This window comes from Anaerotaenia torta, assembly GCF_050433395.1.
Classification (GTDB): Bacteria; Bacillota; Clostridia; order Lachnospirales; family Lachnospiraceae; genus Mobilitalea; species Mobilitalea torta.
The window spans coordinates 230,685-287,076 of sequence record NZ_JBNPXH010000008.1 but is presented as its reverse complement, the minus strand read 5'-3'; the positions used below and the strand labels follow the sequence as shown (position 1 = coordinate 287,076).

The window sequence follows — 56,392 nt, the reverse complement described above, 5'->3', positions numbered from 1 at the left end:
CTGTATCGGATAAAGTGACGATCAATGATGCCCTACACCGAATTCAGGTTAAAATAAAGTGCTGATTGCTGTATCTCCTAATTTGCCGGACAACAGTCCAGCAAAAGGCAGTTGCCGTTATCATAGTTACAGCACTCCCGGCGTATGAGGGCGTTTGCCCTCCTGCGCTGTCCCGGTGTCATACGGGGCAGGGAGCCGTCCGGCCTGCGCTCGATTGGTTTTAGTTTATCTCTCATGGGTATCCTCCATTTTCTTTGTCCTCTGCCGTTTCTTCCGAAAGCCGTTCCTGCCCCATTCCTGCGGCGTATTCCCGCATTGGCACGCTCCCCGGCAACTTCGGGCCAAGTTGGCCCGAAGTGCGGTTCATGGCGGTGCTTCCCCTGCGGGTGGTATCCCTTTCGGACGGTCATTCACTTGTGCTGTCCATCGATGAACTAATCCAAGTGTATACTTTTTGGGCCGCCCGTCCCGTATATCCACAAGGTTGGAAAACGCCGCGAAAATTGAAAATTTCCACGTTTGTGGAAAGGTATGGTATAATGGGAATACAGAGAAAACCCATGTGGAGAAAAGGGGGGATACGGCTATGAATGCGGCCTTGACCATACAGGAGCGGTTAAAGGATTTGCGGGTGGAACGGGGCCTTACCTTGGAGCAGTTGGAACAGCGGACGGGCATTTCAAAATCCGCTTTGGGCAACTATGAAACAGAGGACTACAAGGACATCAGCCACACCAGCATTGTGACGCTGGCGAAATTCTACGGCGTATCCGCTGATTACCTGCTGGGGCTGACGGAATCAAAAAATCACCCAAACACAGACCTTGCGGAACTGCATTTGAGTGATACCATGATAGAGCTATTAAAAAGCGGAGCAATCAATGCCCGCCTATTTTGTGAAATGGCGGCGCACAGGGACTTTGTGAAGCTACTGGCCGACATTGAGATTTATGTGGACGGGATTGCCAGTATGCAGGTGCAGAACCTCAATGCCTATATCAATCTGGCGAGGGACACCATAGAAAAGAAGTACCACCCCGGTGAATATAACCGCCATATTCGTATACTGAATGCCTCCCATATCAACGAGGACGAATATTTCCGTCATGTGGTGCATGACGATATGGACGGTATCATTCAGGGCATAAAGCAAGCCCACAGGCAGGACAGCGACAGCGCCCCGGAAACCGACTTTGTGCGGGAGCTAAAGCAGGATTTAGAGTTTGTTTCCAGCATTGAGGGAAGCGCACAGAAGAAACAGGTTGCCCTGTATTGTCGGCGGTTGGGGATTGATTATACCAAGCTGACCGAGGTTGAATTTGAAGTGATGATGAGGGTGCTGGGGAAGTCCAAGCATTTGAAAAATCCGGGTAGAAAGCAGGGCAGGAAGAAAAGGAAATGACAAGCTATGGGTTGTGTGATAACATTGAAATATTAGTTGAATTGAGTAATTACAATGGATATTCACGTTTTTATGAAGATGGAGGTAAGAAATGATAACACAAGAGCCAACCAAGGATATACTTGAAGAATGGAAATCTATATGGGTACATTATAAAGAAAAGTTAAAGCCCAACAGGAAATCAGGAACAGAACTGCTTCACTATCTACAAGAAAAGTATGTTTTGACCGAGATTCACGATAAGAGTGCTTCTGATGCCGTCATTGGCAATGTTACCCAGAATGAGCCTTATGCAGAAAAATTGCCTGAGGGAATGGCCCCTGCACCAAGAACCTTTTTCCTTGAGAATGCTGGAAAAGGTAAAGTTCTGTATCAAGATGAAAATAAAGATTCTGTAAATGTTTGGGGTGGTGATATTACCAGAATCTTTGTCGGGATAGATACAGTAACAGGTTTCTTTATGGTTGAAGGAAGTACTATGCTTTGGGATGAACTTTATGCCTTTAGAGGGCTAGATGAAAAGGATTTGCAAAATTACGTTTGTGTTGCGGAGTATATCAACAGTTTAAAACGATTTGACCTATTAACAACCGTTATACCTAGCTAAAAATGCCCTACTGAACTATCAAAATAGTCGCTATGCCTATCCAGCCAGTCAAGGGCCGAGTAGTATTTTGCATTCGCAAAATCTCCACTCTTAAACCCTTTGACTGGCTGGATTTTTGCCGTTCCATTGCGCCGCCGACAACGGGGAACAGGATAAAATCCTGCCCCGTTGCCGTCCTCTCCATTCTACGGCAAAACCGGCTCCGCTACATTGCGGTAATCGTTAGTTTTTACGGTGGTTCTGCCCCCGTACCCCCGACCTCCTCCAAAGAACAGAGAAAACCAAACGGCGAAAGGCGTTGTCAATGGGAATGTGGAATAGCGGACGGAACGGAGCATATGCCGCAAAAGCCCATTGACATAAGCCGAAGCCCACACTAAACAGAAAGGTTCCCATGTCCTTTCACATGGGAACCTCTGCCACACGGCGAGTGGGGGGAGTTCCAGAGGGGGAAAGCCTCTGGATACCTTGCGGAACTTCGCGCCAAGTTGGCCCGAAGTGGCATGTCCTTACTTATTCCTGTCTGTAAGAGCTTCAATCATCAAGCCCACACCAAGCCGGAAGCCGTAGCTGAAATTTTCATAGCTGCAAGCCGCTGACCTGTCATGTATCATATCGTTAAGCTGTTCCATTTGGCTCCAGTCCTCCGGCGAAAGTATTTTTTTGAAATACTCTGTTTCGTCACTAATTTTATGGGAAAGCTCCCGATATTCCGGGGCTTTACAGTTAATGGTTTCTGAGGGGTAAATTTCTCCGTTGTATAACTGTTTTAAGAGAGTTTCAGTCATTAAATATCCCCTCCGTTTCTTTCATTACCTCCATCGTCAGGAGCATACCCAGCGAAAACGCATAGGAGAACAGATTATCTTCTCCAGCGGTGGAAAGTTCCATATGCATATGGGATAATTCCTGAAACCGCTGGCAATCGTCCAACGACATTTTTTCCATGAAATACCGTTCCTCGTCCTCTATCTTGCGGAGTAGTTCAAGCTGTTGTTCGCTTTGCGGGTTGCGCCGTTCCCACGGGATAATATCGCCGTTGTACAGGCCACATAAAATACTTTTCATATCAGCGGCCCTCCCCGGTAATATCGTCTTTGCCCATAAAAACCTCTGCCATAAGCAGTATGCCAAATTTCAGGGCATAGGTAAAGGTATCGTATCGGGTGATACCCTCAATTTCTGATTGTGCGTCACAGTATTTTTCAAACAATTCTTTTTCGGAATCGTCCAGCCTTTCCATGAGCTTGTCAAGGTTCCGGCTTTTCAGATGTGCCGCATCCACAAAGGGAGAATCCGGGCTGTAGCGTTTGGAATCCGAGCAGATATTTCCACAGTATAGTTGTTCTAAAATGCTTTGCATAAAAACCATCCTTTCATCGTTGTTTTCCAACAATGCCTTGAAAGGAATGACAGCGCATGTTATAATATTTACGCCGCATTTGCTTTCGGGCATGTGCTGGTGGGGGAAGTGGCGAGAAACTTTGACGGGTGGAACGCCGCTTCCTTTTATTTTTGTTTGAGGCACTTAATACCATCTCGTGCGCCCTCTGGCCTTGTCTTTCCAGTACGTTTGCAGTAATCATCAAGGATTTTCAAATCGACATCACTTAAACGCAAATGGAGTTTATTAGGCTTCGGTTCGTCCGTTGGTCTGCCCATTTTTTTAGCGGCCATAATTCACCTCCTACTTTTGCCACCAAAACTATATTACGACTTTCGGTGGCAAAAGTCAAGGCTCTCTTTAGCGTTGATAAAGTTTTGCATGTGTCTATACAAAAAATAGACAGATTCCCACTTCGGGACAAGTTGGCCCGAAGTTCGGACGATAGACGAGGGTTTCATATACGCCCTGTCCGCTGATGAAAGCGGACTGTCATTTGCGGCTCCACGCCACAAATTCCCGCCCGCTTTCCTGCCGCTTCAAACGCCCTTGCCCTTCCCGGCGGCAACGGCATTTTCACGGCATCGCTGACAGAGCGTATAACACACTACACTTTGCTCCGCAAAGTCGTGTGCCAAAAGGGGCATTGCCCCCTTTGGATATCCCCACAAGAAAAGACGGTATGCAGCCCCTCTTCGGGGTGCATACCGTCTTTTCTTGTTTTTAGCCCTCCGGGCTTTATCTCCACAGGCAAGGTAAGCGTGAGTTGTAGTGTGGTATCTTTAACTATGTGAAACTCCGTTCTCCCATTTTGATACTGCCTGGGGGCTGATGTTCAGAAACTCAGCAAGATTTTCCTGGGTGTAGCCCCTCTCTTTTCGCAGAGTCATAATCTGCTTTCCAATTCTGTTTGTATCCATATAAAACCTCCTCCATTTTCCTTTGATATTTTGTATTATACAAACCGGAACCGGAAAATGGAATGTCTTAAGCGGTAAGTTTTAAAAAATAAAACTCAACCACAGGTTGTGCTCCCCTCCGGTTTCACCGTGCACCGGAGGAATAAGAGAAAGGAGATGCTTTCACATCCCCTTTCTCTCTAATCCCTTCCTACATTTTCTTATCATAAACACGGTAAGCTATGAAATAAGCCAGGGCAAATATACCCACCAATATGATCAATATCTGTATCATCACCGGATAGAACAGCCCCCCGATTAACGCAATTCCATACATGGCAATGAGCAGGATTGCTGTTGCCGTCATATATGCTTTATTGCTGATTTCTTTGATTCTCTCATCCGCGTTGCTGAGCCGGCTCTCCTTCAGCTTCTCTTCGTCCCCCAGAATGATTCGGTTCTTAATCCACAAGACAACCCCTACGACAATCAGACCGCTGCCCATGCCTGCATAAACGCCCAGCATTCTCTCGTCGATATCCACCTTCCAGTAGAATTCCGCAAGTAAAGACAGGATAAGGGTAAACGCTCCAAGGACACTCACCCCCAGAAGCCGGGTCATGCGAACCTTCACTACCTTTTTATACTCTTCGTTTGTTCTTGCTGTTGTACCGCATAATAATCCTCTCATAAATTCTCATCCTCCTGATCAAAAATAAATATTTTTTCAATGGAAACCCCAAAAAACTGCGCAATCTTGTGCGCCAATACCAGCGATGCATTATACCTTCCGCATTCCAGAGAAATAATCGTCTGGCGCGTTACGTTGACCGCATCCGCCAGCTCATTCTGCGTGACCTTACGAGCCTTACGCAGCTCTTGTATTCTGGTCTGCATTCTTACGCCTCCTTAGTTGTATAGTTTACTTTACTTTTTTAGTATAGCTTACTTTACATCTAATGTCAAGTGCATTTTACATTTATTTTAAAACTTTAAAAGTCACAATTTCCGTTAATTGGACAGAGATATTGCCAAAAGAGTTGAAATATGATACAGTAGTAACAGGTTCGGATTGGTTCTTTCAATTCAAGGACAGAATATTAAAGGAGAACATTGATCTGATACCCGTTTTAAACCCCCTATAATGATGACAGCGGCAAAGGCATTATCATCTTAGACAAGTCCGATGATGCTCAGAATATTATGGAAGTATCTATTATTTTGGAATCGATCGTGAAGCCAATCAGCATAAGAAGGATCTATGCTGCAAAAAGTATTTCCAATGAAGTAATAAGCAAAATGAAAGCTCTTCACTTCTTTATATGTATATTTGAATCCCTCCAAAGACATTTCTAAAGTAAAGAGCGGCGTTTTAAAAATCAAAGGCTCCAAATATTCCGAGGCAAGAATAGATGCCGCCATTGACCGTCTGAAAACCAGCGGTTATATCGCAGCATGATATCTGCCGTAATTTTAAGGGGATGCAGTGCATCCCCTTTTTTATATCCTCATATTACTTCTCATAGCTCAGCGCATTCCAGGCCTCGCTGTTTACAACAACATCATATTCGGCACTCCACTGGGCATACTGATTTGCAAACAGCTCGCTGCGGCGTTGGCTGATGATTGCTTCCTTTCTCCGGGTCGTGGCATCCTCGTTATAATCCGATACACAGTACAGGATATGCCAGCCGTAATCCGTGGTAATAATATCACTCACCTGGCCCGTCCTCAGAGTAAAGGCCGCCTGCTCAAATAAAATATTATATTCTTTTGGACCCTCACCCTTACCGAAGGTATATTCTATAGTATTCGCCTCAGAGTTGGCTTCCGCCAGGGCATAGAAATCTTCTGTGGTTCTGGCTTGCTCCAGCAGGTTCTTCACCTTCTCATATGCCTCTGCCTTCTCTTCGGTGAATAAATCAATTTTCTTTCCTTCACTGTCATAATCCGAGTTATGAATTAATATGTGCTGGACGGTAATCTGCTTTGAATCCTGGTCGGAAACCTCCGTATCCACGTTGATGGTCAGATATTCGAACATCTTTTCCGCAAGAAGGTTGTCCGCATATACCTGACGGAGAAGCTCCTCCGTAATCAGGTATCTGTCAATATCCGCCGCACTGAGTCCTTCAAAATGTTCCTTGGCATAGGCATTGGCCTCCGCCAGCTCTTCTTCCGACAAATAGATGTCCTGTTTGGCCGCTTCCGCACGAATGATCTTCAGCTCCGTTATCTGGTTCATTACCTCATCCTTAACCATATCACCGAAATTCTCACCATTCCCAAGAATATCGGCGCTCCAGATCTGGTTTCCATAAGCCGATTCATAATTCTGCTGGACGGATTTCAGATAAACCATGACCTCATTATAATAGACCCTGGTATTTCCCACCATCACCATAAGTTCGCCGGAATTCGTCTGCTCTTCTGCTTCTTCCTTCTCCTTTTCCCTTATATCCACCTGATAAAAGGATATCTCTTTCACAGTCTCCTTGTCGATATCATAAGAAACGTACAGCTCCTTGTCACTCTTTAGATACGTACTGGTCACCGCATTCTTCTCCGAGTTGATGCTTTCCGTGATCTCCTGTCCGAAGTTTTCCGCAAGCAGTTCCTTCACTTCCTCTTTCTTCATGCCGATGCCCACACCGTACAGCTTATATTCTCCGGCTCCCGCCAGCAGAGTGATTGCGCTGATCTTCTCATTCGGAGCCATGACCTGCACCACATTCGCCGCCGCATATACGGCAGTTCCCTGCTCCTCCAGCCCGATGCCGGCCCTCTTTTCAAAGACCTGGACCGTCTTTCCTATATAATTCGTCAATTCATGCCGTTCCTCTCCTACCCGACAGGCGGTCAGCAGTGCGGTCAGCAGCAGTACCGATAACAGGATCATAAATCTACGATTTGCCCTCATATTCCCAATTCCCCTTTCTTCCAATGACTCTGCCCTCCCTGCTAATTCTGCAGCAGTTCCTTAAAATCCTTCAGCAGCCGGTATAAGCTTTCAAAGATACTGACGGTGTCCGATTTCCCTTTGGAGGTGTATGGCAGCCGGTATATAAAATACGGATTGGATTGCGGTATTAATTTCAGGTTGTTCTGATATTTTATCATAAGCTCCGGTATCTTTTCAACCGCCAGCTTCGCTTTTGGATACATCATCAGCTTTACCTCATGCTCCTTATGAATCAACTGCACGATATAGAGGCTGTGGCAGATGGATTTTATCAAAGCAATATTCAGCAGATTATTCACCGCCGCCGGCATATCGCCGAAACGGTCTACCAGCTCCTCCTGCATATCCATCATCTCTTCTTCATTTTCAATTTCCGCAATCCGCTTGTAAATATCCAGCTTATGAATCTCATTCTTAATATAAGTTGCCGGAATAAAGGCATCCATATCCATGTCTACCGTAGTTTCATAGGTTTCCTCCGAGGCTGCCTCACCCTTCGTCTCCTTCACCGCTTCATTCAGCATCTTACAGTAAAGGTCATAGCCTACGGCCTCCATATGTCCGCTCTGCTCCGCGCCCAGGAGGTTTCCCGCTCCGCGGATTTCCAGATCACGCATGGCGATCTTGAAGCCGGAGCCCAGCTCTGTGAATTCCTTAATGGCATGCAGCCTCTTTTCCGCAATCTCCTTCAGCATCTTATCCCTGCGATACATTAAGAAAGCATAGGCCGTCCGGTTGGACCGGCCCACCCGGCCCCGCAGCTGGTAGAGCTGGGAGAGTCCCAGACGGTCCGCATCGTCAATAATCATTGTATTTACATTGGAGATGTCAAGGCCCGTCTCAATAATCGTAGTGGAGACCAGCACATCAATCTCACCGGAAATAAATTCAAACATAATCTTTTCCAGAGTCCGCTCATTCATCTGTCCATGGGCAAAGGCTACATTAGCCTCCGGCACCAGCCTGGCCACATTGGCCGCTATCTCATCAATTCCGTTGACCCGGTTATAAACATAGTATACCTGTCCTCCTCTGGCCAGCTCCCTGCTGATGGCCTCCCGGATAATCTCATCATTATGCTCCAGCACATAGGTCTGGATCGGCAGACGGTCCACCGGCGGCTCATCCAGGACGCTCATATCCCGGATACCCACCAGGCTCATATGAAGAGTTCTGGGGATGGGAGTTGCCGTCAGGGTCAGGACATCCACGTCCTTCTTCAGCTGTTTGATCTTCTCCTTATGGGTTACCCCAAAACGCTGTTCCTCATCCACAATCAGGAGTCCCAGATTCTTAAACTTCACATCCGAGGATAACACCCTGTGGGTTCCCACCACAATGTCCAGACTCCCCTTTCTCAGCCGTTCCAGGGTCTTCTTCTGTTCCGCGCTGCTGCGGAAACGGGACAGCACATCCACACTCACCGGGAAATCCATCATCCGCTGGACCAGCGTGTTATAATGCTGCTGGGCCAGAATGGTGGTAGGCACCAGGATCACCACCTGCTTTCCATAGGATACCGCCTTAAAGGCTGCCCGGATCGCAATCTCCGTCTTGCCATAGCCTACATCTCCGCAGATCAGACGGTCCATGATGCGCTTGCTTTCCATATCCCGCTTGGTGGCTTCAATAGCCAGAAGCTGATCCTCCGTCTCATCGTAGGGAAAGGCCTCTTCAAATTCCTTCTGCCATACCGTGTCCTCACCAAATTCAAAGCCGGTCTTCTGCTGCCTCTGGGCATACAGCTCCACCAATTCCTTCGCAACATCCTGCACTGCTCCCCGGACCCTGGCCTTGGTATTCTTCCACTCGATGGAGTTTAATTTATTCAGCTTTGGCTTACGGCCTTCCTGGCCGGAGAATTTCTGAATCACGTCAAGGCCCGTTGCAAGAATATACAACACGCCCCCGCCGCCATACTCTATTTTAATGTAATCCTTCGTCACCTTATCTACTTCAATCTTTTCGATGCCCCGGTAGATTCCCAGACCATGATTCTCATGCACCACATAATCACCGGGAGCCAGCTCCGTAAAGCTCTGGATCTTATTGCCCTCATAGGTGGATTTCTTCCTCTTTTTCTTCTTCTCCGCACCAAAGATATCGCTCTCGGAGATGATGACCAGCTTAATCAGCGGATATTCAAAGCCCCTTCTAAGATTGCCGTAGGCCACCATAATTTCGCCGCTCTGCAGTACCCGGTCCATGTCCTCGCCATAGAATGCGCTGAGATTAAAATCCCTCAGATCCTCACTCAGCCTCATTGCTCTGGTACGGGAACCTGACAGCAGAATAACCCGGTATTTATTCTTCTTCCACCGCTCCAGATCCTTCACCAGGACTTCAAAATTATTGTGATAGGAAGCAACCGTCTGCACGGTAAAATCGTATTTGTGCTTCGGAGAGTAGAAATTATTCTTAACCTCCATGGTGCTGACCAGCACGGCGTTCTTATTTGCCAGAATTCCCATGGCCTCCTTATAGCCATAGATCACATCGGTCTGTCCGGGAAGAATGTATCCCTTCTCGATTCGCCCGATCATGCTCTCACGGAATTCCGTCTCCGTGGCCTCGCCCTTTTCCGCCAGCCTGCCCGGTTCGTCCAGGAAGAAGATGGTATCCTCATTATCAAAGTACTGGAAGAAGCTCATGGTCTGATCATAGAAATAGTTAATATAGCTTTCCAGTGCCACCGACCCCTGGTAGGCCCCCAGATTGTCCTTAAACTCCTGGATGATCTGATGAATCCGGGCAGCCTCCTCGGTCTTGAACTGCTCCCGCAAAGACTTATAATACTGCTTTTCTTCCTCTTCCAGCTTCTTCAATCCGGCCGCCCGTCTGCTTTCATCCAGAATGACCTCGGCCGCCGGGTAGATAATCAATTCCCCCACCTGTTCAATGGAGCGCTGGCTGCTGACATCAAAGGTTCGGATGGAATCTATTTCATCCCCCCACAGCTCAATACGGTAGGGCGCATCCTCCGTCAGCGGAAAGACATCGACAATGCCGCCCCGCACGGCAAAATCACCCGGTGATTCCACCTGGGCCTGGCGTTCGTATCCCAGATGCACCAGCGCCTCACTGAATTCATTCAGCTTGATGGAGGACTCCGCGTTTATTCTGAGAATTCGGTCCTTCACCATTTGCAGGGGCAGTAACCGGTCCATTCCGCCCTCCAGAGAAAGGACGATGGTCGCCTTCCGGTTCTCAATCAGCCTGCGAAGCACCTTCAGGCGGTCCCTCACAATGGCGTTGCCGTGAATATCCGCGCTGTAGAATATGATATCCTTTGCCGGATAAAGCAGCACGTCCTTATCATAGAGGCGGTAATCCTCATATATTTCCTTCGCCTTCAGATCATTATAGGTAACGATAACACGGTAGCGGAAGTCTTCCCCCAGGCCGTGCATCAGATGGCATTTCTGGGAATCAATACAGCCGGTAACCTGTACCGGCAGAGTTCTCCTTCTTATATTGTCCTTCAGATCAACAAATTCTTTAAGCTCCATCAGGGGCGCTGTAAAGGTTTTCAACAGTAGTTCCTCCTATGTCAGTAGCTTATTTTTTACGGTTATATCGGTTCATGGCAGCCTCCAGCTCCCCCTCCACGATGACGGCACATGCCTCGGACACATCCTTCAGCGCCTCACGAATAACGGTATTCTCCTCCGGGGAGAAGCGGGAGAGAACATAATCTGCCAGATCCCAGCCCTTCGGCTTGTCTCCTACTCCCACCTTAATCCGCGGGAATTCATCGGTTCCCAGATGGCTGATAATGCTTTTGATCCCATTATGCCCTCCGGCGCTGCCCTTCTTGCGAATCCGCAGCTGTCCCACCTCCAGGCTGATGTCATCATAAATTATGATAACCTCCTGGGGTGTTACTTTATAATAATCAACCAGCTCGCGCACGCTCTCACCGCTGAGATTCATATAGGTAAGGGGCTGGGCAAGAATAACCTTCTCGCCCTTCATATAACCCTTACCGCAAATTGCCTTATGTTTTCTGAAATCCAGAGGAATGCGGCAGTCATCGGATATCCTCGTTATGGCATCCCACCCGATATTATGTCTGGTCGCCTGATATTCCTTCGTCGGATTACCCAGTCCTACTATAATATGCATTGTGTATTAACCCTCTCTCTTCCTTCTAATCCGTTTTTACTTAATCTGGATCAACAGACCACTCTATGGATGAAAAAGAAAAAGTCTCATTTCAATCCACGCTTCCCATCCAGGAGGCGATACCTTTATAACATACATGATATGCTGAAGCCATTTCACTTTGCGCTTCCCTTCCGGGAAACAGAACGTTATATCTGCTCAGTCCGTCGCCACTTCTGTCACCACTCCCACCGCTGTAACCATGACTGCCATCTGCTGGGCCGCCAGAATTCCTGCCACCTGATTCGCCAGAGCATATCCTACAGTGCTTTTTTTAATATCCGTAAGATAGTCGTCGCATACGAGGGCTGCCGAGAACATGACCCGATGGGTATCGACTATGGACCAGTTGCCAAAGCCCTTCTTACTCTTAAGATAATCCCTCACTGCGGCAATTTCATCTGCCAGTTTATTGGCATCCTCCTGCAACAGAGCCAGGACTCCCAAAAAGGACAATTCATTTCCCCAACCAATTCTGCATTTTCTGGCCTTCATCGCCTTGTTCAGCTCCAATACCCTTCGGCATTTGATCTCCGCCGGTTCCTCGCTGAAGGTGAGCACATGGGACAGAGCCTGAACTGTGTTGGCTCCATAGTACTCCCCTTTTAAGCTTCGGTAACAGTCCTCCATCTCTCTGACTGCCTGGCGTACCGGCTTATCCGACATGGCAAGCAGAGCTGCAAAGCCATAGTCATCCGAGGAGGTAAGGAAGCGATGCTCCTCCTTCATGGCATCATAATAATTCTTTGCCTAAGTAATCACCCGCCGGTAATCATAGGGATCTGCCTGCAATGCAATCGACATAGCAGCCAGCACCAGATAGGGAGAGGTATAGAAACCTTCTTTTTTCATAGAATCATAGACGCTCTGTATGCTCTTAAACATCGGCTTCGGATCTGACTGGAGGGCCAGCATAACCGCAGTTATAAAATTCACGTTATCTTTAAATTGGGAGAACACTCCCGTATTCTCCTTAATGATTCTCCGGCAGCGTTCAATGGCATCCGTATCCGCCCAGCGATTCTCCATAGTGTACAGCAAAGCTCCAAGCCTTGTATTGATATCATAATCCCATCGAAACTTCTTTTTCAGCACATTGTAATTGTCTGCAAACATATCACATTTATACTTTAAAGATTCCCTTATAATATGTTCCATCCTTACCCCCTGGTTAAAGCCTTGATTATTCCTTCGAGATTTCATCATTTCTAATTATAACATCCCATCTGCTCTTGTACAATATAGGATTCACACCTGCTCAAAATAGTAACGCCATAGAATAAGGGTATAAATAACGGCTGCGGACGGTATGCTTCATCCAATGCCATCATTTACACCCTCTGTTCAAAAGCTTATTCCAGAGCTGAGATAATCATATTGTTTATTCTGCCCCAATCGCCGAAGGAATCGCTGTATTCTCCCATGTACGCAATTACTGAAAGCCCGTGCTCGGGATCAACCAGAAATTTATGTCCGGCCCAGCCGCCATGCTCCACCGCGCGCTCCGAACGCAGAACTCCTGCATCGTCCACCTTTTTACCCCGGTAATTCCATCCGAGGCCCCAGGCATCCCAATGGCTGGTTAATGCTGTGTTATAGTTTTTCGTCATCTCACGTACGCTTGCCGGCGAAAGTATCCGCTGACCGTTATAACGGCCCTCCCCGAGTATCATCTCACAGAAGCGGGACATATCATTTGCCGTTGTTTTAAGTCCGCCCGCACCGGATTCCCTGATATAATTATCTTCCGAATTGATCCATCCGTAGCCCATGCAGCGTTCGTTTCTTCCCAACACCCGGCCCCATTTCTCTTTTGGCAGTATCCAGTGGGAATCCACCATACCGAGGGGGTTGAATAAGACGCGCTGCGCATAGGAATCTATGGTCTCACCTGTAACGGCGCATATCACTTCTTTTAACTTTTGATATCCATGATTGCAGTATGACATGACTGTGTGCGGTTTATTCTTCAATTCAATACGAAGGGCAAGGGTCTCCCACACCTTATTATAGCCACAATCCTCCGGAAGCTTCAGCGCTTCTTTTATTTTCAGATGATACCGCTCCCATTCTTCCTCCGGCGAATTGTCAGCCGGCCTTTCGATTTTTAATTCCTCTTTTACATAATGATCGATACCCTTCTGGAGCTCATCCTCTACAATGCCGCTGGTATGAGTCAGAAAATGCCATAGCTGTATGTTCTCCCTCCCGCCGCCGGTGTATTCAGGAAGAAATCTCTTGATGGGATTCTCTAATTCCAGACGTCCCTCTTCCAAAAGGATCATGATAAGAGTAGCGATAATGGGCTTGGTATTGGAGGCAACGGAAAAAATAGTATCCATATGGACACCGTATTCATTTGTGCTAGTACCGTAGCAGCCCTCAAAAATAGGTACACCGTGACGCATTGCCTTGACCACCAGTGCCTGGAACCGATCCTGTGCCGTCCATTCAAGCAGCCTCTCTTCCAGTCTGTCCAATTGGGGAATGTAAAGCTTTAATCTTGCCGCCTGCTCAACGGCTTGTTTTGTTTTCGGCATATCGTGCCTCCTTTTATGTATTAATAAATCATGTTACCTGTACCACTTTTCCTGGGCCGTAAAAAGCCGCGCGTATTCGCCGTCCCGGGCCAGCAGCTGATCATGGGTCCCGATTTCGGCAATTCTGCCGTCCTTCATTACGACAATTTTATCTACAAGGCGGCATAGCCCCACACGGTGGGAAATGATAACTGCCGTTTTGTCCTTGGCCAGCTCTATGAATTTTGTCAAAATCTCTGTTTCAATAAGGGGATCCAAAGCGCTTGTGGGTTCGTCCATGAGAATGAGCCCGCTCTCTCTGAACAGTCCGCGGGCAATGGCAATTTTCTGCCATTGACCTCCGGAGACTTCGTTGCCGCCGAAGGCTATGCCCAGCTCGCTGTCTAACCCTACCCGGTCCGGCAGCTCCTCCAATCCGGCCAGGCGAAGTGTTTCTTTGATCTTTTCATCATCACCGAAACGATCGGTATCAGACATTGCCACATTCTCACGCAGGGGCAATTTATACTGTGTAAAATTCTGTGCTACGGCGGACACTGTTTTATAAAAGGAGGGTTTATCCATGTCATCCACCGCCCTGCCGTCATAGAATATCCCGCCCTCCGAACAGGGAAACAAACCGATCAGAAGCTTTGACAGTGTTGTCTTGCCGCTGCCGTTTTCACCGAGAACCGCAATTTTTTCACCTTTGCGTATTTCAAAGCTCACATCCTTCACAGCATATTTTTCAGCGTTGGGATATTGGAAGGATACGCCGCGCAGTTCAATTTTATCCTGTAAGCCCGGATAAGGTGTATCTCTTTCCTCCCCTTCCGGGGCTTCCGGAAGGTCGATATATTCAAAATAATCACCGGCAAAGGCAAGCTCCCTGGGCAGCTCACCGCCCAGCACAAGTATGCCCCTTGTGGCTGACTGGAGAGTGAGAAATGCCGCGATGCATGCCCCGAAAACTCCCACATTTACGGTTCCCCTTAATGTAAGGAACAGAGCCAGGGCGATACACGCTCCGTAGCCTATAATCCTTAAGGCATCGCATAACAGCAGGGACAGGGCATCCTTACGGTTCTGTTCCCAGAGTTCGTTCTGTACCTCATCCCGGGCTTCCACCCATTTGTCAAAGGCATAATCGTCCGCCCCCAATGCCCTGAGTTCTTTTACCGTACGCCTGTCGGTGAATAATCCCCACAGATATCCGAGTCTGCGGGATTTCTTAGCCATACTGTGCTTTATGTAATAAAACTCTTTTCCCCGGACTAATCGTGCAATACAGTAGGGCAGCACGCTGACGATACAGAGGGGAAGAAACCACATGCTATATTGTCCCAATACCGCGGATACGGTGATCACATTTAATGAGCTCACGATGATCATTCCGAAGCTGTCCCGGATAATCCCGTTCATCCTGCCGGTATACAGACATTCCTCGGCGCGCTGCTGCATGTCCCTTATCTTGGAGTTTTCAAAATCAATCAGCGGCATGCGCGACAATTTTACGCACATGAGATATCTGTAATGCACATTCCGTTTGTCCGCTCCCAGTTCTGTCACAAGTCCGGCTATAAAAACCAGGAAATTGTTCAGCACATAGGCGGCAAGATAGATCAGTCCCCAAAAGAGCAGTTTTCCCGGTGTACCGCCGCCTTGCTGAGTTTGATTTCCATTATAAACAGTGTATGCCTCCTCAAACAAAGAGGCCAGCGCAAGAGTGGTAAATGCAGGAAACATCCCTCCGACCACATAGTTCAGCAGGGAGAAGACGGCGGAAACAGGCGCAAATTCAAAATAATTTTTGAGCACTCTTCCATATATATTCAGATACTTTATTTTTTTCTGCTTGCTGTCAGCTATTTTTCTCACCTCCGACCCCATACCATGCGCTCTGCGCTGTAAACATATCGCAGTATAATCCGTGCTGGGACATCAATTCCGCATGGGTGCCTGTCTGTGCGACTATTCCGCCGTCCAGGACAATGATTTTATCCGCGATCTTTGCGCTGGCAAGCCGGTGGGAAATCATGATACAGCCCCGTTTTTGCAGGACGGACTGAAAGGTTTCATACATACGGCTCTCCGCAACCGGATCTAAAGCGGCGGTGGGCTCGTCCAGTATAATAAAGGCGCTGTCACTCAAGATCGAGCGGGAAACTGCGATCTTCTGCCATTGACCGCCGGATAAGTCAGTCCCGTCTTCCTCCAGCTTGCCAAGGTTAGCGTCAAGGGGCAGCTCCTCTGTCCACAGCCCGTCCTTTAATGCCCCGTAAAGGGCAGCGTCGTCCTTGATCCTGCGGATATTTCCAAAGGCTACATTTTCCCGCAGAGTCAGCTCATAGCCGCAGAAATCCTGAAAGACCACGCTGAATACCTTCCGAAGCCGGGAGGCGGAAAACTGTGTGATGGAAACACCGTCAATATATATCTCTCCGCTGTCCGGGCGGTACAGCCCGCATAACAGCCTGACTATGGTGGATTTTCCCGCGCCGTTCTCACCCACGAGGGCGGCCCGCTCTCCGGGGAGTATTTCAAAGCTTACCCCCTTCAAAATGGCTCTATCGGTTTTCGGATACGAAAAATGTACCTGATCAAATACGATGTGGGGATTAGAAACCGGCTCCCCCTCCGCATCGGGGGGAACTTCCGGAAGGGACATGAATATTTCATAATGCTTCATCTCCAGGCAATCCTGGGAGACCTGTGAGAAGGCGCTGCTCATTGCCGCCGAGCCGCCCAGCACCGCACCCATTGAAGTAATACAGGCAACAAAGATGCCGATATCGATTCTTCCGGCTATCAATCCGAATATCATGGATAAAATCAAAAATGCCGCCCACACGGCAAGGGTTATCACATGGAAAACACCGTATTTGCTGGATTTCAGCCTCATACGCACATACTCCCTGCGAAAGTCCTCTGCCAGCCGCCTCCATTTTGCCAGAATAAATCCCAGTGCCCCAAAGGTTTTGAGTTCAAATTCCGCATGCTTATCCGCCAGCAGCGCTGATAAATAAGTCCTGCGCCGCCAGTTGGGCATTTCCGTATTCCACAGCCTCTGCCGCGCCTCAATGGATTTATAGTTAAACCATAGCAGCGGGACAAGCAGTATAAAATATACAATGGCAAACCATGTTGAAACCTGGGTAAATACCACTGCCGCACCCGCCAGTGAAATAAATGTGGAGACTGCGCTGATTGTATTATTATACAGGTAGTAGATACGCAGATGCGGTTCCGACCCCATACGTTCCAAGGTATTGAGGACCTCAGGATCTTCAAAGCAGGAATACTCCAGCCTTCTGAATTTTTCAAGAACAACGCCTGTGAAATTACGGTTTAATTCCCTATGGGTAAAGATTTCGGCAAGTCCCAGAAACAGACCCGAATTAGCCGAGAGAAGCATGATTCCAATAAGCAGCACCGCCCACTTTATCACCTCCGGTAGTACGGCTGTTCCTTCCATATAGGAACCGATACCGTTCACTAATTTACCCGTAAAGAGAATACTGAGCGGCGCTTCAAAGGATTGTGCCAGCTTTAGAAAGAGCGTGAGGATAGTCGGCACCCGCGCATATTGAAATATTACCATAACCGAACGGAGCGCCTGTTTTAGCAAGTGCCGCCACCTCCCTGTTTTATCCGTGCAAATAATAAGACAATCCTATCACATTTTCATCGCTTTGGCAACTTATACCAACACAAATTCTATACGGTATCAGCCGGTGTTTCCATAGCCTCCTCTGCTATCCTTCTGACGATATAAAACAAGGGTACAATGGCTGCTTCCTACGCTTTGAAGCAATCATTGCACCCTTTTATTATCTTCATACCGGCAAATAATGATTAATCATCCATATCATTTCCTGTCAGCTTTCTTCCGCCCTGATTATGCTCCTTTAAAATGCTCTGGATACGCTCCACAGGATTTAATAAGCCGCTGATGCTGTTGTCATGATTCAAGGTATCGATAATCAATGCCACATATTTACTCATATCAACATCGATATACCAGGGCTTTGCAAGAAGTTCGGGGGTCTGATAGATGAGATTGGTCGTGAGCACGCGGTAAATTAACCCCTGCTCATAAGCCTCATCCAGCTTGTCCGCCCCGTTCGTGAAGAGACCGAAGGTGGCGGCAACGAAGATCCGCCCGGCATTTCTCTCCTTCAACTCCCTTGCAACATCCAAAATACTGTCACCGGAGGAGATCATATCATCCACGATGAGAACATCCTTGCCTGCAATATCACTTCCAAGGAATTCATGGGCAACAATGGGGTTGCGGCCATTGACAATCCTGGTATAATCACGTCTCTTATAGAACATACCCATATCAAGCCCAAGGACATTGGCAAAATATACGGCTCTTGACATACCGCCTTCATCGGGACTGATTACCATCATATGATCGGAGTCCAGACGGATATCCGGTACATGCTGAAGCATTGCCTTAATGAACTGGTAATTGGGAGCCACGGTCTCAAGACTGCTTAGAGGGATCGCATTCTGGACCCTGGGGTCATGGGCATCAAAGGTAATGATGCTCTCCACGCCCATTTGTGTCAGCTCCTGCAGCGCCAGGGCGCAGTCAAGGGATTCTCTTGAGGTTCTTCTATGCTGTCTTCCTTCATATAGATAAGGCATAATTACTGTAATTCTTCTGGCTTTTCCACCAACCGCCGCAATAATTCTCTTCAAATCCTGGTAATGATCATCCGGTGACATATGATTCATATGTCCGCTCACAGAGTAGGTCAGACTGTAATTCGTGACATCCACAAGAAGGTATAAATCGGCGCCGCGTACAGATTCTTTGATCTGCCCCTTTGCCTCGCCGGTACCAAACCGCGGACAGCAGGCCTTCATCAAGTAAGAATCCCTTTGATAACCCGCAAAAGCAATGGTTCCCTTATGCTCGCTTTCTCTTTCCTGACGCCATGCAACCAGATAGTCGTTCACACGCTGCCCCAGGGTTTTGCTGCTCTCTAAAGCAATGATTCCCAGCTGCCCCACAGGAATTGTTTCTACGATCTTCTCATCCTTTGACATTAGATTATTCCCTCCATAGAAAATAAAAGATTGGTTTAAAAAGCCATTCACCGCACATATTTCATGCGTTTGTGATTATGGTATAACATATATCAGTTTCATAAGTCAAGGAGATTTCGGCTTTTCCTATGAATTGATTCGGTTGACTGCCTTGAGAAGACGAATGTCTTCTCCAACGATACGTTCCACATGATAACTGCTTACAATCCTGGAAAAAATTCGTTCTCCGTAGGTGGTATTGATATTGGGCAAAGACAAATTTGTGGAGATGACGGTGGATCTCTGCCGCAGCAGCCGCTCGTTAATAATGAGATAGAGCTGGGAGTTGGTAAAGGCATTATTCAGCTCTGTACCCAGATCATCAATGATCAGCAAATCGCAGTCCAGAATATATTCAAATTGATTTGCAGCCGTGTAAGAGCTGTCCTCATCCCTCCCGAACTTATGCTTCTCCAGAATATCGAAGAGACGGAAAGCAGTCAGGTAGATTACGGTATAACCCTTGTCCAGCAGCTCCTTGGCAATGCAATTGGCAAGGAAGGTCTTGCCCACCCCCGTATTCCCCAGAAACAGCAGATTATCCTTGTTTTCACCAAAGTTCCGGGTAAAATTCCTGCATCCGGCAACCACCTTCTGCATATTGGACCGCGGAGAGAGGCCGAGGGCCTCATCGATGTAATCATCGGAATAAAATTGGAAGGAAAAGCTGCTGAAATTCTCATTCTCCAAAACCGCTTTAATATTCGAACCGGAATACATCAGATCCGCAATTGCCTGTTTAAAGCAATTGCATTTATCCCTGCCGATATAACCCGTGTCCTGGCACTGGCCGCACCGGTAATGCATCTGCAGATAATCCGATGGCAGGCCCGCCTGGTTCAGCAGCCGGGTCTTACTGTCATCCAGCCCTGCAATTCTCTCCCTAAGCTCCTTTAAGCCGCTGTCATTGCCGCGGAGAGCCATCCTTCCGCTCTCTGCAGCCAGGGCCACCATCTCCTCCTCCAGTTCCTTTAATGCAGGCACCAAACGATAAGCATGGGCGATCCGCAGATCCAGCTCATGCTTATTCTCAAGTCTCCGGCTGTCATACTCCCGTAAAATCTGATTGTACTGGTCATTTTTAAGGGGCATCCCTATCCCTCCTTTATAAAAATCTTCACCGGAGCAGTTCCTCCCTGTCACAGACGGAACTTCTACAAGCCCTTACTTAAGAGCTTACGCTCCAGCTCCGCATAATCCTCCGCGGTATAGCTGCGCTGGGGAAACTGGTTAAAACGGTTAGGCGCAGCAGTCACTCTGGCAGCGGCCTTATTGATATCCAGATTTTTGCTTGCCTTGGAGAAATCCTCATCCAGTCTGGAAATATCCTCCATGGTCTTTGCACTTTTCTTATACCAGGTCTCCAGAATCTTGTCCGCATACTTAAAGTCCGGCTTCTGGGTTCTCAAAATAGTACGGTTGCAGGCTTCGGTAATGATGTCGTCGGAAAACCGGAAGACCTCCACCCATTTTGTAATATATTGGCGTTCAATCTGACCGGGGGCCCGATTCAGGCCGAAGGCTTTATTCACCACATTATAGTGCTCATTATAGGCTGCCGTCGCCTCCTTGGCTTTCTCCTCCGTATCAATGCCTTCCTCCGCCCAGGTCAGAGCCACCGCCTCAATATAAGAGGCGTTCTTCTTCCCCCTGGACACACAGTACTCATATAAATACATAATTAATTCTGCCGAGAAATGCAGCTCTTCATATAGATATAGAATCAACTGGAGATCCATGGGCTTCAGCGGACGGTCCAGATAGATTTCCACAATGTGCATTGCCCACTGAATTTCATCGTTACTGGTCAGCTGGGCAATCTTTTCCGCGGAATAGTTCTTCCTTGCCGCAGGCTTCTCTGCGGTATGTATGGCGGCAGCAGTTTCGTCCGTCTTCCAATCGGAAGACTTCTTCCAATCGGAAGACTTCTTCCATTCAGAGGTCTCCTTCCAACCGGAGGGCTGCTCCCAATCAGGTGCCTGCTCCGGGTCGGGAAGCTGAACCGGAAGCTTCGGCTGGCTTCCCAGGTCCACCAGCGTAATCCCTGTAATTTCTTTCTGATGGTTGCGTACCAGCTTCAATAAATCCAGCTTCTCCCAATAGATCAGAGCACGGATAATATCCTTTTCGGTATTCTCCAGGTGATCGGCAATGGAGGAGATGGTCACCTCGGGACAAAGGCCTGTAAAACAGCGCAGCAGATACAGATACACTTTAACATAAGCCCCGTTGGCAGACGGCATAAACCGGTCAATGAAAATATTTGGAATAATGGTCACATCGGCAATACCTTCCGCATGTAATAAAATCTTACTCACAGGATTGTCCCCCCTAATCTGCGCAGATTCAGCTCAAGGATCCCGTCCTTGAGCTCACGTTGCACTGGTCCATGGAAGGCAGGGAGTTGATTCAAGCAGGCTTGATCAGTCCCCTGCCTTCCATGGACCAATCTGCTTATCGTGCACATTATAGCATAGAATAATTCACTTGGAAATAGCCTATTTTCAAGGGTTTCAGAGTTTTCCGGTTTTGTGGATGCCGTGGATATCGTGGATAAAATCCGAAGCGAAAAATGCATTAAATTGTAAATTTCTATAAAAACATCGTAATTTTCCCATACATTTCATGAAAAAAACGGCTTTTGCCGGAAGAAAAATTATTAAAAAAATATCCACAGTATTTATCTCCAAAAATGTTGATAAAACTGTGGATAATGTGGATAACTATAGTCCCAACAGACTTTCTCCCACGGATACAATATCTCCGGCACCCATAGTTATCAACAGGTCACCGTTAATACAATTTTCCAATAAATAATTTTCAATCTCATCAAAGCAGGGAAAATAGGATACTTCCTTACCAATTTTCTCAAGCTCTCTTGCCAGATCCTTCGAAGAGATATCACCCGGATTCTTCTCCCTGGCCGCATAGATATCGGCAAGCACCACCTTGTCTGCAAGAGCTAATGCCTCGGCAAATTCGCCCAGATGCTGCCGGGTTCTGGTATAGGTATGAGGCTGAAAAATACACCAAAGGGTATTATGGGGACAATTTTGCGCAGCCTCCAGGGTTGCCCTTACCTCGGTGGGATGATGGGCATAATCATCAATAATTGTCACACCGCCTACCGTCCCTTTATATTCAAAACGGCGCTTGGAATTACTGAACGACATCAGGGCATGTTTAATCTTCTCGATAGGAATCCCGGCCTCAAGACCTACGGCAATCGCCGGCAGAGAATTGGAGACATTATGGACACCTACAACGTTCAGATAGATGCGGTCAATATAGGTACCTTTATAATATAAATCATAGCTTCCGGTGCACTGGCTGTTGAATTCAATCTTATCTGCGGCAATATCGTAGGTCTGCTCCCCCTTCCGGTAAGCCGGGTCAATAATTCCGTAGGTAAGCACCTCACACTCCAGCCCGGATATAATATCCTCCTTCCGGTCAATCTCTCCATTGATGAACAGCTGTCCCTCCTTGGGAAGGCGCAGGGCGAATTTGCGGAAGGAGCTGCGGATATCCTCCAGATCCTTGAAGAAATCCAGGTGATCCGCATCAATATTAAGAATAATCTCCCGTCTGGGGTTAAACTCCAAAAAGGTATTGGTATATTCACAGGCCTCCGTGATAAAATGCTCGGATTTCCCCATCCGGATATTGCCGCCGATGGCCTCCAGAATCCCCCCGACGGAAATGGTGGGATCCATGTCCCCTTCTATAAATATATTAGAGAGCATGGAGGTGGTGGTGGTCTTCCCGTGGGTGCCTGACACCGCAATGGCATCTTCGAAGTTCAGCATCAGCTGGCCGATCATCTGGGCCCGGCCCAGCATGGGGATGTTCCTTCTCTTCACCTCCTGGAACTCCTCATTATCCTCCCGGATTGCGGCGGTATATACCACAACATCAATATCGGGTGAGATATTGGAGGCCCTTTGTCCAATGAACACCTCCATGCCCAGCTTCTCCAGATGGTCCGTTATTTTGCTCTGGTGGCTGTCAGAACCGCTCACTTTAAAACCAAGGGTATGTAGATACTCTGCAAATCCGCTCATGCTTATTCCGCCGATACCGATAAAATGAATCCGGCAGGGGGCATTCAAATTAATTTTATACATAATGGTCTCCAATCGTCCTATTCAAATACGAAAGTTTTGTTATCTGCTATTATAACCCATTTCCCTTAAAATACAATATTAAAATCTTTCCCTGTTATTATATTCTAAATCAACAAACCGGTTGCAAGTATAAAATAAAAAACGGATGAAAAAGCTTTCTATTTATTTAAAATTATCATCCCTCCGTTAAAATGTCAAAAAATCAAGCTTTTTAATGGGCTTTTTCGTAAATATTATTCACAACTGACAATATTTATGTTATAATATTAATGCATATAGCATAGTAAGAGCTCTATTATAACAAGAAAAAGTGAAATTAACCAAAGTTAAGCCAACTTTTTCTCAAAAACTAACGATAAATTTGACAGAAAAGGGGGACCATTCCATGCAAATTACCGACGTACGTGTGCGCAAGGTGAGTAAGGAAGGCAAAATGAAGGCCGTTGTTTCAATTACACTTGATAATGAGTTCGTAGTACATGATATCAAGGTGATCGAAGGTGACAAGGGGTTATTTATCGCTATGCCCAGCAGAAAGGCCGGTGACGGCGAATACCGGGACATTGCTCATCCGATTAATTCGGACACCAGGGATAAGATTCAGAAAATCATCCTTGAGAAGTATGAAATCGCAGCATTAGAATCCGACGAAGCCGAAGAAGAATAACCGGGATCGGCAATCAATGCCAGAAAAGGGCCATTACAAAATTGCGCCCGCAGCCTGTGGACAGGCTATGTGTCCCCGGTTCCTGCCGCAGCATACTTTTGTAATGGCTCCTTTTATAGAGACTTTCATATCTTTGCATATATCCTCTTTGGTATTTTCGCCTGAATCTTACGGATTATCCCCCATAGCCTCGTTCATTCCATCCTCCCAGGTTCCGGCTGGGTTATCCTCTGTATCCCCGTCCGGGGCACTTTCTGTACTATTATTGGAATTGTCCCCGTCTGTGGTTATCTCCGTACCTTCCCTCTGATTGTCTTCCTGATCCCCGTCCGGGCTTTCCTCCGGATCTTCGTCCTCAGCTCCGTCGGTGTCTTCATCAGAAGAGCTCTCCTCCGATTCTTCCTCCGCATCCTGATCCGGATCAGCCTCCGCTTCTTCCTCTGTGCTGTCCCAGCTATCCTCTGTATTATCTTCCGTATCCCCGTCCGGGTCATCCTGCGGTTCTTCGCCTGCATCAGCCTCTGCATCCGTGTTGTCCTCTTCCGGCTCTTCCCATTCTTCCTCCAGAGCCCTTTCCTCCTCTTCCCGCTTCTGCTCTAGAGCGGTCCTCCAGTCATACTGCTGAAAGTCTCCCGTCATGGTAGAATCATGAAGCTGCTCCATAAAGTTATGCCATATGGTACCCGGATAGGACGCTCCCTTTAAGTCATCCACAGTTTTAGGCATGTCATAGCCCACCCACACACTGGTGGTGTAATAAGGTGTGTAACCGACAAACCAGCCATCCCTTCTGTCATTCGTCGTTCCTGTTTTTCCTGCGCTGACCGTATGGCTCAGTCCCAGTCCTTTGGCTGTGCCTTTTTTTATTACACCCGTCAGGGCTTCTGTCATAATTCTGGACGCGTTCTTCTGATAGACCGGAATGCTTTCCATCGCATCTCCCACAATCTCTTCCTTCTGGGCATCCGTAATTCTTATAATACAGGTAGGCTCACGATAATAGCCATCGTTCTCCAGGGCCGCGTAGGCCGCAGCCATTTCCACCGGGCTGACACCCACCGTAAGCCCTCCGAGCGATGCCGCCGGTACATAATCGGTCCTGCTGATCTTTGCAAAATGCATCTGATGCAGATAGGACAGCCCCACTACCGGAGTCAGCTCTTCAAAAAGCTTCCAGGCAATGGTATTCTTCGAAAGCTCAATTGCCTTTTGCAGCTTGATTTCTCCCAGATATTTTTTATCGGAGTTCTTAGGGCCGTCTTCTTCTTTTTTATCAACTACAATGCTTTCCGGCGTATAGCCCCGTTCAAAAGCCGGAGTATACACAATTAAGGGCTTGATTGCGCTGCCGGGCTGCCGGAAGCTCTGATACCCCCTGTTCAGGGTATATCCGCCGGTCTCCTGATCCCGTCCTCCTACAATGGCTGCCACCCTTCCGCTGTCGTTATCAATGCAGACTGCCGCTCCCTGCATCTGATAGATGCCCTCATCGTTCACCTCGGTGAAGTCCTTCAAGGCTTCATCCAGCGATTGCTGCAGCAGCTCCTGTTTTTCCAGATCAATGGAGGTATAGATCCGGTAGCCCTGAACATACAATTCCTTCTGATACCGGTAGTATAACTCATAGTACTCGTCTTCGTAAGCCTCCTGCTCTTCCTCACTCTCAAACTCATAGCGGAATACGAAGCCGTTCTCCTTCATCAAAGCCCGGATGGCGCAATAATACACATAGGTTTCCACATAATTATTTCTGGAGATGGATGCCCTGTTCAGTACAATCTTCTCCTTCTTCGCCTCCCGGTACTGCTCCTCGGTAATCCGCTGGGCCTCATACAGCTGAAGCAGAATCCGGTCTCTGCGCTCCAGGGTATTGTCCATGTTGGTCAGCGGATTATAGAGATTCGGATTATTTGGAATCGCGCACAGAAACGCTATCTGGGATAAACTCAGGCTGTCCGCTCCCTCCCCGAAGTATCCCAGGGCCGCCGCCTGAATCCCATAATGTCCGTTGGCAAAATAGATTCCATTCATATAGAATTCCATAATATCAGTTTTGGAATATCGTTTCTCCAGCTCCTGGGCGACAAAGATCTCCTCTATCTTCCTCTCGTAAGTAACCTTATGGGTCAGAAATACATTTCTCGCCAGCTGCTGGGTGATGGTGCTGGCTCCCTGAGTGATCTCCCCCTTATGTTCAATTAATTTAATGGCAGCCCGGATATTGGCCAGATAGTCCACTCCGTTATGCTCGAAGAACTTCCGGTCCTCCGATACGATCATGGCCTCCACAGCCATCTTCGGAATGCCGCTGTACTCCACATAGTATACATCTTTTTCTGCCTTCAAAGCGGAGATGAGATTACCGTTGATATCATATACCAGGCTGGTCTGGGCTGCCCGGAAAGTCTCCTCCGTGGAGGCCCGGACCTTCCGTTTTGCGTCCGCCTGAAGGCCAAAAATAGTCTTTCCGTATCTCGCATAAAAGTAAAGCATCGCTCCAAAGATAACCAGCAGTACAGACAGGGTCAGTATCTGCAAGGTAATCTTAACCGACCTTTTTCTATTCCTTCGCTTTCCGGTACCGGTCCCCTCACTGCGCTTCCTTCTCCGCTTCCTGCCGGTGCCGCTGTTTTTATCTATGCTGCTATCCTTTTTTCCGGCATTGTTTCCGCTTCTTCCTGTACTGCTGCCGTTTCTTCCCGCGGAACTTCCATCTCTTCCCGTGCCGCTGCTTCTTCCCACAGTGTTGCTTCCGACTCTTCCCGCGGTACTGCCGCTCCTTCCGACAGTGTTGCTTCCGACTCTTCCCGCAGTACTGCCGCTCCTTCCGACAGTGTTGCTTCCGACTCTTCCCAAATTACTTCCCGTATTCCCTCTATCTGCAATCTTGCGCCGCTGCTCTGACATTTGACTTGCATTCCTCCCTATTTCAGCCTAACTCTACGAAATGGTACGGTAACTTCAGTTCCTCCAACAGCTCCTGCTCTCTCTTGTGGCAGGTAAACAGCAGCACCTGCCCCTTATCCGCCACCTCTGCCAGGGCCGCTCTCACTCTTCTGTCATCATAGAAGGCAAAGCTGTCATCCAGCAATAGGGGCATCTCCCTGCCCAGCAGCAGATCCGCCACCGCAAGGCGCAAGGCAAAATATACCTGGTCAATGGTTCCCGCACTCAAGCGTTCCAAAAGCACGTAGTCTCCATTCCATCCTACCTTAACTCCCAGCTTTTCGTCAATCTTAAGATCTCCGTACCTCTCTCCGGTAACCTTACAGATCACCTCCGATACGGCCTGGTTCAGCTGATTTCCAAAGCTGTCATGGATTTCTGCCGAAAGCTCCTGAATGGAGCTGAGGGCCAGCTTAATCGCTTCCAACTCAACTGTGTCCGCTTCCTGCTGCTGTACCAGTCTCCGGTATTTCTCCTGATTGCGCAGCAGCTCCTCTTCGTTTCCTTCCAACCGGGATATCTCCCACTTCAGCTTCTCGATCTGAAGCCGGTTATTCCTATCCTCCTCATTGATCCTGGCCCGCCTGCTGTCCCGTTCTTCCTTCCTCCGGCGAAGCTCTCCGGTCAGGTGTTCCATAATATCCTCCGTCAGCTCCTCTGCCGGTATATAATACCGGATATAATTCATGATCGTATCATAGGCCGCATCCATGCTGTCCACGGTTTCATTCCTTCTCTGCTGCAGATCCTCCAACTGAGTCCTGGAATTCTCGGCCGTATAGATTCCCCGCAGGGCTTCCTCCTGCCTGTCATTCAGTTCCTCCATCCGATTCGCCCTGTTTCTTTCCAGAATAAGCCGGAGCTCCTTCTGAAGCTCTGCCTCCTGATCTTGAAGCTCTTTTTCCTTATGAAACAGCTCTTTTGATTCCTTCTGCTTCTTATTCTCCAGAAAATAATATCCAAGCAATCCGGCAAATAGAAATCCTCCCGCCAGAAGCAAACCCGGAATCCGGATGCCTCCTCCTGCCGCGACCGGAAGAACAGCTGATACCACTGCCAGAATTACGGCAACTGCCACAGGTAGAATACAGTAATAGGGAGCCTTTTTCCCCTTCTTCTCCAGCTCCTCCTTTCGGCCTGCCAGCTCCAAGGACCGCCGTTCCAGCTCCTTCATTTTATCATTTATTGCCTCTGCCGCGCTTCTGTCCTTCTTTAGCTGCCTTACTGCCTGCTGCCAGTGCTCCCCTTCTTCTATCCTTTTCTTCAGCTCCCCTTCCGTACGCTCCAGCCGGAAGAGCTGCTGTTCCAGCTCCCGATAGGAGCGGTACTTCTCTGCAATTGCAGGAAGCTGTTCCATGCGATGTTCTTCCTTCTGATCCAGAGCGGCAGCAAGCTCTTCCCTCTGCTTCTGCAGCTCCTTCTCCTGCTCCAGGAGCTTTTGCAGCTGCAGGGTCAGCTGATCCATCTTCTCCTCCCCGGCAATTCCTTCTTCAATCTCGGAACGCAGCTCATCCAACTGCTTCATATTATGTAAGGCCTCCAGACGTTTTTTCTGCTCACCCAGAAAGCTTACCGCTTTCCCTACATTAACCTCCTTGCTCTTGGCTGCGGACAGATTGGCGATATAATTGCGAACCTGCAAAGCCAGATCAGAATCTGTCTGAACCTTAAGCTGCTCTATACTGACCGTATTTCGGAAGGCCGCCTCCGACAAACCCGGAATCAGTTCGCTGACAGCCCCCTCTTTCAGCTTTACTTCCCTGCCTGTGGCAAGATCAAGGATGGTAAAGCTTTTATCATTGGCATGAAAACTCCTGGACAGCCGGTATGCCTTTCCCCCGATTTCCAGATCCAGGCTCCCGCCATAAGCTCCGGGATAATCCCAGGGAAGATATCTGGTGTATACATCCTCCTTCGATGCCGCGCCCCGTCCTCTCAGGCGCTCAATTCCAAAGAGCATTCCTTTGATAAACGCGTGAAGCGTGGACTTTCCCGATTCATTTTCCCCATAGATCAGATTAAGCCCCGGCTTCAGCCCGATTTCCTTCTGACAGAACCTGCCGAAATAGTTCAGTTTCAGCTTTGTAAAAAGCATATTCTAACCAACCCTTCTATTGTTCTCTGGCACCCAGCAGTGCCTCGATTCCATAATAAAGCGCCTTATTGGCAACCGCGTCCTGTCCGGCACTCTCACGAATCTTACGGATAAACAAACCAATTACATTATCCTGATTATCACGGTAAAGTGCATCAAAATCATAGTCAGGCACCGACTGGTCCTCAATCTCCAATATATTGCCCAGTGACCGGAGAGCCTCTTTATCAAAATGAATGCTTTCATCCCTTATTCCCTGAATCACAAAGGAATATATATGATTCTTCCCCAGCTCCGCTATCCGGCTCCTTGCCAGATCCGTCAGTGAGCCGTTGGTAGCCTCCTGATTCACCGTAAGGATGCACCTTACATATTGCCTCACGCTGTGAGGTACAAATTGGATCCGGGTATAGCGCCTGCCGTCCTCTCCCAGGCCGATCTCACCGAGAATATAGCCCCGCTCGCCAACCTCGTTCTTGTCCAATGGCTCCAGCGAACCGCAATATGCTATCCTGTCCGTAATCAGCTCCGGCTTATGAATATGCCCCAGGGCAATATAATCATATCCCAGCTCTGCCAGCCTTCTGCGGTTAACCGGTATATTCCTCTCATCGCCTCCATGGGCCAGGAGCAGATGAATCCGATCGTTCTCGCGGGGCCTTGCTTTGTCATAAAGCCCTTCGTAAATATCCCTGCTCCGATAGCTGAGACCGTATACCTCTGTGCCCAGCTCGTCAAACTCCTTTATTTCCAGTGTATCCTCCATATAAAAATGGACTCTCTCATTCCATTCAAAGCTCTGATAATTGGATCTGGCCCCGATGTAGTCATGGTTGCCTGCCATGATCAGTGCCTGGGCTGTCTCAAGCCTGCCAAGAATATAGTTAACCTCCTTCAGCTCCCTCACCAGGGGCTGGCGATGGAACAGATCTCCGGCAATTAGCAGCAGATCCGCCTTCTCCTCGTTGCAAATCCTTATCATATCCTGGAAGCTGTCCCAGATCTCCTTCTCCCGCCGGGGTCCCCAGGGCATACCGGAATCCGGGGCGGCACCCAGATGAACATCCGCTATATGTATAAATTTCATAGGCTTTTCAACCTCCTGTTTTTGTTCACATTTATGGACTAATCTGCTTCTTTTGAATATTATACACAAGATTTATAGAAACCGCAAGCTTGCAGCCGAACATTCATTCTGATTTCCCATATACTCTCCGGACACAAAAAACACCCTGAATGTCTTTGTATGCCATTCAAGGTGTTTTTATAGTAAAATGCTTATAAATCAAAACCTTTGTTTAACATGGATATCTCCTACTATTTTTTATGCCGGACAAATAACGCCGGTCTCTGTATTAATTTCAATGGCGGGATAATAATTCAACTCTGGGCTGCCATCCTCCTTAAAGATGATTGGCAGAAAAATATAGGTAGAATTAAAATAATCCTCGCCATCCCAGCGATCTCCGATATAGAGATAGGATGTTTGCTCTGTTCCCGTAAGCTTTATAATAAAAGCAGGCTGGGAGCCGTAGGTAATCTCATCTCCGATTTCATGTAATCTGCTAAAGCATCCCTCCAGGCTTTCTGCTGTTGCATATTTACACTGGTTGGGTGCCCACCCGGTGCAGTAAGAGGAGAACATATAGCAGGTGTTGTCCTTCTTTACCACTGCCGGAGCTTCCCTGTACTCCCCCGGCCATAAGCGGTTCACCAGGCTGTCCACATTGAGAAAATCACTTTGCAGCCGGTAAACATGCATATCCGCATTATCCCTTGCCGCCGACAGGAAATAAGCAGCTCCGCTATCGTCCTGATACAGGGTGCAGTCCCTTGACATCTCTCCAAAGGGATTAAAGCTTCCATGATAAATAAAATCACCGTCCGGCGTGTCGCAGGTCGCAATAGCCGCTGCCGCCGCATGATAATTTTTGCCGTTTTCATAATGTACCCATAACACATATTTTTTGATTTCTGCATTATAGAGAACCTTAGGTCTTTCCAAATTGACCTTTCCGCCCTTATCATTCTTCAGGGCAAGATTGGTCCGGACCCTTATTTCTTCCGTCCTGGATTCCGTTGTAAGTATATGATTTCTGAACTCCCATTTCGATAAATCCCTGGAGGCATAGCAGCTGACATAGATATTGTCCAGCCGGTTCTCTCCATACCAATAATAAATGCCGTTTTCATATAACATAAAACCTCCGTGGGCATGCAGTACATTTCCATCTGTATCATACCACGTCTTACCGTTTTCAATTCTCATTGTAATTCTCCCCTCGGCAATATATTATAAAGCTCTTTACCCATTATACCGGATATTCTCTCAAATTAGCAAGAAAATATCCCTTTGCCGTTCATGGCGTGGTTCCGGAAAAAGTACCTCTGTCAATATTGCAGAAGGTTCTGTCTTCCGTTATCTTAAAGGGAAAGTCCATACGCAGCCTGGTTAAAATCCTTGAGGTTCCGGAAGAGGAAATAAGTAAGAGGCTTTTTATGCCAGAATACCAATTAGAACTAAAACAAATCGTGGATTATCCACGATGCCGGATATACCGGCAATTTATAAGAATCCTAATGGAAGACTGCGGTTGTCTCCCGTTCCAAATCAAACAGCCCCTTTGCGGCAGCCGCCCCGATTTATACGGAAGGTCATGCCTTGGCAGGATAGGCCGCTTCTACCTCCTCCCGTATGGGAAGCGAGGTCTGAGCCCCTTTTCTGGTAACTGTTATGGAGCCTGCACATGACGCGAACCGAACCGCTTCCGTCATTGATTTACCCTCGGTAACAGCAACCGCAAATGCTGCTACAAAAGAATCCCCTGCGGCTGTTGTGTCTATCGCCTTCACTTTTGGTACAGGAACATGTATGATTTGATCTCCATCTCCAAAAACCGCTCCATTTCCGCCTAAGGTTATGATTGGCGCTGCTATTTTCTTCTCTTGCAGCAGCTTCACACAATCCATTGCATCATGGATTGATTCGATTTTCTTTCCTGTATAGAACTCACATTCCGTTTCATTTGGAATAAAGTAATCGATCAGGCCAAAAATTCTCTATCATAAGGAGCTGGCCAGCAAAGCGTTGTTTACTCCTGCGGAAAACTGTGATAACATAACGTATGAAAATTTTCCAGATATTTTATTTTAAGAATAAATAGAAAGGGAGGAAACGGATGCTTTATAAAGAAAATTCATTGCAATATGCAGATTATTTCAGCCTGAGACAATGTATTGGCTGGGACAACCTGTCTCAGGAACAGACCATACAAGCTCTGAAAAAAAGCTTGTATGACATTGTTGCAATCGATAAGGAACGTGTCATTGGTATGGGGCGATTGATCGGTGACGGGCTGTATTATATTATCGCAGACGTTATTGTTATCCCGGAATACCAGGGCAAGGGTATCGGAAGTGAGCTGATAAAAAGGATCGTAGATTATGCAGATCGTCAAACGCCGGCCGGCAGCCGGGCCAGTATTCAGCTGATTGCAGCAAAGGGAAAAGAGCCCTTTTATGAAAAAATGGGATTCAAACAGCTTCCCAATGAACATTGCGGTGCTGGAATGAGGAAGATAATACATAAAGAAAAAGGCTAATGAATGCCCTAACTTAAAATGCCGCAGACAGCACGTAACTTTCTCCGGCGGAAATGGAGGCGATTTAATGAAGACCTTGGAGACACAGCGTTTATTATTAAGAACCTTTTGTGAGGAGGATTTGGACGATTTCTATGAATATGCCAAAAGCCCGAAGGTCGGCCCGAATGCAGGATGGCCGCCTCATAACAACAAGGAGGAATCCCGGAAGATACTGGACCGCTTTATGGAAGAGGACGAGGTATGGGCAATTGTCCTTAAGGAGAAGAACAAGTTGATCGGCTCCATTGGACTGCATCATGACCGTCTGCGTTCTGCAAATGAAGTATTGATGCTGGGCTATGTGCTTTCCGATGAGTACTGGGGGCAGGGGCTCATGACGGAGGCATGCCATGCGGTCATTTCCTTTGCCTTCGAATCCCTTGGAATTCAATTGCTGACTGTTCATTATTATGCACATAATCTCCGCTCCAGGAGGGTTATTGAAAAATGCGGCTTCCAATATGAGGGCACCCTTCGCCGCTGTGCCAAGCTGTATGACGGCTCCATTCATGATCTGGTCTGCTATTCCATGACCCGCCAGGAATGGCAGGACTCCCTCTAAGAGTTCCCTTCCCTCCGGGTTTTTGTATACAAATCATCAAGCAAGGGCCTTCGGTCTGTGTTATGATATTATCATACGGTACCGTTATCCCTCTCCCATTCCGGTTATGGGAGAAGCAAGGCAGGTGATCCTTTGAAAAACTTTTATATCCTTACGGATGCCATTCATTATATTGAAGAAAATCTGTGCAATGACTTCACCCTGGAGGAGGTGGCTGCTTCCTGCTATTCTTCCCTGTCGGGGCTGAAGAAGCTCTTTGCCTATGCCTTTCATATGGGCTTAAGGGAGTATATCTCCAAGCGCCGCATGACCCATGCCGCTCACGATATCCTGAATACCGGCCTGAGCATCACAGAGATTGCTTATAAATATCAATATAATTCCCCCGAAGTATTTACAAGAGCATTTTCCAAGGTCTGGGACACTTCCCCGTCTGCCTTCAAGAAACAGTGGAGATTCTCGGGACTCTTTCCCCGAATCCTATTCGAATATGACGGAGGTATGATTATGAGCAGAAGAAAGGTTGATTTATCAGAATTATATGATTTGTTAAAGAGCCGCAAGGACAGCTATGTCCTTGGCTTTGATATCAAGGGCCTGATGCCCATCAATGAAAATTATGGGCGTGAGGCGGGAGACAAGGCCATTCTGGAATGTCTCAGGAGGCTGGATTCCCTCACCGATGACAGCTGCTTCCTGTTCCGCATCGGCGGGGATCAGTTCGCCCTGGTCACCGACCTGACCGATCCCCGGGAGGCGGAGCAGCTGGCCAGGAAGGTCCTGGCCCTTAACAACACGCCCATCCTGCATAACGGAACCGAGATTCCCGTCAGCATGAGAGTGGGCGGAACCAAAATTGAAGGCTCTAAGGTTCGCCACCATGAATTATTTACCAACTTGAACCAGGTCATTAACGAAGCAGCCAGAGGGAATACGGAGTGCTATATTCAGTAAGACATTCCCGGAAGCTGCTGATACAGACGCAGAACAGGCGGCAGTCCAAAATCATTCAGGACTGCTGCCTGTTCTCATGACCATTTGGGTTAAGATGGTCAACATCTGAGTCAAGAATAATTCCGAACTGCCGCCTGCCTGCAGCAAGGTCCGTTATGCGCAGAACATTTCAAAATATAATTTTGCCAGGTATCCTTTTTATTCTTGTACAGGTGCGGTGGCCTGTGCTTCATCCTTGCTGTTCATGATATTGCGCACCATCTCAAAGGTTCCCGTACTTGCGAGACCGCTTGCCAGCCCGCCCAGCAATATCTCCGGCGTAAAGGTCCAGCCGTTAATCCACACATTCAATACAATTCCAACCACCGCAAGAATCAGCGGTATAAATTTATTGGGGATGAATGATATGCTATGCTTGATGATATACCCCAGGCACAGGCAGATTGCCAGCACCACCAGTACAATATAACGAGATAACACTTCCATGTCAGTAACTCCTTTCCTGCAAAGATATGCTCCATCCCAAGTGACTTGTCTATTCCTGCTTTATGAAAGCATGTTTACTATATCCTATGAAGCATCCCTGCCGGACATTCCTGTTCTTATCCTTATTTTATCTCAGCATCTCCTGATAGGAATTAATTTTCTTAAGAATCTAAATGCTCATTTTCTCGATTTATCCAATCCATGCTTTTCCCATCTAAGAATTCACACTTAAATGCGGATTCTGCCTCTTCAAGGGTATCCGTTTCCTCAACCTCTTATTGTAATTTTGCCCATTGTTTTTCATAGCCCCGTTTATACTTTGCATAGCGGCAGCCTTGCGGAAGATCAAATTTGGGGTAGGATTCTGTATCATATTTCTCCATTAATACACCAATATGAGGTATGGACCGGTCAAGTCCAATTTGTGAAAATGTTTTATCCGACATACTTACTTCCTCTATTAAGAATTTGAATACCCTTCCATGTCTTCCATGCCTTAATGCTTTCTATTCTTTACTGGTCTACCGCCTTTTGTATCTTCCGAAACTGACCGGGACTGATCTGCTCCAGATTTTTAAAGACCGAACAATAATAGTTCACATCCTCGAAGCCAGCCAGGCAAGCGATCTCCTTTATAGGAGCCTGAGGGCTCTGCAGCAGGAATTCCTTGCTTTTTTTTATCCGAACAGAGTTAATATATTGAAAAATTCTTATATTTGTAGTCTTCTTGAACAGCGTACACAAGTATTGCGGCGTAATCTCAACCACCTCAGCCATAGCCTCCAGGGTCAGTACTTTGTCAAAGTTCTGTTCTATATAATCAAATAAGGGCTTAAGCCTGATATTCTGGCTGGCGGCGCTATGATTGGGATTGACGGAGGCATACTGCATGATATCCGTAAGAAGAGAATAAATCACACTGGAGTATTGAATGCTTTTTAATGTGCAGTCCGATTTCCCGATGTCCATCACATTCAAAATCTTCGATAAGAAAATATCCGGTCTGGACACATAAAAAGCACCGGATGCCTTAATTCCGGCCACATTCCTTAAGAAAGCTTCCACCTGATGGCCGTCAAAGACCAGCCAGTTTACAATCCAGGAGGAGCTTATAGCGTAATACTCATGGGGCGCACCCTTGAACAGGAGCATTGCATTGCCTTCCTTTACCCGAAAGGTTTTTCCTTCCGTCAGCAATTCTCCCTCTCCCTTCACCCCTTGAATCCATTGATACAGGTATCCATTGGGACGGAGGACGTGCTCCTGGTTCCAGTTCAATCCGGCATCTACCAGATAGTATGGCAGTTCCTTATCCGATTCTGTAACAATAGGAAAGAGTCTTTTACTCATTTCATTATCAAGCCTTTCTGACTAACCTGAGAATCCCAAGCTAAGGTAATATTTTTTGAAATACAGGTCTTAACATTTCACCCCACCAATGTCTCAATGTATCAATACATCGGCATCTTCTTATCTTAATATTTTAATATTATCTTTAATATTGTCAGATTGATCTGTATTTTATACCGCTATATAATATAAATATAACATAACCTCGCTTCATTTACAATGTATACGAAACCAATCATTGGGTATGTACCTGGCAGGATGAAGCTGTGCGAAAAGGAGAATGATAGATTATGGGCAGGACAGAGACAAAACTGATGAATGGCTGGGAGTTCACCTTAAAGGAGCCTGCAGAGCAGAATTTCAAGCCGGTTAACCTTCCCCACGATTGGGCCATCACGGCCCCCGTCAACCGGGACATGGTGCAGGGCGCTCCCCAGGGCTTCCGGGATCGGTGGGGAATCGGATGGTACCGGCGCAGCCTTGTATTAGAGGAGATAAAGGCAGGTTATCTTTACTGCCTGGAATTTGACGGAATTTATGAAAACAGTACGGTATGGGTCAATGGCCGGGAAGCGGGCGGCCATAAATATGGATATTCCCGCTTCACCCTGGATATCACAAACCTGGTTCATCCGGGTGATAATCAGCTTCTGGTTAAGGTGGATAATACTGCGGTCCCCGCAGACCGTTGGTATTCGGGAGCAGGCATATATCGAACCGTTAAGCTGCTGGAACTACCCAAAAATCATCTTAACCCGGAAGAGCTTCAAGTAAAAACAGCAATTCATGGCAATACCGGAAACATCACCATCCTTACCGGCACCTCCTCCCCGGTCAAGATCTGTATCTATGATGAAACCATGCGCATCACAGGGGAAACCGAGAATGGAACGCTTCATATGAATATCCCGAAAGTAAAGCTATGGAGCCCCGACCATCCTCATTTATACCATCTGGAGCTCTCTCTCTGGGAGAGCGGCCAGGAAGCGGACACCTATAGCCTGAGAATTGGTGTCAGGGAAGTCAGAATGATTGCAGGCAGCGGAATGTACCTCAACGGAGAGAAGATAAAAGTAAAGGGCCTTTGTATCCATCAGGACGCGGGCTGTCTGGGAACGGCTGTGCCCCCGGAGATCTGGAAGGAACGTCTGCTACAATTCAAAAAAATAGGGTGCAACGCCATCCGTACCGCCCACCACATACCCGCGTCAGAGCTTCTGGACCTCTGTGACGAGCTGGGCCTCCTTGTGTACGAAGAGCCCTTTGACAAATGGACCGGCGGCGCCTATGGAAGGTATTTTCACACGGAATGGAACTATGATCTGGAATGCATGTTAAGGAGAGACCGGAACCACCCCTGTATCTTTATGTGGGGTGTGGGCAATGAGGTGGAGAACCAGGCCCAGGAGTCCATGCTGAGGATACTGGATATGCTCAAGACACATCTGCTGACTCTGGATGATACCAGGCCGGTTTCCTATGCCATGAACCCGCATTTCAAATATGAGAGTAATACAGACGCTTCCAAGGTAAAGGATATCCAGCAATTTGTAGATGAAATCAGTGATACGGAGATTTATGATTTAGAGGAGCGAGTGGAGCGGATTCGAAGAATTGCAGAGCTTGTGGATGTGATCTGCTGCAATTACCAGGAGCAATGGTATCCTGAGATACACCGGGCCATCCCGGATAAACTGATCCTGGGAACGGAGACCTTCCAGTTTTTCCGAGGGCATTCGGATCAGATACAGAACTTCAGCGAGGAGGTTCCCTGGATGGATGTGGAAAAGCATGACTACGTCATCGGAGGAATGCTGTGGACCGGCATTGATTACCTGGGCGAGTCCATGGGATATCCCGCCAAAGGCTGGGCCGGTTCCCTGTTCTGGACCAACAATGAGCCCAAGCCCCTTGCCCATCTCTATCAGAGCTACTGGACAGAGAAGCCCATGGTATATCTGGCCGTCCTGGACTACTCCCTGCAGGATGAAGGGGTGAAGGAGCATTGGGATGCTCCGAGATATGCAAGCCATTGGAATTTCCCTCAGTTTAACAAAACAGTTCTTCCCTACATGGTTGCAACCAACTGTGAAGAGGTGAGAGTCGAGCTGAACGGCAAGCCCCTTTATGTAAAGAGCCCCTCTGCCTATCCCAACCGGATGATCACCGGCTATCTGCCCTATTTGCCGGGAACCGTAACGGTAAAAGGATTAAAGGGCGGAGTCGAGGTCTGCCAATATTCGCTGAAAACAGCAGGGCCTGCCTGCCGTCTTAGCTTTGACCTGGAAGAAATCCGCCTGGAGGCGAAGGAGGGCTATGAAAAGCTGTTCACGGTCCGAGCCGTGGACAGCGAGGGCAATCCGGTGTTCCGCGAAAGCTCCAAGGTCCTCTTCCAGGTGACGGGACCGGCAGAGCTTCTGGCTGTGGATAACGGAGATCTTTGTTCCAGCGAGCCTTATGATAGGAACTGGATGCATATGTACCACGGCTGCGTCAGCACTGTAATCCGGCTGACGGGGGAAAAAGGCCGTGTGCAGTTATCTGCATTTTCGGAAGGAATGTGCCCTGCCCAGCTTGTAATTCATGCTGCGATGCCTATGTCAAAACAGCGGGCAGAATAAAAACCACAGAACCGGCCCTGGATCTGGCGGTGGTAACGGTGCTCCTTTCCCGTTCTCTCATGAATCATTTTGTGAATCAGAATTATTTTCTAATGCATCACGCTTCTGCTTATACGGTTTAAACTATTTTAAAAGCACTGGGGCGGCCTCATTCGAGAGAAGGAAGCCGCCCCAGTGTATCGAAAGCTTCTCCTAAGGAAGCTCCGCTTACTCATTCTTTTGTAACTGCGTTCCACTCCAGATAGCCCACGATAAACGGCAGATGCTCAAATTTCCTTGTCCCCGTGGGAATAAACCCATTTGCCATATACCACTCTTTCAGTACAGTACTTTCTTCAATGATGCCTATGGTAATTTTATTCCCGCCCAGTTCTTTGACCTTTTCCTTGCAGAAATCCAGCAAAGCCTTTCCATACTTCAAATGACGGTATTCCGGCAGGACGGATACCGCATTCATTTCGTATACGCCGCTGCCCCTGTCCATGAGTGATACATAACCCACCAGCTTTCCGTCCGCAAAATACCCCAAAGGGTAACAGCCGTCCCGGTATTTAGACGCCAGCATTTCATCTGTGACGAAGCTGGTATGCCCGGGGCAGTTTTCCTTTGTCAGGTTAAACTCCTTTGCTACGGTAGAAAAGCTCTGACGTATGACCTCCGCATACATGGGCAGATGGCTGAGCGACAAGGGGCTGATCCGGCCGGGCGCATGGTCGCTGTATACGGCAACCTGCCATTCGTCCTCATAAACAATTCTGCCGGGAAAGTTCGTGTACACCATATCATAGGGCTTCGCATATTTTTCAAGAATATCCATAAGCGGACGGAGCTTTTCGACCATGAAGCCCGTTGTGGCCGTTTTAAACCATGTGATCGGCTTCCCCGGTTTATCATCCCCGTAAAACGGAGGGTTTGGCAGATTCTCTTGAAACCATACCTGATCTATCTCATGATAAACCGCCTTTTCTTCCTCCGTCAGTAAGCCCGCCTGATTCAAACGCCATACAGCGGTGAAAATACCCACCGGCATCCCTGTCCGGTATGCTGTTTCACGCCCCTGAATACGTACATATTTCATTCCATTGTTTTCATTCATTACACAACGCCTCCAATCTAAACCCCACAACACCGTCCGGGCACATAAATTCTCCGCTGTGTTTTGACGCTCCTGCCAATAGATTTGACAAGTCACCTCCCGAACGAACGGCTTCCATTAAGGGAAACAACTTCGCCATCGACTTTGAGCAAAATCCGGCGGGACAACCATATTCACAGGTATATGTATCCCCGGGCTCATGACCGTTACGGCAGTTCGTTGCCTGCCCGTCCTCCCCTGCCGAAACCACAGTGATTTTGAATGAATATTCTTCTTTGTACCAGCTTTTCATACCGTTATCCCTTCAATAATGAAATCCGAATATATGTCCTGACTACTTTGCTGCATATTAATACATTCATTTCCCTCGATTTTACCATACCTTTTAAGGTTCCTCAATGCTGTATTAATCTCAACACTGCATAATACAATTGACAAAATCCTTCGTTAAACTAACGCGGCGAATAGGAGTGCATCGGTATGCATCTGGCGCAGACCGGGCTTCCCATGATTGCCCGCACCTGGCAATTATGGGATGTTAAAGGCAAGCCAGATGCATACCGATGCACTCCTGTTCGTCTCACAGCCTACCCCCACCCATTTAACCATAACATATCGCAAAAGTACCCTGATAGTTCAACACGGTTTTTCCGTGCCTCCTATCAGGGTACCCCTTCTCTTACTGATCCTTTATCTGTTACTGAAAGATTACATCAAAGCCGTTCATAATCATATAGACCTCAGGAAGTTCAATGTTCCTTGTGGTAAGATTAATAAAGGTTGCCGACCCATTCCCGGTATACGTATAGATCGCTGCTCCCAAATGAGGATTTGAGAATCGGGAGGAAATCGTTGCATCCTTGCCGGTTCCGTCAATGAGGATATTCCGGAAGACAACATTGCTGAAGCCTCCGCCGTAACCCATCTGAATCGCATCCCTCTGGGTATTAATAATATCAATATTCTCAAAGGTAATATTCTTGATGCTGCTATTGGAAGCCTCCAAATCAATGGCGCCCCGTTCCCCGTTGTAGCAATCCTGGCTGGTGCCGCAATTAATGATGGTAGTATCAGAGAAAATCATTCCCGTATTATTCTCAAAATGATACCCGGGGAATACGGTATTCAGCCGGATTGCAGAGCCCATAAAGCAGTCCTTGATATAATTGTACTGCGCCCTGTGCCCGGACCCGCCGAAGATTCCGATTGCTCCCGCGCGCCAGTTATTCTCAATGGTATTGTACAGGAAGGAATTGTTGACGGCCATAGGCGCCCCCATGGTGCTGTCCGGCCAGATTGCCAGCCCGTCATCACCGTTATTCCTCACGCTGCAGTTGCGTACCGTGGAATTCTTTGTGCCCTGGCAGAAGTTCACACCATCCGCCAGATTATTTCTGATCCGCCCGTTTTCAATCAGCAGATTGTCAGCCGGAATCGCCGGAGTGTGGGCGTAATCCCCCACCCAGAAGCCGCATTCAAAATGCTCCTCCCAGAAATCATGAATTCTGGAATTGGTTCCGAAGTTATCCATGAAGCATTTGTAAATCGCATTCTGTCCGTAGCGGGAACGAAGCCTGGAATTAATATAAACATTTCCAAAGTCTATGGTTCCGGTGATCCGCAGGGAAATACCGCCGCTGGACGCATTGGGCGAGGTAAACTGCAGATTTGTATGCCACATACCGGCGCCTGTAATGGTGATATTATCGGCTCTGATTACCCACATATTGCCCAGATGAAAGGTACCTTCCGGGATATATACGGATTTGCCGGCGGCAGCTGCAGCGCTCACGCAGGAATTAAAGGCGGCCAGATCGTCCGTGCTGTCATTGGGCGTCGCCCCGTATGCCGTTACCGACAGGGAATTGGAAGGCTGGGAAATTGCCGAAGGAACCGGCTCTACCTCCACAAAATCAACCCCATACTCCAATCCGTCCCCATTTGTTTTCTGTATCCTTAAGGTATCACCGGATTTTAAAGGAGTGGCTAGCTTCCAGTGCACTTCATCAAACCGGAATGCGGCCTGGCCTCCGTTAGGCGCATCCTGGGGGTGGTCCCCGATGAAGTATTGCCAGGACCAGTAGGAGGACAGGGAAATCGTTGAAACCTTCGTGCCGTTGACATAGCAATCCAGAGAACCGTTATGCCCCATGCCGTCACTGCTGTCCGGCATGGTAAATCTCATGTTAACCCCTGCGCCGCCCTGATGAATCGTCCACTCCACATAGGAGCCGTTGCCGGGCAATGCCACATACTTTTGATTTGTGGCTTCTGAGGCGGTCAATGCATAGTTAAAATCAGGAGCCGAACGCAGCAGGGCACCGCCGCCGTAGACGCCGTCCTCTGATTCATATCTTGTATAAGGCAGAGCCGCGCCGCGGCCTCCGCTGCCGACTACAAGATTCTGACTGGCCGTATTGTTCGTTTCATCGGTCTCAGCTGTAGTATTGTTCACATCCACGATTGCATCAATTACATGGGTGCCCCCGGTTGCCCTCCAGGTTCCTGCTGCATTTACCGTCAAGCTGGCGCCTGGCGCGATAGGGGCCGCGCTGTTTACTGAGGCAACCTGGGTACCGTCCACCTTAAATGCCACAATTCCCGCCGCACCGGCCTGGGTGCCCTGGTTCTGCACCACCGCACTGAAGGCAACCGCATTTCCGGCAGTCACATAGGAGGGTGACCAGGTGATTTCCGTAATAACAAGATCAATTCCCGGCTTCGGGCTGACCGTCAGATTCGTACTGAAGGTATTATTGGTCTCATTGGCTTCCACTGTTGCATTTCCACGGTCAACGGTGGCCGTCAGTGAGTTCTCCCCTGCGGACGCCGCAGTCCAGGAGCCGGTAACCGTAGTTTCTGCCCCTGCTCCCAAGGCGGTTGTGTTGTTAGGAGAGGCAAAGACCTCCGTACCGTTCACCGCAAAGGACAGAATACCCGGCGCCCCTGCTGCGGTGCCCTGGTTCTTGACTACGGCGGTAAAGTGAATAACATCCCCTGCTACCGGAGCGGCAGGTGTAAAGGAAAGACTGGTCACTACCAGATCCGGCATGGGAGAAGCCGTTACCGCCAGGCTTTTCGTATACTGATTGTTATTTTCATTGGCTTCGGACATTCGGTTAACATCATCCACCCAGGCCCGGATGGTGTGATTTCCCGTGGTTGCTGACCAGACGGCAGAACCGGAGGGACCTCCGTTTGCCGTCACCGTTATGGAGGCTCCGGGCGCTAAGGAAGAGGTGGTGTTATCTGACCAGCTGACCTGAATATCGTCCACAAAGAAGCTGACCCCTATGATGGTGCCTGCCGGAGTTGATCCCGTGCCCTGATTCTTTACAACGGCACTGAAGGTAACCCTGTCTCCGGTCAGAGGAGATGCCGGTGAGGGGAGGATGTCCGTAACAATCAAGTCAATGGGCCCCTCTACGGGAGGCAAAGTAGGAGTAGGACTTGGTGTCAGGATGGGGGTGGGGCTTGGTGTCAAGCTAGGCGTAGGGCTTGGTGTCGGTGTGCTGCTGCCTACCTGGATCGTCCTGGAATATTGATTGTTATTTTCATTGGATTCTGCGATCCGGTTAACATCATCGACCCAGGCCGTAACGGTATGGCTTCCCTGGATTGCCGTCCAGACGGGGGAACCCGAGGGCCCCCCGTTGGCAGTTACCGTAATAGAGCCTCCGGGCGGTATGGAATCGGTGTTGTTATCGGAAAAGCTGACTTGGGTGCCGCCAATCAGAAAACTGACCCCATTAATAATGCCCGCTGTCGTGGCACCGGTGCCCTGATTTTTGATTGTGGCACTAAAGGTAACTGCATTCCCTGCTTCCGGGGCTTCCGGGTTTAACGTTAAACCTGTCACAATCAGATCCGGCTCTCCTGGCACCTGGGTTGGTGTCGGTAAAGGCGACCCGCCTCTGACGTTCATCGCCTTGGAATACTGGTTGTTCCCCTCATTGCTCTCTGTCATGCGATTGATGTCATCCACCCATGCCATAATGGTATGGCCGCCCTGGGTTGCGCTCCACTGGGCAGTACCGGCCGGTCCTCCGTTGGCCGTAACTGTGACGGATGCTCCCGCCGGGATGGCGCTGCTATTGTTATCCGACCAGCTGACCTGGATGCCGTCCACAAAGAAGCTCACGCCATTGATTACTCCTGCCTGGGTTGCGCCATTTCCCTGGTTCCTGATCGTGGCACTGAAGATAACCGCATCTCCGGCGGCGGGGTCTGCAGGCTGCCAGAGGATATCCGTCACTACCAGATCCGGCATCCCCGCATCGACGGCTGCCGCCTCATATTCTTCCAGTTCTCCTCCATGGGCGACCAAGGCCGCGGGTATCATGGGATTTATCCGTGTAAAGAGTATTGCCAAAGCCAGGGCAATTCTTATGTATTTTCTTAAACCTTTGCTCATAGACTACCTCCTTCATAAAATTACTTGTTTACAGTATAGTATATGCTTGTATCCCATAATCATTATCAAAAATGTGGAAAAGCTTCGGCAGATTCTGCCCCATCTGCGGAAACAAATATTCCATTGACTTGTACCACCCCATGTCTTCATAAATTATCCATGTCCAACCTCATCGCTTCATTCGGCACTGCTCCACTCGTTAATAAACTGTTCCATTGATTGCTGCCGTTGATCCCGTTCATTGCTGACTGCTTTCTTCGCTGCCTTAAACAAACCTTTGCTTAATTTCCACTTTTCAATACACCTGTCTCGCACATCACCGAATAAAGCAAAAGCTGTTGCACCCATTGTGTAAACATTGGTAATCTCATCAATGACTGCTCCAAGTTGAAACTCCTCCGGCGACATGAAGCGGGAGCTGCCCCATAGACGTCCCATCTTATTGATATAGGGTGTCTTTGAATAAAAATCAATATCACAGATAACCGTTCTGCTATTATTAAAGTCATACATGATACTGCCATCGTAAAAATCGATGGCGGCATATCCCTGCTTAGCCACATGAGCATGGAAGGAAATAATATCGTGGAATACCTGACGTCTTGTGTCCAGCGGCATCTCCATGAACCTTCTATGGGACATGGGATACATCGGGCTCATGCATTCAGCGTCGGCCCACTCAAAAACCATAGCGAACCCGCCGCCGATCTCCTCCGTACTTATAAGCTTAATAAGGGTGGGATGAACCAGGTCCTTATAAATCGGCACTGTACCTTTGAGATTCGCAGCCGCTTCTTCCGCGCTCACGCTAGCGTGTTCCGTGGGCGCACCCGCAAATTTGATGAAGTATTTATTCCTACCGTCGGCCATACCAAAACAGATATTTCCGGAATCCTGATCATCAAAAACCTTGAACACCTTACCATATTTACTAAGAAACGAAAAATCAAAGGGCGCCTTAAGCTTATATGGCACACCGTCAGTCCATTGGATATAAAAATCTTTGAGATACCATACCGGCACCGGATTGTTCATGTTACCGAACCAATCCAGCACGTCCTGCGCCTGCTTCATCATGATATCAACCTCCGACTGCCCGAAGGGAATTGCCCAATAAATAGAGGACAATGTATTGCTGGAGATATAAAAGGCTAATAGCTTAAAAAATTCGAGCGGAGGATCACCTCCGAAGTAACCTCGCAGCTGACCGGTTGCAAAATGGGGGCTTGCCGCCGCGCTCCACACGATACGGTTGAACTCTTCCCACGGATCGCCAAAATCGTAACGGTCAAAATCTATAATTTTCAGCTTACCCTTTTCTATCATCATGTTCCCCACGTGATAATCACCGTGCTGGAAGCACTGGGGGCGGCCTTTCAGCAGATGCCGGTTTTCCTCTATATAGGCAAGGATATATTCATCGCCTTCAAACCGCAGACCGCATTCGTGATATTTCTGAATTTTCATATCTGTTTTACGGCCAAACCGGGCTTCCCATTCCTCCTGCGCTGCCGGTGCCGGTATGGTGTGCATTTTCCGCAGAATTTCCCCGGATTGTAAGCCCAATACATACTGCTCCGTTTCCGGCAGCAGAGGCAATACCTCCTCCAGATCCTCGCCGTCGATCCAGCTTTGAAGGGAATACACCCCATCCTCACAGGTGCCGAACTCCAGAGGAACGCACATGGGTATCTCCAGCTCCGCCACCCGTTTCAGTATTTCAAACAGTGCTTTCCGCGTCTCATAACGAGAAATCGGTGTAATGCGGAGCAGACGCTTTGCCCCGTCCGCTTTGGTTACACAGTATTTCTTATCTTCAGACCAGCCCTTGGTAATCGGCTCCATTTTTATATAATCTTGAAATCGGGTCATAAATATTTCTCCTCAATCTGTAATGTTTTCACCTTATAAAGTCAGAATAAATCCCTGAGCAACTGCCGGCTATTTTCACTTATTACTCCCATGTTTTATTTTACCATATGATTTTCATCGGTACAATCGAACATAGTATTAACTTCCTATTCACGCTTGGGTCTTAACTAACTGGCATTGATTCTCGCTTCTGCCTATCCCGTGATAAGAAGCAAAGAAATAAAAATTTATTTTCTATTTGACTTTTTTATATCAATCTTGATATGATGGGGAAACAACTATCAGCAAGAATATTTCTGATTAGATTTTGATCAGGACAATGTGAGGAGGCGCAGTTCATGGATGAAACAACAAAAATAATTAGAGACTTTTACAATTCCGACGTCGTGAGCGAATGGGAACGGATTGCCAACCGGCCTGAGTTTTTGATTACCTGCCGCTTTATAGACCGGTACGTTAAACCGGGAGATAAGGTGCTTGATATTGGCGGAGGACCGGGACGGTATTCTCTCTATCTTTCTGATAAGGGCTGTGATGTAACATTGTTTGATCTGTCCGATGAAAATGTCCGCTTCGCCATGGAACGGGCCAAGGATCAGAATCTCAAGATCGAAGGTGTTGTCGGAGATGCCCGGACAGTGGATGAGAGCTTCCGTCATTCCTTTGATCATATCCTCTTGATGGGGCCGATGTATCATTTATTAGAAGAAGCGGACCGCGTCAAGGCGGTAAATGCCGCATTAAAGCTGCTGAAACCCGGGGGAACCCTCTTCATTTCCTTTATCAACATATTTGCCGGTATCATTTACATCATGAAATATGCACCGGAAGCCATTTCCGATCCCCTTGAGCGGGAGTTTCATAACACCTTTATTGAGAATCGCAGCTTTTCCGGAAAGGCATTTACTCAGGCTTATTTTGCAAGGCAGGATGAAATCTTACCCTTTATGGAGAAATTTCCTGTTGAAAAATTGCATTTTATCGGGCAGGAGAGCATCTCCTCCCCTTGCGAAGGCAATATTATGAGCCAGTCCAAGGAAGTGATTGACCTGTGGATGGATCTCTGTGAAAGAGTATGTGAACGGGAGGATTTGCTTAGCTGGTCAGAACATCTGATGTATATTGGACGTAAGGTTACATAGCAATTTGCCAGGAATGGAATCTTCCCTGGCTCGAAAAGGTAAGGGTATGCTGTATCCTGACAGAGAAATGTCAGGTTTGCAGCATACCCTTATCTAATTACTTATGCTCTTTCATTGCCATGCTTACCCTATCCCTTTACTCCTCCTGCTACCAATCCATTCTGAATGTATTTCTGCAAAGCCATGAATATAATCATAATCGGAAGAGAAGAAAGTACTGCTGCCGCTGAGAACAAAGTCCAATGGGCTGCAAATTGGTCAGATATGAATGACTGCAATCCAAGGGCTAATGTCATTTTCCCTGGATTTTGCAAAAAAACAGATGAAATGATGTACTCACTGTAGGTTGCAATAAATGAAAATAAAAATATGACTGTGAGCTGTGGTGCTGCCAGCGGCAGTATTATCCTGTAAAATGTGGTAAAATGCCCTGCTCCGTCTACCATGGCAGCCTCATCAAGCTCTTTCGGAATACCGTCCATATACGATTTTAACAACCATATATTAAAAGCGCTCCCGCCTGCCAGAACCAAAATCAGCGAAAACAGGCTGTCTACCAATCCAAATTTGTAAATTATGATATAGTAGCCCGATATTGCCATGCTGTTAGGGAAGACTTGAAGCACCAGCAAGGTCATGAGGCCATATTTTCTTCCGGTGAAGCGAAGTCTTGAAAAAGCATAGGCCGCCAGGGAAGTCAGGATTAATTGTATCATTGCCACCAAAAAGCACATTTTCAATGAATTCCACACCCACTTTATGAAAGCCGTTTTTTGTATCAATTCCGCATAATGCTTCAGGCTAAATTTCTTCGGAAACAATGAGGTCAGGAAAAAGCTGTCTCCGGCGGAAAAGGAGGACATAACAATCCATAATGCAGGAAATACCACCGCAACAATGGTGATCCAGATAACGATTCTGCTGATCCATACTGTTCTTCGTTCAGAAGGTGACAATCTTTCTTTGTATTTATCCCTCATATTAATCACCCTCCTTAAACGAACCGGACAAGCGCATATTGATCAAGGTAAATGTTCCGATAATAACAAATACCAGAACACTGAAGGTTGCCGACAAATCATATCGATTCGACCATGTTGTCATCTTATATATGGTACTTGCCAGAATATCGGTATATCCCGCAAACTGATTATCAATCCTCGCAGGCCCGCCCTGTGTAATCATATATATATTGCCAAAGTTATTGAAATTGGCCGCAAAGGTAGAGATGACCAACGGAACAGACAGCCTTGTAACAATCGGAAAGGTGATTATTTTAAAACACTGGATTTTTGAGGCTCCGTCAATCTTAGCTGCTTCATAAAATTCCGGGGAGATCGCCTGCAATCCGCCGAGGCATACATTCATCATATACGGAAAACCAAGCCACACATTAACAATAATGATGCCTACTCTCGCCCAAAATGCATTGGTCAGCCAAGGGATGTTCCTTGCGATACCAATTGCATGCAGCATATTATTAATTCCTCCATACTGTTCATTCAGCAGTCCCTGCCATGCCAGAATGGCAATCGTTGAGGGCAGCGCCCAGGGTACAATCAAAATCGCACGGTATACCTTCGATTCTTTCATATGCGGATTATTCAGCAGAATTGCCAGAATCAATCCAACCGCATACGATCCGATTGTACTGAGCACTGCAAAGCATACCGTCCAGCCCATCACCGGGAAGAAGACCTTACGAATGCTTCCAGAAAAAACCTCCAGGTAATTTTTAAGTCCCACCAATGAGTAATTTTCCAGATGATACATGTTGTAATTCGTAAAAGAGATTACTACCGTGTATAGGATGGGTATGACGGTTACAATAAAGATGGAGATAAGTGCGGGAAGCAAATATGGACTTGCTTTTAAATTATTCTTTTTCTTCTTCACCAAATCACTACTTTCCTGAATTCATTAGTTTTACTGCTTCTACTAACTGAGATACCATGTTTTCTGCCGTTGCTTTTGGATCAAGTTCCCCTTGAAACATCAGCTTTATATTATTGCTGTGAATTCCCCAAAGCTGTCCTAATTCGGAGACCGTTGGCATCGGTTCTCCATTATTAATCTGTGCTATAAATGCTTTTGAGACTTCGCTGTTTTGAATTGCCGCATTCTCCTGCTCAGAAAGCTTTGCCGGAATACGGTTACCCGACTCATACATCGCCATAGCACCATTATTAATGAGATACATGATGCATTCCCATGCCTTATCCTGATTCTTTGATTTTGCACTGACAAAGCTTACTTGTGTGCCAACCGGCGTGGCAAATGCATTACCTTTGAAGGTCGGGACCTCTGCAACAGCAAATGGTGTCCCTGCGGAAGTAAAACCGTCGATATCCCACGGACCGCCTATGTAAAATGCTGTTTCCCCATTTTGGAAGTTACTTCTCGCAATATCAGCCGTTACATTTGCTGAGAGGAAGTTATATTTATTACACAGGTCGTTAATAAATTCATAAGCCTGTACTGCGCCTTCATTTGCCAGACCAATATCACTTACATCGTAGCTTCCGTTTTCATATTTGAATATATAACCCCCACATGCACGTAAAAAACCAAGGTCATAATAGACGCTGGTTGCATCGAACTGGATACCGCCGTTTTCAGAGGCAATGTCTACAAGCTCTTCCCAGGTTGCGGGGGCCGCAGCTACTTTATCCGTGTTATAAAAAAGGGTAATTGTCTCCACCGCCAGGGGTGCCGCAACCCTTTTACCGGCAACATAACACGCCTGGACCGCCGCGTCAGAGAAATCCGCATCCTGATACAAATGATCGGGTGTCTCTGCTGCCAACCCTGCATTCACATAATCCGCCAGCTGATCATTAGGAATACCAATAATAGCATCCGGTCCGGACGCGCTGTTCGTTGCCTGTGCAAATTGCTGGACCGACGGGGATTCGTGAATCACTTCCACCTTATAGCCGGATTCTTCCCCCCATTTATCCGCATATTCTTGAATCGTTTTCGCCTCGACTTCCATGTTGGTCCAGATAGTCAGTGTTTTGCCGGCTTTGCCTGAAGTACTGCAGCCAGATAATATACTTATGACAATTGCTGCAATAACAACCAATCCTAAAGTTTTTGTCTTCATAATCTCCCTCTCCTTTTCCTTCTACCAGTTTTTCATATTAACCAATGCTTGATTTGCATTTCCTTTTTCATCAAATAACGCCTGATTAGCCCACGAATTCCCCACTTCGGCAGTGTCGTTCATATATTCACATCCGATAGAATGTGCCCAGGAACACTCTGGAATCGGCAGCCATGCAGCTTCCCAGTAAATGATTCCAATCCCCCTATGATTTTTTACTTTACGAATCCCATCGCATAGTTCTTTCAGAAATTGTTCCTGCCCGGCTTTGGTAGCCGGGAACCCTGCTTTTTTTTCCATCTCCTCTGAAAAAACAAGTCCATTGCATCCCAGGGAATCTGTTGTATAGCCAATTGCTGTTTCAGCAACCAAAACATCCTTTTGGAAGGTTTGGCTGATATCATTCATATTCTGTACCAGATCTTCGATACTTCCATTCCAGTAAGGATAGTAGGACATGCCAATTATATCAAATTCCAGATCATATGGGGCTATATTTGTAAACCATTTTCGATACATTTCATTATCGGTACCAAAATCCAGATGTAAAAGTATTTTAATATTTGGATCAAACTCTTTAACCGCACTAATTCCAGCTTTTAAAAGTGATGCCATCCCCTCGGTGTTATCAGATTTCCCATCAGGCCATAGTAATCCGTTGGTAATTTCATTTCCTATCTGCACAACGCTTGGAAGAACGTCTTTTTCTTTTAATTTACTTAGAGTATCTATTGTATAATGATAAACCGCCGTCTCCAGTTCTGAGCCGCTTAAGTTTTCCCAGGCTTTGGGCTTATATTGTTTCGCCGGGTCAGCCCAAAAATCACTATAATGGAAATCCAGCATGAATTCCATGTCATGACTTAATATCCGCTTTGCAAGCTCTATTGTCGTATCGATATCGTTTGTTCCTCCGCCGTATGCTTCGCCTGATGTACTATATGGATCATTCCACAGTCTTAAACGGATCAAATTCACACCGCATTCTTTTAAGATTTCGAATAAGTCCTTCTTTTCTCCATTTAAATAGTATTTGGCTCCATGCTCCTCCAGTTCCTTTACCATGGATACATCCATTCCTTTAATAAAACTCATGTAATTACTCCTTTATCAACGAAATATTATCAATGGTTCCCCATCCGCCAGGAGCATTCGTTACACTGATACCAATTGTAACTTTACCATCTGTAATATTCAAATTATTTAGTTCTGCTGCATTCCAGGCAAGATATCCGTTAAGGGTAATATCCGCTTTTATTGTCTCTCCATTAACAATTGCATAAATGTATATGGAGGAATTCGCATCTCCGGCAGTATCGCCTTGTGCGTATCCGGTTAATTTATAGTTTCCTTTCTCAAGCCCCTTCAAAGATTGTTCCACCGTAAAGTTGACATCCCTGGAGGAATAAAAGTGTAAACACTGAACCCCATCATAACAGTCGGTTTCTCTTTCATAAACACCCAGCTCTTCCGTAACATTATCTACATTATTAAGTGTCCACCCAGTTAATTCAGCATCCTCGAAGCTTCCATTTACTATGTAATTTCCCTTCTCATCTGCTGTTGCCTTGATTGCACCGGAGTCCCCTTTGCATCCGGTCAAGGTTACCAGCAATCCCATGATTGCTAAGCCTGCGGCTAATTTTCTTTTCATGTCTCCTTCTCCTTTTTCTTTTCCTTGTGTTTGGTAAATATGTTATTACTATTTAGATAAATAATTTACTATCTAAATGTAACATGGATTCAAATTTTAGTCAAGAAAAAAGAATCTCAGTTACGAGATTCTTCTTTCCATTTTTTATTCTATTGATATGAATTATTCTTTATTTGCAGCTTTTTCTAAACACTGGAATGCCATTTATAAAAACGGTTTTTGTTATCTTCCCGCCCTTTAATACCCTGTCTCTGAGTAAATCTAATGCTGTTTCACATAATAAAGGGATGTCAATGTGGAAGGTTGTCAGCGGCGGCGATACATACTGAGCTACACTTACATCGTTTATGCTGAAAACAGAGACCTGTTCCGGAATCTGTATTCCTTCTTCATGAAACGCCTGTAGTAAGCCTATTGCTAATGTATCACTGGCAAGACAAAGTGCAGTTGGAAGCTTTCCGCTCTCCGCCAATATCTTGCCCAGCCGGTAACCTTCCGCAACCGTATAACGGTCCGCAATATATATATAGTCTTCATTCAATAAATTATAATAGATCGCGCTTTGTCTAAAAGACCATTCGCGAACGTCCATGGACGGCTTTTCCGTATCAATATTGCGGTCGGTTCCGCCGACAAAACCAATCGTCTTATGTCCCTTCTTAACATAATAATCCACCATCTGAGTTACAAAGGAATCCAAATTAGGTCTGACGGCATCAAATAATTTCTCATCAGGAGAGGTGTCAATAAATACCCCTTTTTTACATATCTTATACAGCTTGTTCAATTCCTTCCGATTAAGCCAGCCAATTGCTACAAATGCACTGCTATCGGGCTTAATTGCACTTAATCCATCTTCCTTTGTTACAACAGATAATTGTATATTCATTTTTTTCGCTTGTCTGATTAGCTCACTATGAATTGCCTGATAATAGATATCTTCCAATTCCTCCTCATGAGATACCCAATAAAGCAATGTTACATTCTCAATCTTGGGGTAAATCACCTTTTTCTTATATCCAAGCTTCTCCGCAACAGCAAAAATGGACTCTCTTGTTTCCTGACTGACGGAGATCCCTTCATCATAATTAAGCACCCTGGATACCGCCGCACTGGATACCCCAACGATTTCAGCTATTTCTTTTATTGTCGCCATTCCATCACTCCTTGCTAGTAAATATTTTACCAATCAGGAAGGATTATGTCAATAAATTATTTATCAGAAGCATTCTTCCTGCATAATGCATTAGAATACGCACAATATCAATTCAATTGTTAAAATTGGAGGTGTTTGATACAGGACGCGAATTCCTTAAATAAATCTTTTCATATCTTTATCCGTTTCAAGACGTTTTTTCGCCATCACTTCATCTCCGGTCTTTATCACGCCAGCTCCATACTTACGTTGAAGATTTAATAACGCCTCATTCAGTGCCTCTTTCCGCTTCTTCTCTTGTAAATTCGTCATATCATGAAACGTCATCTGACGGAAATCAGATTTCTCAAAACCGCTGAGCGTAATACCTACCAGGCGGATCGGACGTTTTTCTACCCTATCCAACAAGGATGCGGCTATTTTATAAATATCCTTTGCCTCGCATATCGAATCTCCGCTTTGGGAACGGGTGATTAATTTCATGTCCCCGTATTTGATCTTTAAGGTGACAGTTCGGACATAAGTCCCGTCAAGCCGGATTTTTGAACTCAAATCCTTTGCAATCAGCAAAAGGACATCTTTCAAAAAATCAAAATCTTCCGTATCATGCTGAAAGGTATGCTCCTTGCCAAAGGATTTCGCTTCCTCCTCATAATAAGGCACGACCCTGCGTTCATCAATTCCCTCCGCCAGGTTAATTATTTCTCTTCCCTGATTTTCAAGCACGCGGATCACGGCTTGCTTGTTGGCAAGAACATCACGTACAGTATTGATACCGGCCTTTTTCAGCTCTTCGGCAGTTTTGGGTCCCACCCCATAGATAATTCTCACGCTCCGGTCTATGATGAGGTTTTTTAAAGCTTCGGCATCTGGTATTTCAAAAAAACCATCCGGTTTCTTTTCTTCGCTTGCTAATTTAGCTGACATCATAGAATATCCTATTCCTACGGAGCATGTCAGCCCTACTTCTGATTTAATCCGCTCTTTGATGGCAAGGCCAATACTTTTTGCACCGCCGAATAATGCCACTGAGCCGGTAACATCCAGAAACCCTTCATCAAGCGAAATATATTCCACCATATCTGTATAGGACAGCCAGATTTTATGTATCTGGTCAGATGCTTCCTCATATTTCCTCGGATTAGGGCGCATATATATACCATGAGGACAACGCCGATATGCATCTTTTATGCTCATAGCCGAACGGACTCCGAATTTTCGGGCCTCATAACTACATGTAGATACCACGCCTCTTTCCTGTGGCAGGGCACCAATAATCAATGGCTTGCCAAGAAGTTGGGGATTATCCCGAACCTCGACAGCTGCAAAGAAAGCATCCATATCAACATGTATAATCGTCCTGTCCATCCGCCCTTACCTCCCTATATTGCCTGATAATCCGTTCAAACAGTAATTCCGGTTCATTTGCATTTATTATAGCAGAAAAGGACAGCTTGAGCTATTGCTATTCATAGTCATCAATGATTTACATATGAGAAAGGCTGTGAATCAATGAGTCGAATTTACTGTCACAGATCAAGTTTTTCGCCTCTCCGTGTTGTAATAGAAAGATCTTTTATAATTTCATAAACACTGCATGAATATGTAAAATCAAATAAATGCACAGAATTTATAGTGGTTATATATTCTAGTCACTCGCATCGTTTAAGTTGGTGCCGTGCGCTTTCAATTGAATCAGACATTGCAATCTCCTTACGACATTCCTATTTCTTCCTCATCAGTTTGTCCATCCCATAAATCTGCTGAAGGCAACCGAGTCATAATGCTTTCCTGGATTTTTCCGAATGGCCAATTATATTTTGCCAACTGTATTATTTGCCTCTTATTTAATGTTTTAATTGGATTGATGTCAACACCGCCATCACCATATTTAGTATAATATCCAATTATCAATATACATCATGAAGTATGCACCGGAAGCGATTACCGATCCTCTGGAGCGGGAGTTTCATAACACCTTTATTGAGAATCGCAGCTTTTCCGGTAAGGCATTTACCCAGGCTTATTTTGCAAGGCAGAGTGAGATCTTACCCTTTATGGAGAATTTCCCTCTTGAGAAATTGCATTTTTTCGGGCAGGAAAGCATCTCCTCCCCCTGCGAAGGCAATATTATGAGCCAACCGAAAGAGGTGGTTGACCTATGGCTTGACCTCTGTGAGAAGGTATGTGAACGTGAGGATTTGCTAAGCTGGTCAGAACATCTGATGTATATTGGACGTAAGAAGAAATAGTACATAGAACGAGAAAATGCACCTTGAAGCTTATGTTTTTATGCAGAAGTGGGCAATGAGACGGAGAACCAGGTACAGGATCATGAAGTTAGCGCATAATTAAACAATAAATGCACCTTGAAACGGCTTGTCTCATTCTATTGTGCAGCTGAATCAAAGTGCATTTTTATGTTATAAATCTCATCTCAGACATAGGGCGGATCATTATGCTTCTTCAATATAATGCCTTAGATTATTCAGCCCGATTGTAAGAGCCTGAATATTTTCTTCCATCCCCTCAAATTCAATTGAAATATAACCATTATATTTTGCATTTTTCAACGCTTTGATACAGTGCAGGATCGGAACATCTCCGTGACCAATAATAGCGCCTCTTAAGTAATTGCCGCTTCTGGATCGAAAAAAACCCTCCCCAGGATCTGGCATCATAGCGGATTTGACATGGAAATCCTTCGCATGAGCATAAAAAACATAAGGCGCAAGTCTTCCTAAGGCTTTTTCGGGCGGTTCATCGGCGCATAAAAAATTACCTATGTCTGTAAGCAGCCCAAAGTTTTCATGATTAACTGCATTATATAATTTCTCCATCCTGTCACTGTCCTGACAGAAAAACCCATGGTTTTCTACGGTGGTCCGTATGCCCTTGGAGGCTGCATAAATCGCAGCTTCCCTGCAAGCATCAGCCAGAATTGGCAATATGGCATCAAAGGCTCTGCCGTCACCGATGGTAGCATCGTGCCGTACCAGATCGGTTCCCAGGATAGCCGCAATATCCACCATCTTCTTCACGCCTTCTATCTCAAGACGTGCATCGCCGCCGCTTCCATTAATAAAATCAGCGCCGAAGGTAAAGCAGGAGATCGGCATATCCAGGCGCTTACATTCTTCTGCCAACGCCTTCGCATACTCCTCCTTTGTGACACCCTCCGGTGCAAGTATATCCATAAATTCAATGGCATCAAAGCCCATCTCCTTTGCCTTACGGATACAGTCAATCTGTGTAATTATGCCTGAGTACAACAGCTTCCCAAAGCTGTAGGAACTAACCGATACTTTCATGTTTTTGCGCCCTCTCTATTTATATCCTGAACTTAAATCACATTCATGATCCCTAGCTCCGATCGTATGATTGTCAGCCAGCTCGCATCATGTGATCACACTTTTATTATATCATGAACAAAGGACGTGTTCATGATCTTGTTGCTCCAATC

Annotated in this window: 50 protein-coding genes and 1 pseudogene; 9 read left to right on the top strand and 42 right to left on the bottom strand. The window is 46.9% G+C overall.

Annotated elements, in window-relative coordinates:
• Positions 1–77 precede the first annotated feature (77 nt).
• Positions 78–236, bottom strand: coding sequence for a cysteine-rich VLP protein (locus HNQ56_RS14805; protein WP_429147692.1), 159 nt, complete (start codon positions 234–236; stop codon positions 78–80).
• A gap of 350 nt (positions 237–586) precedes the next feature.
• On the opposite strand from HNQ56_RS14805, the gene HNQ56_RS14800 reads away from it, so the two are divergent.
• Both HNQ56_RS14800 and HNQ56_RS14795 read left to right on the top strand, forming a co-directional pair.
• The gene (locus HNQ56_RS14800) at positions 587–1,402 is read left to right on the top strand and encodes a helix-turn-helix domain-containing protein (protein ID WP_429147713.1); all 816 of its coding nucleotides are present in this window, start codon (positions 587–589) and stop codon (positions 1,400–1,402) included.
• A gap of 91 nt (positions 1,403–1,493) precedes the next feature.
• On the top strand, positions 1,494–2,009 hold the full coding sequence (locus HNQ56_RS14795; RefSeq protein ID WP_429147689.1) for a hypothetical protein: 516 nt from the start codon (positions 1,494–1,496) through the stop codon (positions 2,007–2,009).
• Between the two features lie 509 nt (positions 2,010–2,518).
• Here the strand turns inward: HNQ56_RS14795 and HNQ56_RS14790 are convergent.
• The 19 genes and pseudogenes from HNQ56_RS14790 to murC form a co-directional block, all read right to left on the bottom strand.
• Positions 2,519–2,797, bottom strand: a complete 279-nt coding sequence (locus HNQ56_RS14790) for a DUF6809 family protein (protein ID WP_429147687.1) — start codon at positions 2,795–2,797, stop codon at positions 2,519–2,521.
• A complete protein-coding gene (locus HNQ56_RS14785; RefSeq protein ID WP_429147684.1) occupies positions 2,790–3,077 on the bottom strand; it encodes a DUF6809 family protein in 288 nt (95 codons plus the stop codon). Before HNQ56_RS14785 ends, HNQ56_RS14790 begins: the two co-directional genes overlap by 8 nt.
• Before the next feature lies 1 nt (position 3,078).
• Complete coding sequence (locus HNQ56_RS14780) at positions 3,079–3,372, bottom strand: DUF6809 family protein (RefSeq protein ID WP_429147681.1); 294 nt, start codon at positions 3,370–3,372, stop codon at positions 3,079–3,081.
• A 146-nt stretch (positions 3,373–3,518) separates the two neighbouring features.
• Positions 3,519–3,686 (bottom strand): hypothetical protein, encoded by a 168-nt coding sequence (locus HNQ56_RS14775; protein WP_312431026.1) that lies wholly within the window; start codon positions 3,684–3,686, stop codon positions 3,519–3,521.
• Positions 3,687–4,175: 489 nt separating this feature from the next.
• Positions 4,176–4,313 (bottom strand): helix-turn-helix domain-containing protein, encoded by a 138-nt coding sequence (locus HNQ56_RS14770; RefSeq protein WP_429147679.1) that lies wholly within the window; start codon positions 4,311–4,313, stop codon positions 4,176–4,178.
• Positions 4,314–4,503: 190 nt separating this feature from the next.
• Positions 4,504–4,983: a hypothetical protein gene (locus HNQ56_RS14765; protein ID WP_429147677.1), complete on the bottom strand. Its 480-nt coding sequence runs from the start codon at positions 4,981–4,983 to the stop codon at positions 4,504–4,506.
• Complete coding sequence (locus HNQ56_RS14760; protein WP_429147674.1) at positions 4,980–5,189, bottom strand: helix-turn-helix transcriptional regulator; 210 nt, start codon at positions 5,187–5,189, stop codon at positions 4,980–4,982. Before HNQ56_RS14760 ends, HNQ56_RS14765 begins: the two co-directional genes overlap by 4 nt.
• Positions 5,190–5,465: 276 nt before the next feature.
• The gene (locus HNQ56_RS14755) at positions 5,466–5,714 is read right to left on the bottom strand and encodes a hypothetical protein (protein ID WP_429147671.1); all 249 of its coding nucleotides are present in this window, start codon (positions 5,712–5,714) and stop codon (positions 5,466–5,468) included.
• Positions 5,715–5,805: 91 nt separating this feature from the next.
• The gene (locus tag HNQ56_RS14750) at positions 5,806–7,212 is read right to left on the bottom strand and encodes a peptidylprolyl isomerase (protein ID WP_429147668.1); all 1,407 of its coding nucleotides are present in this window, start codon (positions 7,210–7,212) and stop codon (positions 5,806–5,808) included.
• 41 nt (positions 7,213–7,253) lie between these two features.
• The gene (gene mfd / locus HNQ56_RS14745) at positions 7,254–10,763 is read right to left on the bottom strand and encodes a transcription-repair coupling factor (RefSeq protein WP_429147710.1); all 3,510 of its coding nucleotides are present in this window, start codon (positions 10,761–10,763) and stop codon (positions 7,254–7,256) included.
• 49 nt (positions 10,764–10,812) lie between these two features.
• Positions 10,813–11,379 (bottom strand): aminoacyl-tRNA hydrolase, encoded by a 567-nt coding sequence (gene pth / locus HNQ56_RS14740; RefSeq protein ID WP_429147666.1) that lies wholly within the window; start codon positions 11,377–11,379, stop codon positions 10,813–10,815.
• Positions 11,380–11,577: 198 nt separating this feature from the next.
• Positions 11,578–12,534 (bottom strand): annotated as a pseudogene (locus tag HNQ56_RS14735) (DUF4003 family protein).
• 236 nt (positions 12,535–12,770) lie between these two features.
• Positions 12,771–13,958 carry a serine hydrolase domain-containing protein gene (locus HNQ56_RS14730; RefSeq protein WP_429147663.1) on the bottom strand — a complete coding sequence of 396 codons (1,188 nt, stop codon included), beginning with the start codon at positions 13,956–13,958 and terminating at the stop codon, positions 12,771–12,773.
• 33 nt (positions 13,959–13,991) lie between these two features.
• The gene (locus tag HNQ56_RS14725) at positions 13,992–15,815 is read right to left on the bottom strand and encodes an ABC transporter ATP-binding protein (protein WP_429147661.1); all 1,824 of its coding nucleotides are present in this window, start codon (positions 15,813–15,815) and stop codon (positions 13,992–13,994) included.
• On the bottom strand, positions 15,799–17,538 hold the full coding sequence (locus HNQ56_RS14720; RefSeq protein WP_429147658.1) for an ABC transporter ATP-binding protein: 1,740 nt from the start codon (positions 17,536–17,538) through the stop codon (positions 15,799–15,801). Before HNQ56_RS14720 ends, HNQ56_RS14725 begins: the two co-directional genes overlap by 17 nt.
• 254 nt (positions 17,539–17,792) lie before the next feature.
• Entirely contained in the window at positions 17,793–18,998 is a 1,206-nt protein-coding gene (locus HNQ56_RS14715; protein WP_429147655.1) for a ribose-phosphate pyrophosphokinase, read from the bottom strand.
• A 126-nt stretch (positions 18,999–19,124) separates the two neighbouring features.
• A complete protein-coding gene (locus tag HNQ56_RS14710; protein WP_429147652.1) occupies positions 19,125–20,129 on the bottom strand; it encodes an ATP-binding protein in 1,005 nt (334 codons plus the stop codon).
• A 62-nt stretch (positions 20,130–20,191) separates the two neighbouring features.
• Positions 20,192–21,355, bottom strand: coding sequence for a DnaD domain protein (locus HNQ56_RS14705; RefSeq protein ID WP_429147649.1), 1,164 nt, complete (start codon positions 21,353–21,355; stop codon positions 20,192–20,194).
• 405 nt (positions 21,356–21,760) lie between these two features.
• Positions 21,761–23,164 (bottom strand): UDP-N-acetylmuramate--L-alanine ligase, encoded by a 1,404-nt coding sequence (murC, locus tag HNQ56_RS14700; protein ID WP_429147646.1) that lies wholly within the window; start codon positions 23,162–23,164, stop codon positions 21,761–21,763.
• Positions 23,165–23,549: 385 nt separating this feature from the next.
• On the opposite strand from murC, the gene spoVG reads away from it, so the two are divergent.
• On the top strand, positions 23,550–23,831 hold the full coding sequence (gene spoVG, locus HNQ56_RS14695; RefSeq protein WP_429147643.1) for a septation regulator SpoVG: 282 nt from the start codon (positions 23,550–23,552) through the stop codon (positions 23,829–23,831).
• 168 nt (positions 23,832–23,999) lie between these two features.
• Here the strand turns inward: spoVG and HNQ56_RS14690 are convergent, their stop codons facing one another.
• The 6 genes from HNQ56_RS14690 to HNQ56_RS14665 all read right to left on the bottom strand — a co-directional run bounded on the left by HNQ56_RS14690 (position 24,000) and on the right by HNQ56_RS14665 (position 31,917).
• Complete coding sequence (locus tag HNQ56_RS14690) at positions 24,000–26,573, bottom strand: transglycosylase domain-containing protein (protein ID WP_429147640.1); 2,574 nt, start codon at positions 26,571–26,573, stop codon at positions 24,000–24,002.
• Entirely contained in the window at positions 26,468–26,749 is a 282-nt protein-coding gene (locus HNQ56_RS14685) for a hypothetical protein (protein ID WP_429147637.1), read from the bottom strand. The genes HNQ56_RS14690 and HNQ56_RS14685 overlap by 106 nt, the downstream gene beginning before the upstream one ends.
• A gap of 11 nt (positions 26,750–26,760) precedes the next feature.
• On the bottom strand, positions 26,761–28,872 hold the full coding sequence (locus HNQ56_RS14680; RefSeq protein ID WP_429147634.1) for an ATP-binding protein: 2,112 nt from the start codon (positions 28,870–28,872) through the stop codon (positions 26,761–26,763).
• A gap of 16 nt (positions 28,873–28,888) precedes the next feature.
• Complete coding sequence (locus HNQ56_RS14675) at positions 28,889–29,959, bottom strand: metallophosphoesterase family protein (RefSeq protein ID WP_429147631.1); 1,071 nt, start codon at positions 29,957–29,959, stop codon at positions 28,889–28,891.
• 237 nt (positions 29,960–30,196) lie between these two features.
• Entirely contained in the window at positions 30,197–31,141 is a 945-nt protein-coding gene (locus tag HNQ56_RS14670) for a family 43 glycosylhydrolase (RefSeq protein WP_429147629.1), read from the bottom strand.
• A 386-nt stretch (positions 31,142–31,527) separates the two neighbouring features.
• Positions 31,528–31,917: a PfkB family carbohydrate kinase gene (locus HNQ56_RS14665; protein WP_429147708.1), complete on the bottom strand. Its 390-nt coding sequence runs from the start codon at positions 31,915–31,917 to the stop codon at positions 31,528–31,530.
• A 134-nt stretch (positions 31,918–32,051) separates the two neighbouring features.
• Between HNQ56_RS14665 and HNQ56_RS14660 the strand changes: the two genes are divergently transcribed.
• The 3 genes from HNQ56_RS14660 (at position 32,052) to HNQ56_RS14650 (ending at position 34,032) form a co-directional block, all read left to right on the top strand.
• Positions 32,052–32,474 (top strand): GNAT family N-acetyltransferase, encoded by a 423-nt coding sequence (locus HNQ56_RS14660; RefSeq protein ID WP_429147626.1) that lies wholly within the window; start codon positions 32,052–32,054, stop codon positions 32,472–32,474.
• Positions 32,475–32,541: 67 nt separating this feature from the next.
• Positions 32,542–33,078, top strand: a complete 537-nt coding sequence (locus HNQ56_RS14655) for a GNAT family N-acetyltransferase (RefSeq protein ID WP_429147623.1) — start codon at positions 32,542–32,544, stop codon at positions 33,076–33,078.
• A gap of 132 nt (positions 33,079–33,210) precedes the next feature.
• A complete protein-coding gene (locus HNQ56_RS14650; RefSeq protein ID WP_429147621.1) occupies positions 33,211–34,032 on the top strand; it encodes a helix-turn-helix domain-containing protein in 822 nt (273 codons plus the stop codon).
• A 198-nt stretch (positions 34,033–34,230) separates the two neighbouring features.
• On the opposite strand, the gene HNQ56_RS14645 is transcribed toward HNQ56_RS14650, so the two are convergent.
• The 3 genes from HNQ56_RS14645 to HNQ56_RS14635 all read right to left on the bottom strand — a co-directional run bounded on the left by HNQ56_RS14645 (position 34,231) and on the right by HNQ56_RS14635 (position 35,868).
• Positions 34,231–34,518, bottom strand: a complete 288-nt coding sequence (locus HNQ56_RS14645) for a phage holin family protein (RefSeq protein WP_429147618.1) — start codon at positions 34,516–34,518, stop codon at positions 34,231–34,233.
• A gap of 275 nt (positions 34,519–34,793) precedes the next feature.
• The gene (locus tag HNQ56_RS14640) at positions 34,794–34,964 is read right to left on the bottom strand and encodes a hypothetical protein (protein ID WP_429147615.1); all 171 of its coding nucleotides are present in this window, start codon (positions 34,962–34,964) and stop codon (positions 34,794–34,796) included.
• Between the two features lie 67 nt (positions 34,965–35,031).
• Positions 35,032–35,868, bottom strand: a complete 837-nt coding sequence (locus HNQ56_RS14635; protein WP_429147613.1) for an AraC family transcriptional regulator — start codon at positions 35,866–35,868, stop codon at positions 35,032–35,034.
• Between the two features lie 290 nt (positions 35,869–36,158).
• Here HNQ56_RS14635 and HNQ56_RS14630 point away from each other — a divergent pair, with 290 nt between their 5' ends.
• Entirely contained in the window at positions 36,159–38,489 is a 2,331-nt protein-coding gene (locus tag HNQ56_RS14630; protein WP_429147610.1) for a glycoside hydrolase family 2 TIM barrel-domain containing protein, read from the top strand.
• A gap of 211 nt (positions 38,490–38,700) precedes the next feature.
• Here HNQ56_RS14630 and HNQ56_RS14625 read toward each other — a convergent pair whose 3' ends face one another.
• The 4 genes from HNQ56_RS14625 to HNQ56_RS14610 form a co-directional block, all read right to left on the bottom strand.
• Positions 38,701–39,585 carry a GNAT family N-acetyltransferase gene (locus HNQ56_RS14625; protein WP_429147608.1) on the bottom strand — a complete coding sequence of 295 codons (885 nt, stop codon included), beginning with the start codon at positions 39,583–39,585 and terminating at the stop codon, positions 38,701–38,703.
• Positions 39,578–39,877: a TIGR04076 family protein gene (locus HNQ56_RS14620; protein ID WP_429147607.1), complete on the bottom strand. Its 300-nt coding sequence runs from the start codon at positions 39,875–39,877 to the stop codon at positions 39,578–39,580. Before HNQ56_RS14620 ends, HNQ56_RS14625 begins: the two co-directional genes overlap by 8 nt.
• Before the next feature lie 405 nt (positions 39,878–40,282).
• Positions 40,283–43,999: a CARDB domain-containing protein gene (locus HNQ56_RS14615; RefSeq protein WP_429147604.1), complete on the bottom strand. Its 3,717-nt coding sequence runs from the start codon at positions 43,997–43,999 to the stop codon at positions 40,283–40,285.
• 177 nt (positions 44,000–44,176) lie between these two features.
• Positions 44,177–45,871 carry an aminoglycoside phosphotransferase family protein gene (locus tag HNQ56_RS14610; protein ID WP_429147601.1) on the bottom strand — a complete coding sequence of 565 codons (1,695 nt, stop codon included), beginning with the start codon at positions 45,869–45,871 and terminating at the stop codon, positions 44,177–44,179.
• Positions 45,872–46,209: 338 nt separating this feature from the next.
• Between HNQ56_RS14610 and HNQ56_RS14605 the strand changes: the two genes are divergently transcribed.
• Entirely contained in the window at positions 46,210–47,013 is an 804-nt protein-coding gene (locus tag HNQ56_RS14605; protein WP_429147599.1) for a class I SAM-dependent methyltransferase, read from the top strand.
• Between the two features lie 128 nt (positions 47,014–47,141).
• On the opposite strand, the gene HNQ56_RS14600 is transcribed toward HNQ56_RS14605, so the two are convergent.
• The 8 genes from HNQ56_RS14600 to nadE all read right to left on the bottom strand — a co-directional run bounded on the left by HNQ56_RS14600 (position 47,142) and on the right by nadE (position 54,843).
• On the bottom strand, positions 47,142–47,993 hold the full coding sequence (locus HNQ56_RS14600) for a sugar ABC transporter permease (RefSeq protein WP_429147596.1): 852 nt from the start codon (positions 47,991–47,993) through the stop codon (positions 47,142–47,144).
• Position 47,994: 1 nt separating this feature from the next.
• Complete coding sequence (locus tag HNQ56_RS14595) at positions 47,995–48,909, bottom strand: carbohydrate ABC transporter permease (RefSeq protein WP_429147705.1); 915 nt, start codon at positions 48,907–48,909, stop codon at positions 47,995–47,997.
• 7 nt (positions 48,910–48,916) lie between these two features.
• The gene (locus tag HNQ56_RS14590; RefSeq protein ID WP_429147594.1) at positions 48,917–50,119 is read right to left on the bottom strand and encodes a sugar ABC transporter substrate-binding protein; all 1,203 of its coding nucleotides are present in this window, start codon (positions 50,117–50,119) and stop codon (positions 48,917–48,919) included.
• Positions 50,120–50,140: 21 nt separating this feature from the next.
• Entirely contained in the window at positions 50,141–51,214 is a 1,074-nt protein-coding gene (locus HNQ56_RS14585) for a glycoside hydrolase family 53 protein (protein ID WP_429147591.1), read from the bottom strand.
• Positions 51,215–51,218: 4 nt separating this feature from the next.
• Positions 51,219–51,773 carry a hypothetical protein gene (locus tag HNQ56_RS14580; protein WP_429147588.1) on the bottom strand — a complete coding sequence of 185 codons (555 nt, stop codon included), beginning with the start codon at positions 51,771–51,773 and terminating at the stop codon, positions 51,219–51,221.
• Positions 51,774–51,942: 169 nt separating this feature from the next.
• Positions 51,943–52,929 (bottom strand): LacI family DNA-binding transcriptional regulator, encoded by a 987-nt coding sequence (locus tag HNQ56_RS14575; protein ID WP_429147586.1) that lies wholly within the window; start codon positions 52,927–52,929, stop codon positions 51,943–51,945.
• Positions 52,930–53,085: 156 nt separating this feature from the next.
• Positions 53,086–54,297, bottom strand: coding sequence for a DNA polymerase IV (gene dinB / locus HNQ56_RS14570; RefSeq protein WP_429147583.1), 1,212 nt, complete (start codon positions 54,295–54,297; stop codon positions 53,086–53,088).
• A 345-nt stretch (positions 54,298–54,642) separates the two neighbouring features.
• Positions 54,643–54,843, bottom strand: coding sequence for an NAD(+) synthase (gene nadE, locus HNQ56_RS14565; protein WP_429147579.1), 201 nt, complete (start codon positions 54,841–54,843; stop codon positions 54,643–54,645).
• Positions 54,844–54,851: 8 nt separating this feature from the next.
• On the opposite strand from nadE, the gene HNQ56_RS14560 reads away from it, so the two are divergent.
• Positions 54,852–55,181: a hypothetical protein gene (locus HNQ56_RS14560; RefSeq protein WP_429147576.1), complete on the top strand. Its 330-nt coding sequence runs from the start codon at positions 54,852–54,854 to the stop codon at positions 55,179–55,181.
• Positions 55,182–55,385: 204 nt separating this feature from the next.
• Here the strand turns inward: HNQ56_RS14560 and HNQ56_RS14555 are convergent, their stop codons facing one another.
• Entirely contained in the window at positions 55,386–56,240 is an 855-nt protein-coding gene (locus HNQ56_RS14555) for a sugar phosphate isomerase/epimerase family protein (protein WP_429147574.1), read from the bottom strand.
• Between the last annotated feature and the right edge of the window lie 152 nt (positions 56,241–56,392).

Bases quoted from the DNA above. Each gene is read 5' to 3' on its own strand.
- HNQ56_RS14805 (WP_429147692.1), bottom strand. From the start codon at position 236: ATGAGAGATAAACTAAAACCAATCGAGCGCAGGCCGGACGGCTCCCTG.
- HNQ56_RS14800 (WP_429147713.1), top strand. From the start codon at position 587: ATGAATGCGGCCTTGACCATACAGGAGCGGTTAAAGGATTTGCGGGTG.
- HNQ56_RS14795 (WP_429147689.1), top strand. From the start codon at position 1,494: ATGATAACACAAGAGCCAACCAAGGATATACTTGAAGAATGGAAATCT.
- HNQ56_RS14790 (WP_429147687.1), bottom strand. From the start codon at position 2,797: ATGACTGAAACTCTCTTAAAACAGTTATACAACGGAGAAATTTACCCC.
- HNQ56_RS14785 (WP_429147684.1), bottom strand. From the start codon at position 3,077: ATGAAAAGTATTTTATGTGGCCTGTACAACGGCGATATTATCCCGTGG.
- HNQ56_RS14780 (WP_429147681.1), bottom strand. From the start codon at position 3,372: ATGCAAAGCATTTTAGAACAACTATACTGTGGAAATATCTGCTCGGAT.
- HNQ56_RS14775 (WP_312431026.1), bottom strand. From the start codon at position 3,686: ATGGCCGCTAAAAAAATGGGCAGACCAACGGACGAACCGAAGCCTAAT.
- HNQ56_RS14770 (WP_429147679.1), bottom strand. From the start codon at position 4,313: ATGGATACAAACAGAATTGGAAAGCAGATTATGACTCTGCGAAAAGAG.
- HNQ56_RS14765 (WP_429147677.1), bottom strand. From the start codon at position 4,983: ATGAGAGGATTATTATGCGGTACAACAGCAAGAACAAACGAAGAGTAT.
- HNQ56_RS14760 (WP_429147674.1), bottom strand. From the start codon at position 5,189: ATGCAGACCAGAATACAAGAGCTGCGTAAGGCTCGTAAGGTCACGCAG.
- HNQ56_RS14755 (WP_429147671.1), bottom strand. From the start codon at position 5,714: ATGGCGGCATCTATTCTTGCCTCGGAATATTTGGAGCCTTTGATTTTT.
- HNQ56_RS14750 (WP_429147668.1), bottom strand. From the start codon at position 7,212: ATGAGGGCAAATCGTAGATTTATGATCCTGTTATCGGTACTGCTGCTG.
- mfd (WP_429147710.1), bottom strand. From the start codon at position 10,763: ATGGAGCTTAAAGAATTTGTTGATCTGAAGGACAATATAAGAAGGAGA.
- pth (WP_429147666.1), bottom strand. From the start codon at position 11,379: ATGCATATTATAGTAGGACTGGGTAATCCGACGAAGGAATATCAGGCG.
- HNQ56_RS14730 (WP_429147663.1), bottom strand. From the start codon at position 13,958: ATGCCGAAAACAAAACAAGCCGTTGAGCAGGCGGCAAGATTAAAGCTT.
- HNQ56_RS14720 (WP_429147658.1), bottom strand. From the start codon at position 17,538: ATGGTAATATTTCAATATGCGCGGGTGCCGACTATCCTCACGCTCTTT.
- HNQ56_RS14715 (WP_429147655.1), bottom strand. From the start codon at position 18,998: ATGTCAAAGGATGAGAAGATCGTAGAAACAATTCCTGTGGGGCAGCTG.
- HNQ56_RS14710 (WP_429147652.1), bottom strand. From the start codon at position 20,129: ATGCCCCTTAAAAATGACCAGTACAATCAGATTTTACGGGAGTATGAC.
- murC (WP_429147646.1), bottom strand. From the start codon at position 23,164: ATGTATAAAATTAATTTGAATGCCCCCTGCCGGATTCATTTTATCGGT.
- spoVG (WP_429147643.1), top strand. From the start codon at position 23,550: ATGCAAATTACCGACGTACGTGTGCGCAAGGTGAGTAAGGAAGGCAAA.
- HNQ56_RS14685 (WP_429147637.1), bottom strand. From the start codon at position 26,749: ATGCAAGTCAAATGTCAGAGCAGCGGCGCAAGATTGCAGATAGAGGGA.
- HNQ56_RS14680 (WP_429147634.1), bottom strand. From the start codon at position 28,872: ATGCTTTTTACAAAGCTGAAACTGAACTATTTCGGCAGGTTCTGTCAG.
- HNQ56_RS14675 (WP_429147631.1), bottom strand. From the start codon at position 29,959: ATGAAATTTATACATATAGCGGATGTTCATCTGGGTGCCGCCCCGGAT.
- HNQ56_RS14670 (WP_429147629.1), bottom strand. From the start codon at position 31,141: ATGAGAATTGAAAACGGTAAGACGTGGTATGATACAGATGGAAATGTA.
- HNQ56_RS14660 (WP_429147626.1), top strand. From the start codon at position 32,052: ATGCTTTATAAAGAAAATTCATTGCAATATGCAGATTATTTCAGCCTG.
- HNQ56_RS14655 (WP_429147623.1), top strand. From the start codon at position 32,542: ATGAAGACCTTGGAGACACAGCGTTTATTATTAAGAACCTTTTGTGAG.
- HNQ56_RS14645 (WP_429147618.1), bottom strand. From the start codon at position 34,518: ATGGAAGTGTTATCTCGTTATATTGTACTGGTGGTGCTGGCAATCTGC.
- HNQ56_RS14640 (WP_429147615.1), bottom strand. From the start codon at position 34,964: ATGTCGGATAAAACATTTTCACAAATTGGACTTGACCGGTCCATACCT.
- HNQ56_RS14635 (WP_429147613.1), bottom strand. From the start codon at position 35,868: ATGAGTAAAAGACTCTTTCCTATTGTTACAGAATCGGATAAGGAACTG.
- HNQ56_RS14630 (WP_429147610.1), top strand. From the start codon at position 36,159: ATGGGCAGGACAGAGACAAAACTGATGAATGGCTGGGAGTTCACCTTA.
- HNQ56_RS14625 (WP_429147608.1), bottom strand. From the start codon at position 39,585: ATGAATGAAAACAATGGAATGAAATATGTACGTATTCAGGGGCGTGAA.
- HNQ56_RS14620 (WP_429147607.1), bottom strand. From the start codon at position 39,877: ATGAAAAGCTGGTACAAAGAAGAATATTCATTCAAAATCACTGTGGTT.
- HNQ56_RS14615 (WP_429147604.1), bottom strand. From the start codon at position 43,999: ATGAGCAAAGGTTTAAGAAAATACATAAGAATTGCCCTGGCTTTGGCA.
- HNQ56_RS14610 (WP_429147601.1), bottom strand. From the start codon at position 45,871: ATGACCCGATTTCAAGATTATATAAAAATGGAGCCGATTACCAAGGGC.
- HNQ56_RS14605 (WP_429147599.1), top strand. From the start codon at position 46,210: ATGGATGAAACAACAAAAATAATTAGAGACTTTTACAATTCCGACGTC.
- HNQ56_RS14600 (WP_429147596.1), bottom strand. From the start codon at position 47,993: ATGAGGGATAAATACAAAGAAAGATTGTCACCTTCTGAACGAAGAACA.
- HNQ56_RS14590 (WP_429147594.1), bottom strand. From the start codon at position 50,119: ATGAAGACAAAAACTTTAGGATTGGTTGTTATTGCAGCAATTGTCATA.
- HNQ56_RS14585 (WP_429147591.1), bottom strand. From the start codon at position 51,214: ATGAGTTTTATTAAAGGAATGGATGTATCCATGGTAAAGGAACTGGAG.
- HNQ56_RS14580 (WP_429147588.1), bottom strand. From the start codon at position 51,773: ATGAAAAGAAAATTAGCCGCAGGCTTAGCAATCATGGGATTGCTGGTA.
- HNQ56_RS14575 (WP_429147586.1), bottom strand. From the start codon at position 52,929: ATGGCGACAATAAAAGAAATAGCTGAAATCGTTGGGGTATCCAGTGCG.
- dinB (WP_429147583.1), bottom strand. From the start codon at position 54,297: ATGGACAGGACGATTATACATGTTGATATGGATGCTTTCTTTGCAGCT.
- HNQ56_RS14560 (WP_429147576.1), top strand. From the start codon at position 54,852: ATGAAGTATGCACCGGAAGCGATTACCGATCCTCTGGAGCGGGAGTTT.
- HNQ56_RS14555 (WP_429147574.1), bottom strand. From the start codon at position 56,240: ATGAAAGTATCGGTTAGTTCCTACAGCTTTGGGAAGCTGTTGTACTCA.